Annotated in this window: 41 protein-coding genes, 2 tRNA genes and 3 pseudogenes; 18 read left to right on the top strand and 28 right to left on the bottom strand. The window is 44.3% G+C overall.

Features of this window, described 5'->3' with window-relative positions; genetic code table 11:
* Window positions 1-87 precede the first annotated feature (87 nt).
* Window positions 88-972, bottom strand: coding sequence for a D-hexose-6-phosphate mutarotase (locus AB4513_RS13830; protein WP_009848659.1), 885 nt, complete (start codon window positions 970-972; stop codon window positions 88-90).
* 242 nt (window positions 973-1,214) lie between these two features.
* On the bottom strand, window positions 1,215-2,210 hold the full coding sequence (gene gap / locus AB4513_RS13825; RefSeq protein WP_009848658.1) for a type I glyceraldehyde-3-phosphate dehydrogenase: 996 nt from the start codon (window positions 2,208-2,210) through the stop codon (window positions 1,215-1,217).
* A 358-nt stretch (window positions 2,211-2,568) separates the two neighbouring features.
* Between gap and msrB the strand changes: the two genes are divergently transcribed.
* The gene (msrB, locus tag AB4513_RS13820; protein ID WP_009848657.1) at window positions 2,569-2,967 is read left to right on the top strand and encodes a peptide-methionine (R)-S-oxide reductase MsrB; all 399 of its coding nucleotides are present in this window, start codon (window positions 2,569-2,571) and stop codon (window positions 2,965-2,967) included.
* A 179-nt stretch (window positions 2,968-3,146) separates the two neighbouring features.
* On the opposite strand, the gene AB4513_RS13815 is transcribed toward msrB, so the two are convergent.
* Window positions 3,147-3,953, bottom strand: a complete 807-nt coding sequence (locus AB4513_RS13815) for a DUF2989 domain-containing protein (protein WP_009848656.1) — start codon at window positions 3,951-3,953, stop codon at window positions 3,147-3,149.
* Between the two features lie 113 nt (window positions 3,954-4,066).
* Between AB4513_RS13815 and AB4513_RS13810 the strand changes: the two genes are divergently transcribed.
* A complete protein-coding gene (locus AB4513_RS13810) occupies window positions 4,067-4,348 on the top strand; it encodes a YeaC family protein (RefSeq protein ID WP_009848655.1) in 282 nt (93 codons plus the stop codon).
* Between the two features lie 147 nt (window positions 4,349-4,495).
* On the opposite strand, the gene ansA is transcribed toward AB4513_RS13810, so the two are convergent.
* Together ansA and sppA are read right to left on the bottom strand one after the other, a co-directional pair.
* Complete coding sequence (gene ansA / locus AB4513_RS13805) at window positions 4,496-5,512, bottom strand: asparaginase (protein ID WP_102257910.1); 1,017 nt, start codon at window positions 5,510-5,512, stop codon at window positions 4,496-4,498.
* Window positions 5,513-5,630: 118 nt separating this feature from the next.
* On the bottom strand, window positions 5,631-7,481 hold the full coding sequence (sppA, locus tag AB4513_RS13800) for a signal peptide peptidase SppA (protein WP_009848710.1): 1,851 nt from the start codon (window positions 7,479-7,481) through the stop codon (window positions 5,631-5,633).
* 279 nt (window positions 7,482-7,760) lie between these two features.
* Here sppA and AB4513_RS13795 point away from each other — a divergent pair, with 279 nt between their 5' ends.
* From AB4513_RS13795 to AB4513_RS13785, 3 genes are all read left to right on the top strand, one after another.
* Window positions 7,761-9,770 (top strand): NADPH-dependent 2,4-dienoyl-CoA reductase, encoded by a 2,010-nt coding sequence (locus AB4513_RS13795; RefSeq protein WP_009848709.1) that lies wholly within the window; start codon window positions 7,761-7,763, stop codon window positions 9,768-9,770.
* A 245-nt stretch (window positions 9,771-10,015) separates the two neighbouring features.
* Window positions 10,016-10,564 (top strand): NAD(P)H nitroreductase, encoded by a 549-nt coding sequence (locus tag AB4513_RS13790; protein ID WP_009848708.1) that lies wholly within the window; start codon window positions 10,016-10,018, stop codon window positions 10,562-10,564.
* Between the two features lie 127 nt (window positions 10,565-10,691).
* The gene (locus tag AB4513_RS13785) at window positions 10,692-12,668 is read left to right on the top strand and encodes a DNA topoisomerase III (protein WP_009848706.1); all 1,977 of its coding nucleotides are present in this window, start codon (window positions 10,692-10,694) and stop codon (window positions 12,666-12,668) included.
* 53 nt (window positions 12,669-12,721) lie between these two features.
* Here AB4513_RS13785 and AB4513_RS13780 read toward each other — a convergent pair whose 3' ends face one another.
* A complete protein-coding gene (locus AB4513_RS13780; protein WP_009848705.1) occupies window positions 12,722-13,723 on the bottom strand; it encodes a DUF3080 domain-containing protein in 1,002 nt (333 codons plus the stop codon).
* Between the two features lie 7 nt (window positions 13,724-13,730).
* The gene (locus AB4513_RS13775; RefSeq protein WP_102257909.1) at window positions 13,731-14,417 is read right to left on the bottom strand and encodes an SDR family oxidoreductase; all 687 of its coding nucleotides are present in this window, start codon (window positions 14,415-14,417) and stop codon (window positions 13,731-13,733) included.
* A 261-nt stretch (window positions 14,418-14,678) separates the two neighbouring features.
* Here AB4513_RS13775 and AB4513_RS13770 point away from each other — a divergent pair, with 261 nt between their 5' ends.
* Window positions 14,679-15,599 (top strand): histone deacetylase, encoded by a 921-nt coding sequence (locus tag AB4513_RS13770; protein WP_009848695.1) that lies wholly within the window; start codon window positions 14,679-14,681, stop codon window positions 15,597-15,599.
* Window positions 15,600-15,664: 65 nt separating this feature from the next.
* Here AB4513_RS13770 and AB4513_RS13765 read toward each other — a convergent pair.
* Window positions 15,665-15,755: transfer RNA gene (locus AB4513_RS13765), tRNA-Ser, on the bottom strand.
* A 325-nt stretch (window positions 15,756-16,080) separates the two neighbouring features.
* Here AB4513_RS13765 and AB4513_RS13760 point away from each other — a divergent pair.
* The 3 genes from AB4513_RS13760 (at window position 16,081) to AB4513_RS13750 (ending at window position 17,963) form a co-directional block, all read left to right on the top strand.
* Window positions 16,081-16,524, top strand: coding sequence for an Rrf2 family transcriptional regulator (locus tag AB4513_RS13760; protein ID WP_009848694.1), 444 nt, complete (start codon window positions 16,081-16,083; stop codon window positions 16,522-16,524).
* Between the two features lie 32 nt (window positions 16,525-16,556).
* On the top strand, window positions 16,557-17,741 hold the full coding sequence (locus AB4513_RS13755; protein WP_009848693.1) for an NnrS family protein: 1,185 nt from the start codon (window positions 16,557-16,559) through the stop codon (window positions 17,739-17,741).
* A 78-nt stretch (window positions 17,742-17,819) separates the two neighbouring features.
* Complete coding sequence (locus AB4513_RS13750) at window positions 17,820-17,963, top strand: hypothetical protein (protein ID WP_157044877.1); 144 nt, start codon at window positions 17,820-17,822, stop codon at window positions 17,961-17,963.
* A gap of 429 nt (window positions 17,964-18,392) precedes the next feature.
* On the opposite strand, the gene AB4513_RS13745 is transcribed toward AB4513_RS13750, so the two are convergent.
* The 3 genes from AB4513_RS13745 to AB4513_RS13735 all read right to left on the bottom strand — a co-directional run bounded on the left by AB4513_RS13745 (window position 18,393) and on the right by AB4513_RS13735 (window position 20,673).
* Window positions 18,393-18,483, bottom strand: a tRNA-Ser gene (locus tag AB4513_RS13745).
* Between the two features lie 138 nt (window positions 18,484-18,621).
* Window positions 18,622-20,418, bottom strand: a complete 1,797-nt coding sequence (locus AB4513_RS13740) for a DUF3413 domain-containing protein (protein ID WP_009848691.1) — start codon at window positions 20,416-20,418, stop codon at window positions 18,622-18,624.
* 27 nt (window positions 20,419-20,445) lie between these two features.
* Window positions 20,446-20,673 (bottom strand): YejL family protein, encoded by a 228-nt coding sequence (locus AB4513_RS13735; RefSeq protein ID WP_004734063.1) that lies wholly within the window; start codon window positions 20,671-20,673, stop codon window positions 20,446-20,448.
* An 84-nt stretch (window positions 20,674-20,757) separates the two neighbouring features.
* Here AB4513_RS13735 and yejK point away from each other — a divergent pair, with 84 nt between their 5' ends.
* From yejK to AB4513_RS13715, 4 genes and pseudogenes are all read left to right on the top strand, one after another.
* Window positions 20,758-21,762, top strand: coding sequence for a nucleoid-associated protein YejK (gene yejK / locus AB4513_RS13730; protein WP_009848690.1), 1,005 nt, complete (start codon window positions 20,758-20,760; stop codon window positions 21,760-21,762).
* Between the two features lie 96 nt (window positions 21,763-21,858).
* Window positions 21,859-22,645, top strand: a pseudogene (locus tag AB4513_RS13725) (Hpt domain-containing protein); the annotation flags it as partial.
* Between the two features lie 386 nt (window positions 22,646-23,031).
* Window positions 23,032-23,403: pseudogene (locus tag AB4513_RS13720) on the top strand (Hpt domain-containing protein); the annotation flags it as partial.
* 76 nt (window positions 23,404-23,479) lie between these two features.
* Entirely contained in the window at window positions 23,480-24,658 is a 1,179-nt protein-coding gene (locus tag AB4513_RS13715; RefSeq protein ID WP_102257907.1) for a chemotaxis protein, read from the top strand.
* 96 nt (window positions 24,659-24,754) lie between these two features.
* On the opposite strand, the gene nhaC is transcribed toward AB4513_RS13715, so the two are convergent.
* On the bottom strand, window positions 24,755-26,191 hold the full coding sequence (gene nhaC, locus AB4513_RS13710) for a Na+/H+ antiporter NhaC (protein WP_009848687.1): 1,437 nt from the start codon (window positions 26,189-26,191) through the stop codon (window positions 24,755-24,757).
* Window positions 26,192-26,691: 500 nt separating this feature from the next.
* On the opposite strand from nhaC, the gene asd reads away from it, so the two are divergent.
* Window positions 26,692-27,810 carry an aspartate-semialdehyde dehydrogenase gene (asd, locus tag AB4513_RS13705; protein ID WP_102257906.1) on the top strand — a complete coding sequence of 373 codons (1,119 nt, stop codon included), beginning with the start codon at window positions 26,692-26,694 and terminating at the stop codon, window positions 27,808-27,810.
* A gap of 138 nt (window positions 27,811-27,948) precedes the next feature.
* Here asd and AB4513_RS13700 read toward each other — a convergent pair whose 3' ends face one another.
* Both AB4513_RS13700 and AB4513_RS13695 read right to left on the bottom strand, forming a co-directional pair.
* Entirely contained in the window at window positions 27,949-28,791 is an 843-nt protein-coding gene (locus AB4513_RS13700) for an ion transporter (protein WP_102257969.1), read from the bottom strand.
* 148 nt (window positions 28,792-28,939) lie between these two features.
* Window positions 28,940-29,578 carry a YchE family NAAT transporter gene (locus tag AB4513_RS13695; RefSeq protein WP_004734056.1) on the bottom strand — a complete coding sequence of 213 codons (639 nt, stop codon included), beginning with the start codon at window positions 29,576-29,578 and terminating at the stop codon, window positions 28,940-28,942.
* A gap of 640 nt (window positions 29,579-30,218) precedes the next feature.
* Between AB4513_RS13695 and adhE the strand changes: the two genes are divergently transcribed.
* The gene (gene adhE / locus AB4513_RS13690) at window positions 30,219-32,927 is read left to right on the top strand and encodes a bifunctional acetaldehyde-CoA/alcohol dehydrogenase (RefSeq protein ID WP_009848718.1); all 2,709 of its coding nucleotides are present in this window, start codon (window positions 30,219-30,221) and stop codon (window positions 32,925-32,927) included.
* Between the two features lie 165 nt (window positions 32,928-33,092).
* On the opposite strand, the gene AB4513_RS13685 is transcribed toward adhE, so the two are convergent.
* The 3 genes from AB4513_RS13685 to sodB all read right to left on the bottom strand — a co-directional run bounded on the left by AB4513_RS13685 (window position 33,093) and on the right by sodB (window position 35,390).
* A complete protein-coding gene (locus tag AB4513_RS13685; protein WP_009848717.1) occupies window positions 33,093-33,776 on the bottom strand; it encodes an SDR family oxidoreductase in 684 nt (227 codons plus the stop codon).
* 278 nt (window positions 33,777-34,054) lie between these two features.
* Window positions 34,055-34,558 (bottom strand): VC2046/SO_2500 family protein, encoded by a 504-nt coding sequence (locus tag AB4513_RS13680; RefSeq protein WP_009848716.1) that lies wholly within the window; start codon window positions 34,556-34,558, stop codon window positions 34,055-34,057.
* 247 nt (window positions 34,559-34,805) lie between these two features.
* Window positions 34,806-35,390 carry a superoxide dismutase [Fe] gene (sodB, locus tag AB4513_RS13675; RefSeq protein WP_004734050.1) on the bottom strand — a complete coding sequence of 195 codons (585 nt, stop codon included), beginning with the start codon at window positions 35,388-35,390 and terminating at the stop codon, window positions 34,806-34,808.
* A gap of 269 nt (window positions 35,391-35,659) precedes the next feature.
* Between sodB and AB4513_RS13670 the strand changes: the two genes are divergently transcribed.
* Together AB4513_RS13670 and AB4513_RS13665 are read left to right on the top strand one after the other, a co-directional pair.
* Window positions 35,660-35,998, top strand: a complete 339-nt coding sequence (locus AB4513_RS13670; RefSeq protein ID WP_009848715.1) for a Grx4 family monothiol glutaredoxin — start codon at window positions 35,660-35,662, stop codon at window positions 35,996-35,998.
* A 99-nt stretch (window positions 35,999-36,097) separates the two neighbouring features.
* Window positions 36,098-36,727, top strand: a complete 630-nt coding sequence (locus AB4513_RS13665; RefSeq protein WP_009848714.1) for a DsbA family protein — start codon at window positions 36,098-36,100, stop codon at window positions 36,725-36,727.
* Window positions 36,728-36,769: 42 nt separating this feature from the next.
* Here the strand turns inward: AB4513_RS13665 and AB4513_RS13660 are convergent, their stop codons facing one another.
* The 4 genes from AB4513_RS13660 to rnt all read right to left on the bottom strand — a co-directional run bounded on the left by AB4513_RS13660 (window position 36,770) and on the right by rnt (window position 44,857).
* Complete coding sequence (locus AB4513_RS13660) at window positions 36,770-41,158, bottom strand: transporter substrate-binding domain-containing protein (RefSeq protein ID WP_102257905.1); 4,389 nt, start codon at window positions 41,156-41,158, stop codon at window positions 36,770-36,772.
* Window positions 41,159-41,204: 46 nt separating this feature from the next.
* On the bottom strand, window positions 41,205-42,548 hold the full coding sequence (locus tag AB4513_RS13655) for a response regulator (protein ID WP_240798082.1): 1,344 nt from the start codon (window positions 42,546-42,548) through the stop codon (window positions 41,205-41,207).
* Window positions 42,549-42,822: 274 nt separating this feature from the next.
* Window positions 42,823-44,148: a Na+/H+ antiporter family protein gene (locus AB4513_RS13650; RefSeq protein ID WP_009848745.1), complete on the bottom strand. Its 1,326-nt coding sequence runs from the start codon at window positions 44,146-44,148 to the stop codon at window positions 42,823-42,825.
* 64 nt (window positions 44,149-44,212) lie between these two features.
* Complete coding sequence (gene rnt / locus AB4513_RS13645) at window positions 44,213-44,857, bottom strand: ribonuclease T (protein WP_029222960.1); 645 nt, start codon at window positions 44,855-44,857, stop codon at window positions 44,213-44,215.
* 188 nt (window positions 44,858-45,045) lie between these two features.
* On the opposite strand from rnt, the gene motY reads away from it, so the two are divergent.
* Window positions 45,046-45,927: a flagellar protein MotY gene (gene motY, locus AB4513_RS13640; RefSeq protein WP_012603529.1), complete on the top strand. Its 882-nt coding sequence runs from the start codon at window positions 45,046-45,048 to the stop codon at window positions 45,925-45,927.
* Between the two features lie 98 nt (window positions 45,928-46,025).
* Here motY and AB4513_RS13635 read toward each other — a convergent pair whose 3' ends face one another.
* The 7 genes and pseudogenes from AB4513_RS13635 to AB4513_RS13605 all read right to left on the bottom strand — a co-directional run.
* Window positions 46,026-46,460 (bottom strand): DUF2753 domain-containing protein, encoded by a 435-nt coding sequence (locus AB4513_RS13635; protein WP_012603530.1) that lies wholly within the window; start codon window positions 46,458-46,460, stop codon window positions 46,026-46,028.
* Window positions 46,461-46,649: 189 nt separating this feature from the next.
* Entirely contained in the window at window positions 46,650-47,066 is a 417-nt protein-coding gene (gene gloA / locus AB4513_RS13630) for a lactoylglutathione lyase (RefSeq protein WP_004734046.1), read from the bottom strand.
* 139 nt (window positions 47,067-47,205) lie between these two features.
* Window positions 47,206-47,841, bottom strand: a complete 636-nt coding sequence (nth, locus tag AB4513_RS13625) for an endonuclease III (RefSeq protein ID WP_009848652.1) — start codon at window positions 47,839-47,841, stop codon at window positions 47,206-47,208.
* Window positions 47,842-48,047: 206 nt separating this feature from the next.
* Complete coding sequence (locus tag AB4513_RS13620; RefSeq protein ID WP_009848651.1) at window positions 48,048-48,740, bottom strand: electron transport complex subunit E; 693 nt, start codon at window positions 48,738-48,740, stop codon at window positions 48,048-48,050.
* A complete protein-coding gene (rsxG, locus tag AB4513_RS13615; RefSeq protein ID WP_009848650.1) occupies window positions 48,740-49,369 on the bottom strand; it encodes an electron transport complex subunit RsxG in 630 nt (209 codons plus the stop codon). Before rsxG ends, AB4513_RS13620 begins: the two co-directional genes overlap by 1 nt.
* A 14-nt stretch (window positions 49,370-49,383) precedes the next feature.
* Window positions 49,384-50,430, bottom strand: a complete 1,047-nt coding sequence (rsxD, locus tag AB4513_RS13610; RefSeq protein ID WP_009848649.1) for an electron transport complex subunit RsxD — start codon at window positions 50,428-50,430, stop codon at window positions 49,384-49,386.
* Window positions 50,430-50,792 (bottom strand): annotated as a pseudogene (locus AB4513_RS13605) (electron transport complex subunit RsxC); the annotation flags it as partial. The gene rsxD and the pseudogene AB4513_RS13605, both read right to left, overlap by 1 nt.

Genomic DNA, 50,792 nt, shown 5'->3' with positions numbered 1-50,792 from the left:
GATAGAGATAGAGATAGAGAGGGTTAGGGGCAATAAAAATGCAGCTCATGGGCTGCATTTTCGTATCTAATTGGCGTAGCTTTAAGTTTATTTCGAAGCAATCACTGTAATCAGCTGGTGGCTTTCGCCAGGCTGTAACGTTTTGCCTGCTTCTAGGCTTGGTGCGTGCAGTGTTGACTCGACACACATCATGGTTAGATAACCGTCGTCTTGCATGTCGCCCATACTTGCAGCCCCTTCCGCCCACGGGTTCCAAAGTACCGCAGAGTTATGACCGTGGTTTTCAACCGTTAGTGTGCGATCCAGCTTTTTGTCAGCAACAAAGATTTGCGTTTCTGGTTGCGTGTAAACGCGGTCAATCGTGTCAGTCAGTACCAGTTCAGCACCACCTTGGCAGATCTTGCCACCTTGTAGGCTATCAATGTACTCAGCACCCATACCCGTTGTGGTTGTGTTGTGAATATCGCCAACGTTTAGGTAAGTGTGCAGTGCACCAGAGAAAGTCCATGGCTGAGAATCAGTGTTCTTCACGTCCAGCGTTACTTTTAGCTGCTCGCCGATCTCAACATTCAAACGTGCATCAAACTGATGAGGCCATACTGCTAGCGTCTCTTCGCTTGGCTTCAGACCTAAGCTAACAATCACGCCAGCTTCGCTTTCACGGTGCTCAACCAATTGCCATTCGCTTGAACGTGCAAAACCATGTGCTGGGGCTGCAATGCGACCAAACCAAGGCCAACATACTGGAATACCACCACGCAGAGCCGTTTTGCCATCGAATTTAGCTTGTTGGCTCATCCAAATTAGGTCTTCTTGACCTTGCGGTTGGAATGACACGACATGACCACCAAACAACGAAATCGCTGCGTTTGCTTTATCGTGGATAACACGAACTAGTTTTACACCTTCGTGCTCAACGATAGTGACGTTGTCAGAAAGTACCGACAGTGCAGGTAGAGTAGATAAATCCATTACATGATCCTTCTAAGGAAATTGAATTCAAATGCTGACTAGAGTGATGCTTGATTTTTCATGAGTAACAAGCAGAGTCAGTATTAGAATTGAATTTTACGTGTGGGCTATCTTGATGAGCTTAGACAGACGCGGTTTAAAAGATAGCGGGTATTAAAAAGGCGACACTAAGGTCGCCTTTTTCAAAGTCTGCTCAAAACAGTCTTCGCTAATGCTTATCTAAAGCTATTTCTAAAAAGAAATTACTTAGAGATGTGAGCGATTAGGTCAAGAACTTTGTTTGAGTAACCGATTTCGTTGTCGTACCAAGATACAACTTTAACGAATTTGTCAGTTAGAGCAACACCAGCTTTAGCATCGAATACTGAAGTTTGAACTTCACCGATGAAATCTTGTGATACTACTTGGTCTTCAGTGTAACCAAGAACGCCAGCCATTTCGCCTTCAGAAGCTTCTTTCATTGCAGCACAAATTTCTTCGTAAGATGCAGCTTCTTTTAGGTTAACAGTTAGGTCAACTACAGATACGTTAGCAGTTGGTACACGGAAAGCCATACCAGTTAGAAGGCCGTTTAGTTCTGGAAGAACAACGCCTACAGCTTTAGCAGCACCAGTTGAAGATGGGATGATGTTTTGAGAAGCACCACGGCCACCGCGCCAGTCTTTAGCAGAAGGGCCATCTACAGTTTTTTGAGTTGCTGTAGTAGCGTGAACTGTAGTCATAAGACCAGACTCAATGCCCCACTTATCGTTAAGTACTTTAGCGATAGGTGCAAGACAGTTAGTAGTACAAGAAGCGTTAGAAACGATGTCTTGACCAGCGTAAGATGCTTGGTTAACGCCCATTACGAACATTGGAGTTGCATCTTTAGAAGGACCAGTAAGAACTACTTTCTTAGCGCCAGCAGTGATGTGCTTACGTGCAGTCTCGTCAGTTAGGAAAAGACCAGTTGCTTCAGCAACTACGTCTACTTCGATAGCATCCCACTTAAGGTCTTCTGGGTTACGCTCAGCTGTAACACGTACAGTTTTACCGTTAACGATTAGGTTACCGCCTTCAACTTCAACAGTACCGTTGAAACGGCCGTGAGTTGAGTCGTACTTAAGCATGTATGCCATGTACTCTACGTCGATTAGATCGTTAATACCTACTACTTCGATGTCTGCACGCTCTTGAGCTGCGCGGAATACGAAACGGCCGATACGGCCAAAACCGTTAATACCTACTTTGATAGTCATTGTAGTTGCTCCACAACTTAATTTCTGATTAAAGATAACTGGTAGTAAAATTACAGAATCCAGTATACATCTGCAATAGATAATCCGACTTAACTTGTTTAATGTCAAAAAAAAGCGACGCTTTTCTTAACAATTGGGTGTAAGTGGTTGAAAATTGACCATTGCGAGTGGCTCTGTACCCTTCCAGTTGGGTAAAATACCTCTAAATGATGATTCACTTATGAGTGTATATGTACAATGTTTCCTGGTGAGAAAGTATGTGCTACAAAACGACTCATATGCAAGCCTTTATAGAAAAAAGTAAATATAATAACTGATAATGTGGAGAGATATTAACGTGATTCAAAAGGGAGGAAATATGATAAAGCCTGATGAATACTGGCGTGAACGCCTAACGGACGATGAATTTTCTGTGTGTCGTCAACGTGGTACCGAAGCCCCATATAGCGGTAAGTTACTGCACAACCATAAGACGGGTGTCTATAGCTGCACATGCTGTGAAAGCCCTTTGTTTCTGTCGGATAACAAATATGATTCAGGGTGCGGTTGGCCAAGCTTTGATGCCCCAGTGAATGATGAAGCAGTACGCTATATAGAAGATCTAAGTCACGGAATGAAGCGTGTAGAGATCCGTTGTACCGCTTGTGATAGCCATTTAGGTCACGTTTTTCCTGATGGTCCGAAGACAACCGGTGAACGGTTCTGTGTTAATTCTGTGTCGTTAATTTTCAACAAAAATGACGAAACTACCAAATAACTTGTCACAATTGTCTAATCCTTACAGGCGTATTTGTTGATTGAGTGGTACTGAACTGCCCAGTAGCTCAGTATTTCAGAGTTATTTCTAGCACAAACGAAAACAGCTACCATCATGGTAGCTGTTTTTTTGAAAGCTCGTGAATAGAACGTTTGGACTAGAAAACGAGAACAGTGCGATCAGTAACGAGGGACAATCGAAGGGCTGTAAACCTCATCTTCAATAGCGTCGACTATATTGTCCGCGTCTTCATTTAGTTGTTCGTATGTTGACTCATCGAAACGGTACAACACGGTAAGTTCTGCTTCCGAAGCAATAGGCACATCAAAGTTCTTGGCAACCATTGCCCAGACGTACGCTTTTTCCATATGCCCAAGGCTGTGGTTGATACTCGCCATCGATTTGAAGATCTCGGTGTTGACCTTCGAACCATTAGAAAGCGTTAACGCATTATTGAGTAGCTTAAGCGTTTTTTCATGGTCACGGGTAGTATAAAAAGTGGCTAGCGCATATTGCATCTCTGCTGTGTTTAATGCTTCTGTCCCTTCTAATTGCAGGAAACTGCGTCTTGCGTTGGTATCCCCAGTTTGTGACCACATAAAATAAAGCGTTTCCGGGGTATTTGATCGCGAGAGTTCGTTAACAATACGTTCAGACTCTTCGATACTATTCATTAAGGAGATGAAGCGACGTTCTTGAAGTTTGGATTGATCAATCGTTTCGATCTGTGCAGCAAGCTCTAGACACTTTTTGTAAGCAGAGACTAATTCGAATTCTTTAATCTTATTGGTATCGCTGGGGTTTTCTTTTGCTTCAAATCGATGCCAGACGAGGTCGGTACGTGCGACACGGCACTGTCCGTCGTTCATATTTAACTTTTCACACTGAAGCCACGGGTTGCTTTCGCACAATTGAGCGGTATTTTTGTTCCCGTCAAAACACCCAACCAGAGTGAAAGGCAATAGGCTTAGTACCAACCATTTCATAATTTTCATATTCCTTCACTTGTGATCAAATACACTTATTTTCAGTCAGGTTCTTGACTCAATTCTGATACGGGTTATTTTCTGGTGAAAATTGTTAAAACTAAGGCCTTACCATGGATGCAGAACAACTTCTTAGCGCAATGACCCCCGAGGTCTACGAACGTTTAAACTATGCAGTTGAAACGGGGAAATGGCCAGAAGGAACGGCGCTCTCTAAAGAGCAGCGCGACTCGTGTATGCAGGCGGTTATGTTGTATCAATCGAAACATAACTCTGAAGCTCAACATATGACAATTGCAGCCGGCGGAGAAATTAGCTTTAAATCAAAGTCTGAACTAAAGAAGCAGTTTAAGTCCGACCAAGAAGATATTGTTAGAGTTAATCCTAATCATTAGGCTTAAATTACAACAAAGGGGTGGCACTGTGCCACCCCTTTTTGACTGTTAAGCTGTTTATTTATAAACAATAATACGATTTAGTTCAGGTTTACGTGAGGGCTTGATTAAAGGTAAGCCCTCGGCTAAACGAATCGCAGGATAGGCTTATAAGCTCATCTCACCGCGTAACACTTGTTGCATTTGAGCCTTCACTTCTTCGTAGCTTAAATCTTGGCTCAATAGATAATGTAATTTCGCCAGTGATGCTTCTGGTGTCATATCGTAACCACTGATAACGCCCGATTCTGCTAGTGCACAACCCGTCGCGTAACCACCCATGTTGACTTTACCTGCCAAACACTGAGTTAGGTTCACCACAATCACACCTCGCTCTGAGGCATCTTTTAAGTGTTGAAGTAGTTCTTGATTTTGCGGTGCGTTACCAACACCAAAAGTAAGCAGAATCATTGCATTTACAGGCTGTAGTAGCGTGTTGCGAATCACCTCATGCGAGATTCCTGGGTACATTGTAATTACACCGATGGGTTGCGGAGTAATGTTATGAACCTTGAAAGCACCTTCAGGTTGTTCGTTTACCTTAACGTTATTGCTGATCTGGATATTGATACCCGCTTCTAGCAATGGAGTTAGGTTTGGAGAGGTAAACGCATTGAAGCCATCAGCGTGTGATTTTGTACTGCGGTTACCGCGCATCAACTTGTTGTTGAAGAACAGTGTCACTTCGTTGATCGGATAGTTCGCTGCAATGTGCAGAGCATTAAGCAGGTTTGCTTGTCCGTCTGAACGTAATTCTGCTAATGGGATCTGAGAGCCCGTAACAATCACAGGTTTGCCGAGGTTTTCCAGCATGAAAGACAGAGCAGAGGCGGTGTAAGCCATAGTGTCTGTACCGTGCAGGATAACGAAACCATCGTACTTATCGTAGTTCGCGCGAATATCATCAGCGATAGTCTGCCAATCAAGTGGCGTCATATCTGAAGAGTCCATTAATGGAGAGTATTCATGAATGGTGTACTCAGGCATTTCTGGGCGATGGAATTCAGGCATGCCTGCTAGCTGCTTATCCATAAAACCTGCGACTGGGACATAGCCGTGGTCCAAAGACTTCTGCATGCCAATTGTGCCGCCGGTATACGCGATATAGATGTGTTTTCTTTCCATGGCGATTAATACTTAGTGTGATATAGGGAACAGGGGGGCGATTATAGCGAATTATCATGCAATAAAAAGAGGCGCCTCACACAGAGGCGCCTCTTGATAACAAAGCGTTGAGCTTATCTTATTGAACTTGGCAGTTTAAGCAAAAAGCATATCGGCCTTGTGGGTCGTTAAAGTTACCTAACAGTTGGCTATCTTGGGCTAACTGTTGAGTAATAGGCTGTAAACTGCTTGGAATCATTGACTGAATATCAAGGCCTATCGACACCTGAACTTGGTTCATAAATTCTTGAATAAATAGTTCAGTGGCTGAAAGAGGCTCTTCTACCCAGTAGATATTGTAGGTTTCAAGCTCTGCAAGTGAAGCCGCAGCTGTAATCGCATCATCAAAATCACCAATTTCATCGACTAGACCTTTCTCGATTGCATCTTGGCCTGTCCATACTCGGCCTTGAGCAATCTTGTCTACAGTATCGACTTCCATGCCACGGTTTTCTCCAACTAGGCTGATGAATCGGCGGTAACCGTTTTCAATGCCCATTTGGAACGCATCTTTCGCGCCGTCGCTAAGCCCTGTTGTAATACCAAGGCCAGAGAAAGGCGACGTACCAACGCCATCGGTGTAAACGCCGATATCGTTCAAGCCTTTCTCAAAGGTCGTGATAACACTGAAGATACCGATCGAGCCTGTTAGTGTGGTTGGTTGAGCCAAAATCTTGTCTGCGCCCATCGAGATCCAATAACCACCCGAAGCGGCAAGGCTAGACATAGAAACCACAACAGGTTTACCTGCTTGCTTGATCGCTTCTATTTCATTGCGGATAACTTCTGAAGCAAACGCGCTACCACCTGGGCTGTCTACACGAAGTACAACCGCTTTTACTTTGTCGTCGTTGCGCGCTTGGCGAAGTAGTGCGGCCGTGGTATCACCACCAACGGTGCCACGTGGCTGTTTGCCATCCATAATTGCGCCGCTAGCAACAATTACAGCGACATCGTGCGATTCACTTGTTAGGTCAGGAAGCATGGTTGTACGGTACTCGTAGTACCCCAACGCGTTATAGCTGTCTTGACCGTCACTGCCGAAGACGTCTGCGAGCTCTAGACGAACTTGTTGGCGAGTTGCCAGTTCGTCAACTAAACCAAGCTTCTCTGCCAGTTTTGCGATATCGCCATCAACCGACTCAAGGTCTTTTAAGAAAGAGTCCATGCTTGGGTTCAAGGTTTTAGCATCGATCTGGCGGTTGTTGCTTACGTCATCAACGTATGCTCCCCACAGTTGACCTAACCAACGAGAAGCTGACTCTTTCGCTGCGTCTGACATATCGTCGCGAATGAAAGGTTCGATTGCAGACTTATAAGTACCGACGCGGAATACATGTGTATTTACGTCAAGCTTCTCTAATAGAGTTTTGTAGAATAGCGAGTAAGCACTATAGCCTTTAAGCAGCACGCCGCCGTCAGGCGATAAGAAGACTTTAGTTGCGTAGCTGGCTAGGTAGTATTGGCTTTGGTTATAAAAGTCACCTACCGCATAAATTGGTTTGCCAGTTGCTTTGAACTCGTTAAGTGCTTTAGCTATGTAGCGCAGCTTGGTCAGATTGGTTTCTGGCAACTCTTTCAGTGCTAAAACGATACCAGTTACCTTGTCATCGTCTTTGGCGTAGCGAATTGTTTCAACAATATCAAACAGGACATTTTCTTTTGGAAGGTCTTTGCCAAGCAGTGAACCCGTGACCGAATCCATCGGATTGATATAGCGACTTTGCTCCACGATAGGGCCAGACAGGTTAAGTACTAAAGCCGATTCCTGTGGAACAGTGGGTTGAGTTGTGTCTGAGTGGAAGTATACAAAGTAGATGATGGCGATACTGAGTAAAAAGAAAAGGTTAACCAGCGCAAGACGCACAAACGTGATGAGCTTCCAAATCCCTTTAAAGATCATGCCTATAAATTTGAATATCTTTTTCATTATGTCTCCGCAGTGAGATCACGTGGCTTTAACAAGCAACAGTACTATTAATCTCAATAATATGAACTGCTTAGTATCCTACGATAATTCCCTAGCTCAAACTACACCAAGAATTGTTAATCGATATATATTCTCATTAAGTGTAGTCAAATTAAGGGTTTCTGAACGATTAATGCGTCCTGCATTATGATCGGTGTTACAAAAATGTAAACGGTTGTTTGAACTTTTGGTGATTGAGTTATATTGTGGTCAGACCACAAGGATATAATAATAGAAGTGATGTCTGCCATGTACCCACATTTACTCGAACCACTCGATCTTGGATTTACTCAGTTACGTAACCGTGTATTGATGGGATCAATGCACACGGGTTTAGAAGAAAATAAAGAAGGCCTCCACAAGCTTGCCGCGTTTTATGAAGAGCGAGCAAAAGGAGGCGTTGGCCTTATTGTTACCGGTGGTTTCTCTCCTAATTTACGTGGCAGATTGACCCCATTTAGTGCTGAGTTCAGTAAAGTTAAGCACGCTAAAGCTCACCAAGTTGTTACCGAGGCCGTGCATAAGCATGGAGGTAAAATTGCCCTTCAGTTGCTACATGCTGGCCGCTATGCCATGCACCCATTCGCGCAAAGTGCTTCGGGCATCAAAGCGCCAATCGCTAAGTTTGCACCGAGTGAGATGAGCCCTCGTCAAATTAAAAAGACCATCGGTGCTTTTGCCAACAGTGCAGAGCTAGCTCAGGTTGCTGGCTATGACGGCATAGAGATCATGGGCTCCGAAGGTTACTTGATTAACCAATTTATCTGTAAACGTACCAACATGCGTTATGACGAATGGGGCGGTTCTTATGAGAAGCGTATGCGTTTCCCGCTAGAGATCGTTAAATCGATTCGCGAAGCGGTGGGTAAAGATTTCATCATTATTTTCCGTTTATCGATGCTGGATTTGGTTGAGCAAGGCAGCACATTCGAAGATGTTGTCCTTCTGGCTCAGAAGCTTGAAGAAGCGGGCGTGACCATTATCAACACTGGTATCGGTTGGCACGAAGCTCGTGTTCCTACGATTGCGACTCAGGTACCACGTGGTGCTTTCTCTTGGGTGACGGAAAAAGTGAAACCATACGTGTCGATCCCAGTGGTGACATGTAACCGCATCAATACTCCAGAAGAGGCCGAGCGTATCCTTAGTTCAGGACAGGCCGACATGGTATCAATGGCTCGTCCATTCTTGGCTGACCCTGACTTTGTTAATAAAGCCGCTCAAGACCGAGCGCAGTTCATTAACACCTGTATCGGTTGTAACCAAGCTTGTCTTGATAACGTATTCAAAGGTAAAAGAGCGAGCTGCTTAGTTAACCCTCGCGCTTGTTACGAAACTGAAATTGTTGTGCAACCTGCTCAAGCCACTAAAACTATTGCCGTAGTCGGTGCTGGCCCCGCAGGTCTAGCTTGTGCGACAACGTTAGCGCAGCGTGGACACACAGTTGACTTGATTGAGAAAAATGACCGCATCGGTGGACAATTTAGATTGGCAATGCAGATTCCGGGTAAAGAAGAGTTCAGAGAAACGATTCGTTACTTTGCTAACCAAATAGATGCATCAGGCGTGAACTTAAAACTGGATACTGAAGCGACGTTTGAGATGTTGTTGAAGTACGATGAAGTCGTGATGGCTGCTGGTGTTGAACCCAGAAAGCTTGATATTGAAGGGATAGATCAAGAAAACGTAGTCGACTATCAAACCTTGATTCGTGAAAAGACACCAGTAGGAGAAAAAGTCGCGATTGTTGGTGCCGGTGGTATTGGTATTGATGTGGCAACTATGCTGACAGAGCCGACTTCTCATAGCTTGGACGACTGGCTGCATGAGTGGGGCATTGATAAGAATATGGAGCACCCAGGTGGACTTTATCCTTACCCTGATTCGTTCAGTGATAAAACGGTTTGGGTGATGCAGCGTAAAGCCGGTCGAGTGGGTAAAGGCCCGGGTAAGACTACAGGTTGGATTCATAAACGCACATTAGAAAAACGTGGTGTGAACTTACTTGGTGGCGTGAGCTACAACAAGATTGACGACCAAGGTCTGCATATTAGCGTTGGTAAGAAAGATCAGGTACTCGATGCCGATTCCGTTATCGTGTGTGCGGGCCAAGTTTCGGTTCGTCCATTCGAAGACATGTGGCAAGAGTTTGGTGGCAAACTACACGTGATAGGCGGTGCCGATTACGCGGGTGAACTGGATGCCGTGCGTGCGATTCGCCAAGGTGTTGAGTTAGCTATTAAGCTTTAACAACAAACAGAATGTTCTCGTTTGATAAGTTTGAATCAGAAAGTTCAATAAGCTGAACTAGACGGGTAACTAAGCTTGGACTAGACAGATAAATAAGGCTCCTAAGTCATAGATTTAGGGGCCTTTGTTGTTTCTAGTGTCGTTTCAAATATTGCTTCAAATAGACAGCCGTTGAGATTTATTATCGTTTGTGTTCTGTGCTACAGTTCAATTATACAAACAATAAAAATTAGTAAGGACTTCAAATGGATGCTTTGGATCTATTGCTCAACAGGCGCTCAATCGCAAAACTCTCTGATCCGGCACCTGAAGGTGTGGCGTTAGAAAATATCATTAAAGCGGGCTTACGTGCTCCAGACCACGGCGCATTGACACCATGGCGCTTTGTTATCGCACAAGGCTCAGGGTTACAGAAGCTCTCTGATATTTTGGTTCGTGCAGCACAAGCTGACGAGAGCGAAGAAGCGGTCATTGAGAAAGTTAAAAAAGCGCCGTTTCGAGCTCCAATGGTGATCACTATCATCGCAAAGGTAACTGAGCACGAAAAAGTGCCAGCATTCGAACAACACCTGTCTGCGGGTTGTGCTGCGCAAGCAATGCAAATGGCCGCAGTTGCACAAGGCTTCCAAGGTTTTTGGCGTTCAGGTAAATGGATGTTCCACCCTGAAGTGCACCAAGCTTTCGGCTTAGAAGGCGACGATGAAATTGTTGGTTTCCTATACCTAGGTACTCCGGGCTGTACGCCAATGAAAGTGCCAGAGCGTGACTTCTCAAAGTTCGTCGAGTTCTTATAGATGTCGTCAGGAAAATAGCTATACAACGAATTGTTGAATGTTAACTGTATAAACAACCAGTTTTTCTTGATTTATTAGGGCCACATTAGATAATGTGGCCCTAATTGTTTGTTGCATCTGGAAAAACATGTCTCGTCTTATTATTGCTGAAAAACCAAGCCTCGGCCGTGCGATCGCCGCTGCATTGCCTAATCCACAGAAGAAAGACCAAGGGTTTATCAAATGTGGCAATGGGGATGTGGTGACTTGGTGTATTGGACACTTATTGGAGCAGGTTGAGCCAGACGCTTATGATGACCGTTATAAGAAGTGGAACTTAGCCGATCTTCCTATCGTGCCGGAGCAATGGCAGCTGAGACCGCGCAAGACTTCCAGCAAACAGCTTACTGTGATCCGAAAGCTATTGAAGGACGCGACCCAAATTGTCCATGCGGGTGACCCGGATAGAGAAGGGCAGCTGCTGGTTGATGAAGTGATTGATTATTGCAAGGTGTCTAAGACTAAGAAAGAGTCGATGGACAGGTTACTTATTAGTGACTTGAACTTGCCAGCGGTAAAGCGTGCGCTCTCTCAAATGCGCAGTAACCGCGATTTTATTCCACTTTCTATTTCTGCATTGGCGCGCTCTAGAGCCGATTGGCTGTATGGCATGAACATGACTCGCGCGTATACCTTGTTAGGTCAAAAGGCGGGTTACCAAGGCGTGTTGTCGGTAGGGCGAGTGCAAACGCCTGTACTTGGTTTGGTCGTAAGGCGTGATGAAGAGATCGAAAACTTCATTCCGAAAGATTATTTTACTCTGCATGCGCTGATCCCTTATCAAAACAACGGCCAGAGCTTTGATATTCGAGCACGTTGGAAACCAAGCGAAGCATGTAAACCTTGGCAAGATGAAGAAGGCCGCGTACTCAATCGAAAGCTGGTTGAGAATGTCGCTAACCGAATTGCTAATCAGCCTGCAACGGTGACGGAATCAGAGCAAAAGCAAAGCAAACAAGCGGCACCACTCCCTTATTCGCTGTCAGCTCTGCAGATTGATGCGTCTAAGCGTTTTGGTATGAGCGCTCAACAGGTACTCGACACTTGTCAGTCATTGTATGAGAAACACAAACTCATCACTTACCCACGTTCTGATAGCCGCTATCTACCTAAAGATCATTATTCGCAACGAGAGTCGGTAGTCGATGCTATCGCCAATAATGCGAAAGAGCTGCAAAGTGGTGCGCAAGGCGCGGATCTTTCTCTTAAATCCAAAGCATGGAACGACAGTAAGGTCGATGCTCACCACGCGATAATCCCAACGCCGAAGAAATCAGCGGTGAATGGCCTATCTGCTAATGAGATGAAAATCTATCAGCAAATTGCCCGCCAATATCTGATGCAGTTCTACCCACCGGCTGTTTTTGCGGATGCTAAGTTGGTTTTTGATATCGCTGGTGGTGTGTTCATCGCGAAAGGGCGTCAGCTTATCAACCCAGGCTGGAAAGTGTTGATGGGCAAAACGGACACCGAAGATAAAGGTGATGGTACTGACACTGTTCCACCGCTAGATAAAGGGACTGTGCTCACCTGTCGTGAAGGCGTGATTGGCGATAAGAAAACCGAGCCACCAAAACACTTTACCGAAGCGACCTTGTTACAAGCGATGACCGGTATTGCACGCTTTGTGGCAAATAAAGACCTCAAAGCTATCTTGAAAGAGACTGATGGCCTCGGCACAGAAGCAACCCGTGCGGGGATTCTCGATACTCTGTTCAAGAGACAACTGTTAACGCGACAGGGTAAAAGCATTCACAGTAGCCCGGCGGGAAGAGGATTGATTAATGCCTTACCTGAGGACTCGACCTTTCCCGATATGACCGCTCACTGGGAGCATCAGTTACAAGGTATGGCTGAACGAAACCAAGCGTATCAGCCCTTCATGCAAGAATTAGAAAGCAAGATCGACGGCTTGATGGGCAAGGTAAAAACGGGTGAAGTCCCTGAATCTTTGCGTCATCTTCCTAAAGTCGAAAGACCGGCTTTTAAACGTCGTAAAGGCGGTGGTGCGAAGAAAACTTATGCCAAGAAAGGGACGTATGCTAAGAAAGGCACTAAAAGCTAGGTACTAAAAGTTAGGTACTGAGAACAAACCGCTGTTTATTGGCGATACTGGAATTAACGTCCGACCTTGCGTCCGCAGCGCTTAAACAGCTGTTGCCAATAGTCGACATGGCGGCGAGTGGATGATCGAAAGGCGTTATGCGCATCTTTGATGGGAAAGTAATAACTGTGTAGGTCAGGTTGCGCGTCAAACATACCAAGTTGCGGGGCTAACTGCTGATAGTAGCCATCTAATTGCGCTATGTACGGCTGAACTTTGCCTATATATTGCTGCTCGAACACATTGTTGAGATAACGAAACTTGGTCGTGTCTCGTTGTTTACCACAGATGATATTGTGATTAAAAGTTGTCAGCTGTTTGGTGATGGTATCAAGTTCGGCCGAAGCTCGCGTGAGCGAGTAGTATAAATCACCGAGCGTAGAGCTCTTTTCTAATACTTCTTGAACCTCAGTAGTCTTTCCCGAAACGAGCGGAACGTTTAACGCTTGATTGATATATTCTAAGGCATCACTGGTTTGTCGTACCTGATCGCCGATATCAGCGTGTAACCACTGACTACCACGCATCTGAGACTGCATTGCATCGCTGGCATAGATGAGATTCCATTGGTGCAGTGGAAATTGTGCGAGCTTCTGCTGCTCGATTTCTTTGAGTAATTCTACGATCTCTGGATCTAATTCGTTATTAGATAAACATTGACCAACACCTTCCAGTAGAGCGACTTGATAATCGTAATTTCGGAACTCGTCGGCGACTTTTCCAAGTACGGAGTTTCTTTCTGCAATCAGGTTGAATAATCCGCATTGTCGAAGTTGATAGCTGTCGATAAGCCCGATAGAGAGCGAAGGAACTTCAATAAACAGTTCTCGCTTTCTCGGTAAGCTGTCGAGCTCCCAGTCTTCCTGTATCTCGTCAGCATCTTGCACGTTGGCGATTTTGGCCTGATAGTCGTCGAAATAGTTCTGTGGGCTGTCATCGAAACATCCAGTGAGCACCATTGTTAGACACAACAGTGTTGAACGTACGAGTAAGCTTGAGATCACGCGGCGAACCATGTGACGGCTACCAGTCTATTTCGCTACCATCGAAATTGAAGAAGTGACCACTCACTTCAGTATTCGATGACTCTATTACAGTCACAAGGCCTTGAGCCGAAGTCTCTGTATCAATAAGAGCATTAGGGCCGCCCATTTCCGTCTGTACCCAACCAGGATGTAACGCTAACACTGTAAAGCCATTATCGGTCAAGTCGTTGCTTAAACTCTTCACAACTGAGTTAAGAGCCGCTTTAGATGAACGATAGATGTAGCCTCCGCCTGATGTGTTTTCAGACATGCTACCCACTCTAGATGAAAGACAGGCGATCTTTTTGACGTCACTACTTTCGATAAGAGGTAATAGAGTCTCGACAAGCTTCAATGGAGCAATGGTGTTGACTTCGAATACACGGCGCCACTCTTCGACATCGGTATTACCCAGACCATAACCTTTAGGGCCATAGTAGCCAGCGTTGTTGATCAAAATATCAATCGACTCTATTTGCGAATTGAGGTGGCTCACCGCTTGGTAATCGGTGATCTCTAATTGAATGCAGGTCAGGTTGCTATTGTGGTCTGCGAGAGAGAGCAGTTCTTTTGCTGAATTGGCGTCACGGTAAGTTGCGTACACCTTGTGATTACCTTTCAAGTATTGTTGAGTCAGACTTAAGCCAATGCCGCGGTTCGCTCCAGTAATAAAAATAACGCTCATGGTGATTCCTTTTCAGTTCAATTAGTTAAGTTTGATGGCTTAACACGAGAAAATCAACGCTCCACCAACTGGCTATTAGCATTCCTACAAAAATCATTACTGCTGCCATCGAGCCGCAGATCACACCACAGATGAGTATTACGTTTTTCATTGTTGTCTCTGGAACTAATTAAAGGTAATGATAATTATTATTATTAATTAGGGTTGTCGCCAAGTCTGAGACTGTTATGATTTTGAGAAAGATACGCAATTTACTTGATTATGATTCCTTTAATTTACCACCCAATCTATTCGCAGTTACCTTTACCAGAAGGTCATCGTTACCCAATCAACAAATATCTGTTGTTACACAGTGCTGTTGAGGCGCTAATGGATAGCGATCCACAATGGGGTAATGCATTCGAAATGTTCCAGCCAATGCCTGTTTCGGTAGAACAAGTAAAGCAGGTACACGATGGTGAATATGTCGATTTGCTAGTTTCTGGAAATTTGCCAGCAGCAAAAATGAGACGTATCGGCTTTCCGTGGAGTGAACAGCTTATAGAAAGGACACTCTATTCAAGTGGTGGAACCTGCTTGGCCGCTGAAATGGCCATCGAGAGTGGTTTAGCGATTCATCTCAGCGGTGGCTATCATCATGCGCACCGAGATTTTGGCAGTGGCTTCTGTTTGTTGAATGATCTGGTCTTGGCGGCCAAGCACGCATTAACCTTTGAGCATATAGATAAAGTGCTGATCGTCGACAGTGATGTTCACCATGGCGATGGTACAGCGACACTTTGCCAAGAGAGCGATGAGATTATTACTTTGTCATTCCACTGCGACAAAAATTTTCCTGCGCGTAAACCGTTATCTGATTTAGATGTGCCATTAAGTCGTGAAACAGAAGATGAAGAGTTCTTACGTTGTTTTGAACAAGTCACCAAGTTGGCGATTGCGCATCACCAACCTGATCTCATTATTTATGACGCGGGGATCGACATCCATCAAGACGATGAACTGGGTTATTTGAATGTTTCGACAAAAGGGATATTTGAACGCGACTGTTTCATGATTGAATTAGCGAAATCAGAGTCTATTCCAATGGCGTGTGTAGTCGGTGGCGGATATCGAACTGAACATCAAGATCTGGTGCCGATTCACATGCAGTTATTGAAGGCCGCATTTACTGTCAGCAGTTGAGTGGTGAGCTTGTGTGATCTCCAGATACAAAAAAGCCGCTGATTTCTCAGCGGCTTTCTTTAATGTGGTGGAGGGATAGGGATTTGAACCCTAGAACCGCTATTAACGGTTGCCGGTTTTCAAGACCGGTGCTTTCGACCACTCAGCCATCCCTCCAGTGCCGCGAATAATATAGTGGTGTGATTCGCTTGTAAATACCCTTATTAACTGACTGCTTTTTTTATGAACAAGTTTGTGTGTTTTTATATTGTCAGAGTGAAAATATATCGAAAAATGTTTCTGATCGCTTCGACTTAGAGGATTAGATCTCGTTTGAGAAAGGAAGATGGAGATAGGATCTCATACAACAGATGTGAGAAACGTCATTAAGATCGCAGCCTTAGCTTCTTGGTGCTTAGCCACTACTCCTCATTAGGTTAACTTGCCTTTATTACTCATAAGATTCATAATAAATACATCTTATAGAGTGAAATATCCCAACATGCATATCACACGTTACACTGATTATTCCCTACGCGTTCTGATCTATTTAGCGATCAACAACCAATCTCTTAGCACCATCGGCGACATTGCTAACAGTTATGGTATTTCTAAAAACCACTTAATGAAGATCGTTCAGCAACTCAACCTCAAAGGGCACCTGATCGCTACAAGAGGAAAAAATGGTGGTTTGAAACTCAGTTGCCATCCAAGTCAGATCAACATAGGTACGTTAGTTCGAGAGTTAGAAGACAAACGTAACTTGGTTGAATGTTTTGGCGAAGATAATAGCTGTGTTATTACACCAAATTGCCAATTGAAAACAATCTTTGCTGAAGCTCAAGAGTGTTTTTACAAATGCTTAGACGCTTATAGCTTGCAAGATCTCCTCGGCGAAGGGCACAGCTACAAACTAGGGCAACTTTTGGCGGTTGACGTTATTTAAGTAAGTTTTGTTTACTCACTAGGTTTACGATGATGAAAGATTTAAATCAACCCCCTAACAATGGCGTTTCAATGACGGCATTTTTTGAGCTCGCGTTTCGACCGTTTTTTTTGTTTGCATCACTTTTTAGCGTTGCAGCTCTAGTTGGTTGGGCCGCGTTTTGGAATGGTAGCGCAACTCTGAATGTTTATGGCGGAGCAATGTGGTGGCATATTCATGAAATGTTATTTGGCTTTGCAGCTACTGTCGTGGTTGGCTTTTTACTGACGGCCGTACAAAACTGGACGGGTGTCCGTAGTATTAACGGACGCGGGTTAATGATACTTCTGGTTATCTGGCTGTGTGCGAGAATAGCCATGTTCCTACCTAATGCCTTTAGCCCTTGGTTGGTGGCTGGGCTCGATTTACTGTTTTTGCCTGTCGCTGTCATTTATCTTGCTCACAATATTGTCAGTGTGAAACTTTGGCGAAATCTATTGTTCGTTCCCATTTTGCTGCTAATGACTTTTGCCAATGCGGCGATGCACTATGGTGTTCTATTTCAGCAGCCAATCTTAATTTCACAAGCTAGCACAAGCATGGTGCTGTTGGTGACTCTAGTCATGTGCATTATGGGTGGACGAGTCTTTCCTATGTTTACCGCGAATGGCACACAGACACCACGAACCCCTGCATTACCATGGCTTGAAAAGCTGAGCATCGTGAGCACGATTTTCGCCGTTGTGTTGAGCTTTCAGATACTTCCAGTTCCACAAGATATCGTTGCTAGCGTGTTTATTGTCAGTGGCCTGGCAAATGCGGTTAGGGCGGTAAGGTGGAAAATATGGGTCGCTTTTAAGACTCCTCTTGTGTGGTCTTTACACTTAAGCTACTGGGCCATTTCGTTAGGATTGGTCTTGTATGGCGTTTCGATCATTTCGTCATTGGTCACACAATCACAAGCGATTCATGCCTTAACCGTGGGTGGAATGGGGGTGATGATCTTATCAATGATCTCACGCGTCTCTCTAGGACATACAGGTCGAGCTATTGCGATTGGTAAAATAATGACTGCGGCGTTAATTGCCATTGTTTTTGCCTTTATTGTTCGAGTATTTGGTGGATACTTTACCAATAATATTGTCTCTATCATCACCTTATCGAGTGCTCTGTGGGTTGTCGCGTACAGTTGTTTCGTTGTGTTGTACTTACCAATTTTAATAAAACCAAGGGCTTAAATACCTCAAGACACCAAGCAGCCAATTTGGCTAATATTAAAGTTGCATTTAAAATACATCTTTAATATTATGACCTTAATGAGTTACTTAAATACAATCAAAGAGAGCATAATTATGAGCTGTTGTGGCGGATGTGGTGGTTCAAACCACGAAGAAAAAGCAAATGAAGCTGAACAAAAAAAACAAGCAGAGCAGCAAGATACTAAGCAAGAAAACGCTTAATTAGATCTGCACTCAAGCCAAATTTAAAAATCCAGAGACTTCGATGAAGCCTCTGGATTTTTTTATCGTTATGTATTCACAATGAGAACCTGAAGAAACCTAGGGCACTATTCCAATAAACATCCCCCAATTCTTCAAGTTACTTGGTCATGCATTGGTGGCGTAGGTCTACATGTTTATTGGCAGGGATGTTTTGTTGCAACAGTGACGTCGAATTTCGATAGGTTTTAAAGGTAAAGAGTCAGTTACCTATGCTATATGTTTAAATACAACAGAGCGGTAATAGGCTTGAAGTTGCCGTGATAAACAGGTTTAAGTCAGATTCCGATAGTTAAGGACTTTGACTGGTTGACTAACTGACTCTTAGATTCGATTAACTTTACGCTAGATGCAAAAAAGCCGCTGATTTCTCAGCGGCTTTCTTAAATGTGGTGGAGGGATAGGGATTTGAACCCTAGAACCGCTATTAACGGTTGCCGGTTTTCAAGACCGGTGCTTTCGACCACTCAGCCATCCCTCCAGTGGCGTGAATAATATAAGGGGCAGAGGGTCTTGTAAACCCTTAATTTTCATAATTTTGTTTTGTTGCTTGTTTTCTAATCATTCACGGCAATAAAAAAGGGAAGCCATTGGCTTCCCTTTTCTTTTTGATGATCATTTAGTCATTTTTGGTATAGAACCGCTGTAACTCAGTAAGGCCTTGCATCAACACTGGCAAGCGAGGGCTTACATCTTTCAGACGTTTGTAATTCTGATCGTACAATTTGTAGTTACCAAACTTATCTAACACCGTTGTTTGTTGGTCAGTAACAAGAGCAAGTTCACGTGAGTCTCCTGCAAGAATCCATTTTCTTCTACGCTCATCAAACAGGCTACGTCCACTACTAAAATCTGTAGGGTTCGAAGATACACCTAATAGCTCTTGCATTAGCGTGACTGACACATCTAGGTGACTAGAACGGTGAGTATATTCAGATGCTGACTTACCTGGCCATTTGATGAACAGAGGCACTTGTAGTTGGTAACGACTGTAATTGGAGTTTGCGCCCCAACTGTTGGTTTTCGTCTCGTTAAATTCAGTACCGTGGTTAGAGGTAATGATAACCACTGTGTTGTCTTGAAGATCTAGGCGCTCCAACTCTGCGTAGATTTTCGTTAACTGAACATCAGCCGCTTGAGTCGATTTTTGGTAATCTGCAGTAAAACGTTCAGCGGTAGTCAACGTCACATCTGTTTCGTAACTAGAGAAGTTATCGAGCGTTGTTAGCTCAATAAAGTTAAACCAAGGGCTTTTTGCTTGTGGTGATTGAACCCATTCAGACCAAGCTTGTATTGCGCTTTGGTCATCATCTGTTGCTTGCTCTGGGAGCGCATCACGGCCTCGGAAGATGACTTCCGGGTAAAGGGCGTCGTCAAAGTCATCACCGCTAAAAGCGGCAAGTGTATAATTGTGATGATCTAGCACATCGAGCAGTACTGCGCTCGAACCTTGTGCTTTGATGCTGCTTGCGTAGCTGCTAGGAAGGCCATAGAACAATCCGAAAATACCAAACATGTCGTTACTTGAACTGTAGTGATTGGTGAAGTTGATCGATTGTTGTGCATAGGCATAGCTGCTTGGCATCGCAGTGCTATTGAGTGCATCAGCGCGAAGATTATTCACACTCACAAGTAGAATATTAAGATCAGCACTGCGGCGGTTGTATTGAATTTTTTCTAGCGGGTAGCTAACTAAGTTTACGTTCTCTTGGTTCGCTTCTAAACGCTGCAAATACTCTTCACGGTCTAATAGACCATGCTTTTCCATAAAGCTTTTTGCTGTCATAGGATAAGACAGTGGGAAATTCGCTTTCTGGCTTGTAATTGGGTTGTAGAAATACGCATCAGCCCACATGTAGGTCAAGTGGCTGCTGATGAAACACAAGAAGAAGACGGCAGTAATAGGACGGCCAATGTGTTTATGAGACAGTTTACGTTGCTTACGCCAAACCCACTCAGACAGACCTAGCTGCAATAAGAAGATTAGTGGCATTACAATGAAGAGGTGCTGCAAATCAGAAGTGAGTGCAGACTCCTCTCCACTGAATAAAACCTCCCACACGACAGGTGTCAGGTGGAGGTTTATATTTTGATACGTTTGGGTATCAATCAGTAGGACAGTTAAACCTATGGTTGCGAAGATAACGGCAACCAAACGTAATAACTTCCTCGACGGAAGAATAAAAGTGAGTGGGAACAGCACTAATAGATAGAGCGCGAACACCAAAAATCCAAAATGACCAACCCATGATGCAGCCAAATAGAATTGACCCAATAGGGTTTCCGGCCAAGCAGATTGAGTAATATAACGAGTACCAATCAACATCGCAGCAATGATGTTGAAAAATGCAAACCAGTGGCCCCAACCTACCAGTCGAGATACACGATCGCTATATGAGTTTGCGCTGTCTACCATTTATAATTCTTTTTCCGTCAATCAAACTTAGTGAGACTTTTTATCTTCAAGAGAAGAAATTAAAGCTTCGGCAAATTTTTCAGCAATTCCTTTGCGTTGTGAAGCAGCAACGTTCTGATTTAAGACATTGGTTGCGATATTTCCAGCGATCATCAATGAAAGCTCAGGTGAAGCTTTGTGCTTAGTCAGTACAGCACCTACTTCAGCTAGGATTTTTTCAACTTGATCATCTGTGTATTTAGATATAATCGGCATAAGGACTCTAATAATGATAGTAAAAGCGGCTTATGATAACCTACTATGCACAACAACTGAAACCTGAACGGTAATATTTTCGCTATGAGCCTTCACCTTTCCAACGTAATTTTACACCAGCTAAGCAAGAACGATCAGGAAGAGCTGATTGTTAACTATCGTGCTGAATCTCTAGAAAACGATACTGCATCTGAAAACCTAGTCGCTGAACTTCACCGAGTTTTTAATTCAAAAGCAGGTAAAGGATTTGGTTCTTTCAAATCCGACAGCGAATTCCAGCAGTCGTTGCATGAATTTCGAGCTGGAGAACAAAGTTTTTATGATTTCTCTCAAAAAAGTGCGCTACGTCTAAAAGATGAGCTTTCAAAGTATCCTTTTGCTGATGAAGGCACTTTGGTACTGGCTGAATATCAATCACTGGCGACAGACTACCTTTTCATCGGACTACTGCCTTCTAACCAAAGTTTGAAAGTGACCGAAGGGCTAGATATTAGTGCGACGGATTACCTGGATATCTCGAAGATGGATATTGTTGCGCGCCTTGATCTTTCAACATACGACACAGACAAAGAGTCAAACCGTTACCTTACTTATATTAAAGGGCGCGTTGGTCGTAAAGTCGCTGACTTCTTCTTAGACTTCCTTCAAGCAGAAGTAGGCTTGGATGCTAAGCAGCAAAACCAAGTATTGATGCAAGCGGTAGAAGACTTTGTTTCTGACTCTAAGTTAGAGAAAGAGGAAGCGATCAGCTATAAAAAACAAGTTGCGGATTACTGTAACGAACAGCTTAAAGCGGGTGATGAAGTTCAAGTTCGTGAACTTTCTGGAGAATTGCCAGCAAGCACAGATGGTACAAGCTTCTTTGACTATACTAGTGAGCAAGGTTATGAGTTAGAAGACAGCTTCCCAGCAGACCGCGCAACTATGCGTAAACTAACAAAATTTGTTGGTGCTGGTGGCGGTTTGAATGTTAGTTTTGATAGTCTGCTTTTAGGTGAGCGTATCTTCTACGATCCAGAGACAGACACGCTAACCATTAAAGGGACGCCACCGAACTTACGTGATCAACTGACTCGCAATAAGTCATAGTACGAAGTTATTAGGTAGCATGCGACAGCAGGTTGTTGTCGCTTGTTTATGTTTAGCAACATAATGGTTTAGAGTTCGCATGAACAAGGAATATCGATGGAACAATCAGTAGCAAAGCCCAATCGCTTTAAAAGACCCGCAACTTTTTTGGTTGCACTCTTGGCTCTGTGGCTACTTCCTTCACTGGCTCTCCTTAATCTAAGCCGTTCTTACTCTCACTCGCTCGCTCAAATTGAAGAACTCGGTATTCGCGTTAATGAATTGAGGCAATCGCTTTATTTCTCTGAGCCGCTGCGAGTCTCTCGCATTAATGATTTAGCACTCGATGCTCAATTGGTTTATTCGATCCGACTGCAGATAGAATCTGATTTCCAACACGCCTTGTTTCGTCCTGATGTGAACCAACTGCTTTACGTTGCCGATCAATTTTTAGAAAAATTTGATGAATTCATTCCGATAGAAAGTCAGGTGCAAGATATCGTCGATAACATCAAAGTGTTACGCACAGATACACAACTTTCCCCTAAGTTAAAGCCGCTACTCAACGAATTTGGTGTCGTCGTTTTTGAAGCGATGTATTCCGATAACCAAAGTTCATCAGCAACTTATCGCGCCTTTGATTCTATACTTGAAAAATCTTATTCATTAAAATCCGAAGAGCAAGATGCACTCCAACAATTACTGGCTGATGCTTCAGCATTGCTGAGTGATTACGCTCAGCTCAATTATTTAGTCGATAAAATTAAGAAGAATTCAGTAAACGAACAGATCATTAAACTTGAAGCTGAGTTCCATGAACGTCAATACAACCTATTATTGATCATGCTAGGGTTAAGCTTAGTGGCAATGATTGCGTTAGTGTTGTGGAGTGTTAGGTCCCAAAAATCGATGAAAGAAGTAGACCAAGAACTCAGACCGGAACCAGTCATCGATTCAAGTCAGGACGATGCTCTCTCTACTTCCAACAAAGATACGTCTTCTCGTAACAATACGTCTTCTCGTAACGATACTGCTGCTCGCAATAATATTGTTTCTCACAGCGATATTGCTTCTTCCGCGGTGACGCCACCAAGTAATCCCCCATCAGTATTAGATATTACGCCAGCGAGTCAACATTCTGATATCCAACCACAGCAGAGTGTTTGTACGACAAGCCCGCAAGCTATTTCACAAGAACCGATTTTGCAAGAACCTATTCCACAAGTTCCGGTTCAGCAAAACTCTATTCAGCAACCCCCAACTCAGCGAACACCAGAACAAGTGCAAGAGCCAGAGAAGCACATTGCCAGTGTGACGGATTCAAAGCCAGCGATTGATATTGAAGAGATGCTAGAGACTCTTGATGGCGATACCGAGTCTGTTGAATTGTTGCTAGGGGTCTTTGTCGAAGATCACGCAGATGACTATACCAGATTCAAATCTCTGCTCACCAAGGATGAAACCTCTGCTGCTCGCATTGTGCACAGCTTAAAAGGTGTGGCTGGCAGCATCAAAGCGTCTCGGTTAGCGATCATTGCAGCGACTATTGAAATGACAATGAAGCAGTCCAGAGCCATCAGCGAGCACGATTTAGCCGAACTAGAGCTAGCGATAAAAGCCTCTGTAGATTCTGCTCATGACTATTTAAATACCCAACGTTAACTTTTACAGGTTTTTTGACAATACTCTGACGAAGCGCTCATACAATCCGCGCCCTTAGTCTTTGTCAGAGGTTTATATGTCACGAGTTTCGAGTCGAAATTGGATCGTGTTAGGGCTTAGCATTGTGCTAAGTGGTTGTTCTCTTTTGGAAGTTAAGCTAGATAGTCAAACGACGCCTCTTACTCAGCAAGAGTTACAGGCTCGGATCATGACGCGTGAATACGCCAAGATGTTTTTTACACGAGTAGAAGACTCGGCCGATCTCATTGCGCAATCTTACCCTGCTGATGACACCTTACATCAATCTTATGTGTTGCTTTGGAAGATCCATGCTGAGCAGGGCTTACAACAAGCAGCGTACCAAACCTCCCCAATGTCAGCATTAATTGACTCATGGGTTTTCACAGCCCAAATGAATCAGTTTTATAGCCAAGGCGATGGTGCGGATCTGTTCGTGACGGATAATGCGGTAGAGACTGCTCGTTCTCTTGACCAAGAAGCTGAGAAGCTAGCAAAGGGTGTATTGAGCTCAAGTGATTTCAAAAAGAGCAAAGCATTCGTCGCAGAGTTCGCCGCGAGCAATCCTTTTAAAGATCTTACCTTCAGAAGCACACCCGCTTACCGTGAATGGCTAAGTTACCTTGGTAAAGACGAATCTCAAATCGTTCAAAGCCTAGGTACCATGCCGGAGGCGATGGGCGATGCATCAGACCGCTTAAGCCTAATGGCTGACCAAACACCGAAATTGATGACGTGGAAAGCTGAGTTGGTGGCGATGAATAGCTCGCTAACGGGTGAAGACCTATCGATGACGCTGGAAAGCCTTCGTCAAACATCAGCAAGCATGCAGGACTTCATTGAGAATAACCCTGAGTACATGCAAACACTGGCTTCTATTATGTCGACAGAAATGCAGCCTCTGCTCAACGACCTAAGTGATAAGACAGATCAAAAATTGGCGATGCTCACTGAAGAACGTGTAGCCTTAGAAAAAATGGTGACACGAGAGAGAGAAGCTCTGGTCGCGATGATTGCGAAAGAGCGTATTGAAATTGCAGGCATTGTGACTTCTGAAAGGGAACTGTTTACACAAGATCTTGATCGCGTCTCTCAAGAGGTGGTGGTACTCGCTATTGATAAACTGATGGACTTAATCAAAGGTGTGATTATTTACTTCATCCTGTTTATCTTGGTGGTGTTCTTTGCACCGTTAGGCATCGGTTATTGGTTGGGTAAACGAACCGCCAACAAATAAATTCAGTAATTAAGTAGATCAAAAAAGAGCGCTCTAGAGCGCTCTTTTGGCATTTATATCATCAACATTTTTGTGCTTAAGCACTAAAGCCTTAGCTTAAGCTTGTTGCTTGCTCAGTTCAGCGGCTTCTTCAGTTTCAAGCGCTGGTGCTGTTGGTTCACATTTATCAACGAACCAACCCATGTAAGACGTTACGATAGTCACGAGGATACAGATGAAGCTCAACCACATGAACGGAGCGTAAGAGAGCGTTGCGACACCAAGAATACTCGCCATGTAGATACCGTTATCACTCCAAGGAACCATGCCTGAGGTTAACGTGCCACCAAACTCAGCATTACGAGATAGGTTCTTACGTTTGTAGCCCAAACGGTCGTAGTTCTTCGCACAGATTTTTGGCGTAAGGATTAACGATACGTACATCGCAGAACCGAACACGTTACCCATGAAAGCCGTGCCGATCGTGCTTGTTGCTAGAGAGCCTGCGCTATTTACTCGGCGCTCGAACACCTTAGCAATCGTCTCTAATACGCCCACTTTATCCAGTAAGCCACCAAAACCTAAACCAAACACAATTACCGCTACCGAACCAAGCATTGAAGACATGCCGCCACGGTTAAGAATCGAGTCAATAAACTCTACGCCAGAGGAGATAGAGAACGGTGCCCAAGCAGTATTGAATGCCGTTAGGAAATCGATATCTTGGATCATGACTGCCCAGATAATACCTAGCAGAGAACCGAAGCTGATTACCGGGAATGAAGGCATGCGGAAAGCCAACAGACCAAGCACGATCAGTACTGGGACAAATGAGTAAGGCGTGATGTAGAACTGAACTTCCATTGCTTTAATGACAGAATCTACTTGGCTCATGTCAACGTTACCTGCGTAGTGAAAACCAAACGCAGTAAACATGATGCCAGTAATCACGTAGCTGATTAACGCAACTGGCAGCATGCCCTTGATGTGCTCAACCACTTCAACACCAGACATTGAAGAAGCCAGAATCACTGAATCAGAAAGTGGAGACATCTTGTCGCCGAAGTAACAACCTGACAGCACTGCACCTGCAGTAATCGGTGCTGGAACACCTAGGCCTTGGCCAATACCCATCATCGCGATACCTGCTGTACCCGCAGCGCCCCAAGAAGTACCAGTTGCCAATGCGGTTAGAGAACAGATAATCATGGTCGCTAAAAGGAAGATAGAAGGGTGGATAGCTTTCAGACCATAGTAAATGATAGTAGGTACGATCCCGCCTGAGATCCAAGTACCAACAAGAGCGCCAACGGCTAAAAGTATTAAAACCGCGCCTAAGCCATTGGATATTCCTTTGAGTGCCGCTTTTTCTAAGTCTTTGTATTCGTGGCCAAGGCGAATACCGAGAACCATGATAATGAACCAGCCAATATACAAGGCAAGTTGAATTGGAAGGTCAAGCTTTGCAGTAAAGGAAAAAGCAAGGGATAGAAATAATCCTAACGCGATGAATACCTGCAATAGGTTCGGTAGGCGAGTTTTACTCTGCTTCATAAAAGCCTCTTGTGATTTCGAGCATTTATAGTGCTTCGTTATGGTGTGTGGTGCAAAACGGACACTACAGTAATTAGTTTATTATATCGAAAAAATACATCCAAGTTGTGATATTTGACTGCTAACACAGTTAATCATGGTTTCATTATCTGAAATATTGTTAAATTCATGGTTCTTACATGTTGAAACTTGTCGCGCGTTGTTTTCGTTTTGTGAAGTATTATTCTGGATAGTATTGATTAAAAAGAGGGATTTACTGTTTGTGACGCGAGTGGGATTAAGCTGCTTTGGCGATGCAAATGTTTGAATTTGAGGATAATGGGCGTTTTATCAATGAGGTGGATATTAAATGTCGATACAGGGATAACTGCACGATTCATTGCGTTCACTTAAAAGAAACGAAAAAGTTACACTTTTTGACAAAAAGCACTTGAGTTCTGTTTCTGAAAAACTTATAGATGGGGGAGAGCAATTTTTAATTTATACATGGAGAGTGAGCGATGAGAGTAGGTCTAGTTGGTTGGCGCGGTATGGTTGGTTCTGTATTGATGCAACGTATGGTTGAAGAGAAAGATTTCGACTTGATTGAACCTGTTTATTACAGCACGTCTCAGATTGGTATTCCTGCCCCTGTTTTGGGTGGTAAAGATGCGGGTCTACTTCAAGACGCTTTTGATATTGATAGCCTAAAACAGCTTGATGCGGTGATTACCTGTCAAGGCGGAGACTACACCTCAAAAGTATACCCAGCACTGCGTCAAGCAGGTTGGAAAGGCTACTGGATTGATGCGGCTTCTACCTTACGTATGGACGCGGATTCAATCATCACTCTTGATCCTGTTAACTTGGCTCAAATCCAACAAGGTATCCACGGCGGGACTAATACTTTCGTAGGCGGTAACTGTACTGTGAGCTTAATGCTTATGGCTTTGGGTGGTCTATACGAGAAAGGCATGGTTGAGTGGATGAGTGCCATGACTTACCAAGCCGCTTCAGGTGCGGGCGCTAAGAACATGCGTGAACTGATCTCACAAATGGGTGTGATCAACGACAGCGTAAGTTCTGAGTTAGCGAACCCTTCAAGTTCAATTCTTGATCTCGATAAGAAAGTCGCTGATACCATTCGTTCATCTTCATTTCCAACCGATCAGTTCGGTGCTCCGCTTGCGGGCTCACTGATTCCTTGGATCGATGTGAAGCGTGAAAACGGTCAAAGCAAAGAAGAGTGGAAAGCCGGCGTTGAAGCGAACAAGATTCTTGGCCTAGATGGTCAGCCAATCCCAATTGATGGCACTTGTGTACGAATCGGTGCAATGCGTTGTCACGCTCAAGCACTAACGATTAAGCTTAAGCAAGATGTGCCTATGGACGAGATCGAAGAGATCATCGCGACGCACAATGATTGGGTTAAAGTGATTCCTAATGACCGAGACATCACTGCGCAGGAGCTAACACCAGCGAAAGTAACAGGCACAATGTCTGTACCAGTCGGTCGTCTGCGTAAGATGTCGATGGGTAACGATTTCCTGAATGCGTTCACGGTAGGTGACCAACTACTTTGGGGTGCTGCAGAACCACTACGCCGTACTCTGCGCATTATCCTTGCGGAGAAAGCGTAATCGGCAAGATTGCTTAAATTCTATTAGCTGATAAACCGAAAGGGTTGACGATAAACGTCAACCCTTTTTAGTTTATTGATATCTCGTTATTCGGCCCTCGAAACTGCCCTTAAACCTCTTCGCATCTCGAGTCTGCTTTTATTTCTCTTCTGTAATGACACGCTTGTCGGGGTCTGCCAATTCACTCGCACAGTGTTTGCAATACATAGCATCCGAATCATGGCCGGCGCGGTTACAGTTCGGACACTTTACCAACTCTTTGTGCGAGTTCATCTCATTGCTGAGCTCTGCAGTAATAATCCCTGTCGGTACCGCTAAAATAGAGTAACCCAATAGCATGGTCAGAGAAGCGATCGCTTTCCCTAACGCGGTTTGAGGGATCATGTCACCGTAGCCAACCGTCGTAATGGTTACGATTGCCCAATAAATACTGTGGGGAATACTTGTAAAGCCATTTTCTGGCCCTTCAATAACAAAGATAAGCGCGCCGAAGATAACAACTAAGATGCCAACTGTGCTGAAAAAGATCAGTATCTTTCGTCTTGCCATTAAAAGTGAACGTAACAGAATGTTTGAATCTTGCAGGTAGCGAACCAGTTTTAGGATTCGGAAGATACGCATCACACGCAGCAGCCTTACCACACCCATAAATGAAGCGCCTGGGAAGATGATCGCTAAGTAGGTCGGAAGAATCGCCAATAGGTCCACGACACCATAAAAGCTGGTGGCATAAGATTTTGGTTTCGGAGAACAATAGAGCCTTAACAAATACTCAAGAGTGAAGAGAGCAGTAAAAGTGTATTCAATATAACGCAGCTGCTGTGACCATTCGGTCATGACATTAGGGATGGACTCTAAGATCAGAACCAATAGCGAAGCCAAGATTGCAACGATCAGAGAAATATCAAATGCACGTCCGGCTGGCGTGTGAGTACCAAAGATAATGACGTACAAATGATGCTTGAGTGGCTTGCGTGACATAAGGAGAGATTCATCTTTTGTTAAATGCATTAACAGTCATTATACAAGCTTCATAATAACGAGGCGAGTGAAAGCCCAATTGCTTTACTCGCCTCATCTATATTGCAATATTGTTGCCCTTTATAGAGCAACGGATTACCGTTAAACGTTATGCCAAACCTGGGAACAAATTACGTAGGCCATTGGCGATGAACTCGATGCCCAATGCGCCAAGAATCAAGCCCATGATACGCGTGATCACATTGATACCCGTTTGACCTAAAAAGCGAACGATAACTGGTGCTGAACGGAACAAGAGCCAAGAGCAGGTTGCAAACGCGATGATGCTAATGCCAATTCCCACAGTATCAATGGCTGCAGGGTAACGAGATCCGTAAACAATGGTCGAGCTGATTGCCCCGGGGCCCGCCATTAATGGCATCGCAAGAGGAACAACACCGATTTGCTCTTTGCTGATGTATTCAGATTTCTCTTGTTTATTCTGCTTATCTTCACCGAGCTTACCGCTCATCATCGAAAATGCGATGCTCAATAATAGCAAACCACCTGCAACACGAAATGAATCCAGGGAGATGCTAAACATATCAAGCAGCATTTGCCCCGCGACAAGCGACACAATCAGGATAACGGCAACGGCAATATTTGCTTGTAAGGCTGTCCTGTTCCTCTCTTCTGGCGGCATATGTGCAGTAAGGGAAACAAAAACAGGCATGATGCCGATTGGGTTTACGGCAGCAACAAGCCCAAGGAAGAATTGCATAAAAATTGCGAGTTCTAAGCCTTGCATGAGAGCGATCTCCAGTTAGCGAATTTTAAGGTTGAAGGTTTGATTCGGTGAATAGTCTGAGCGCGTAATGTAAGGGACAAATCGGATTTGCACGAATGAAAAAAACTAACCTGAAATAGGGGATTATTTTTAGAAAAACTAATTGAATATCACTTTTGTATTGGCGGTGTTGCGAGTTGGTTGTTAGTGTTTCATTTTGTAATTTATTGTCGAGTAACTGTTAACTGCTGCACGAATTTAATAAAAATTATGTCAAAATCTAGCCCGTGCAACGGTATGGATATACTCTCAGTAGCACGAATATGGCTGTATACATGTAATTTAACTGACTAAAAATGAAACTTTTTTACAGTTTATGACTCTATGTAGAAAAAGCTTGTCTGTTTGCTTGTTTTTTGAACTGACGAAAAATGTGATTTTAATCTATATAAATCATCATCTTAAGCATGTTTTTGCGATTGCCTTACTACTTTTTGGTTAATTCTTTTTGGGTAACTGATCTGGGTCAATTTTTTTCACACTGTGAAATAATATACTCAGTCCTGAAAGCAATTTACTAAGAACGTTGTTGTTTGAGGTTAAAAGCAAGCAGCGAAATTAATAAAAAGTTTTTAATATTTATTATTTTAGGAGATCCACCATGCCTGTAACTAACTTAGCGGAACTTGATGCTCTAGTAGCACGCGTTAAAGCAGCACAAGAAGAGTTTGCAACATTCTCTCAAGAGAAAGTAGACGCAATCTTCCGCGCAGCTTCTCTTGCTGCTAACCACGCTCGTATCCCACTTGCACAACAAGCAGTTGCTGAATCTGGAATGGGTATTGTTGAAGATAAGGTTATCAAAAACCACTTTGCATCTGAATTTATCTACAACAAATACAAAGACGAAAAAACATGTGGCATTCTTGATGAAGATGAAAGCCTAGGCACAATGACTATCGCTGAGCCTGTAGGTATCATCTGTGGTATCGTTCCAACAACGAACCCAACTTCTACAGCAATCTTCAAATCTCTAATCTCTCTTAAAACACGTAACGGCATCATCTTCTCGCCACACCCACGTGCAAAGAACTCAACTAATGACGCAGCGAAGCTTGTTCTAGACGCAGCTGTAGCAGCGGGTGCACCAAAAGACATCATCGGTTGGATCGACCAACCATCTGTAGAGCTTTCTAACGCGCTGATGAAGCACGACGGTATCGCACTTATCCTTGCTACTGGTGGTCCAGGCATGGTTAAAGCAGCATACTCTTCTGGTAAGCCTGCTATCGGTGTTGGTGCTGGTAACGTTCCTGTAGTTATCGATGAAACAGCTGACATCAAACGTGCAGTAGCATCTATCCTTATGTCTAAAACATTCGATAACGGTGTTGTATGTGCTTCTGAGCAAGCTGCAATCGTAGTTAGCGAAGTATATGACGAAGTTAAAGAGCGTTTTGCTTCTCACAAAGCTCACGTTTTATCTAAAGCTGACGCAGATAAAGTACGTAGAGTTCTTCTTATCGACGGCAACCTAAACGCTAAAATCGTAGGTCAACCTGCTCCTGCAATCGCTGAAATGGCGGGTGTTAAAGTTCCTGCTGATACAAAAGTACTTGTAGGTGAAGGCCTTGGTAAAGTTTCTTACGATGACGAATTTGCTCACGAGAAACTGTCTCCAACTCTAGGTCTATTCCGCGCAGACGATTTCGAAGACGCTGTTGCTCAAGCAGTAACTATGGTTGAAATCGGTGGTATCGGTCACACATCTGGTCTTTACACTAACCAAGACGTAAACGCAGATCGCATCCGTTACTTCGGTGACAAGATGAAGACGGCTCGTATCCTAATCAACATCCCGACTACTCACGGTGGTATCGGTGACCTGTACAACTTTAACGTTGCACCTTCTCTAACTCTTGGTTGTGGTTCATGGGGTGGTAACTCTATCTCTGAGAACGTAGGTCCTAAGCACCTTATCAACAAGAAAACTGTAGCGAAGCGAGCTGAAAATATGTTGTGGCACAAACTACCTAAGTCTATCTACTTCCGTCGTGGCAGCCTTCCAATCGCTATGAGCGACCTAGAAGGTAAGAAACGCGCATTCCTAGTAACGGACCGTTTCCTATTCAACAACGGTTACGCAGACGATGTAGTACAAATTCTGAAAGCGCAAGGTATTGAAGTTCAAGTATTCTTCGATGTAGAAGCGGATCCAACACTGTCTGTTGTTGAGAAAGGCGCTGAAGCAATGAAGAGCTTCCAACCTGACGTAATCCTTGCTCTAGGTGGCGGTTCTCCAATGGATGCTGCTAAGATCATGTGGGTTATGTACGAGCACCCAGAAACTCACTTCGAAGAACTAGCAATGCGCTTTATGGATATCCGTAAACGTATCTACAAGTTCCCTAAAATGGGTAAAAAAGCTGAGCTAGTATGTATCACTACTACTTCAGGTACGGGTTCAGAAGTTACGCCATTCGCGGTTGTTACTGACGACAAAACAGGTGCTAAGTACCCGCTAGCGGATTACGAAATCACGCCAAACATGGCTGTTGTTGATGCTAACCTAGTAATGAACATGCCTAAGTCTCTGACAGCGTTCGGTGGTTACGATGCAGTAACTCACGCTCTTGAAGCTTACGTATCAGTTCTTGCGAACGAATACTCAGATGGTCAAGCTCTACAAGCTCTTAAGATGCTTAAAGAATACCTACCATCAAGCTACAAAAACGGTTCAGCAGACCCAATCGCTCGTGAGAAAGTACACAACGCTGCAACGATTGCTGGTATTGCCTTTGCGAACGCATTCCTAGGTGTATGTCACTCAATGGCTCACAAAATTGGTGCTGAGTTCCACCTACCACACGGTCTTGCAAACGCACTACTTATCTCAAACGTTGTACGTTACAACGCGAACGATAACCCAACTAAGCAGACTGCATTCTCTCAGTACGACCGCCCACAAGCACGTCGTCGTTATGCTGAAGTTGCTGACCACCTAGGCCTAAGCCAAGCTGGTGACCGTACTGCTCAGAAGATTGAACGTCTACTGACTTGGTTAGAAGAGCTTAAAGTTGACCTAGACATCCCACTGTCTATCCAGGCTGCGGGTGTTAACGAGTCTGACTTCATCGCTAAACTAGACGAGCTAGCTGTTGAAGCGTTCGATGACCAGTGTACAGGTGCTAACCCACGTTACCCTCTAATCACTGAGCTTAAAGAAGTTCTAACAACGTCTTACTTCGGTAAAGCATACGTTGAAGGTGAAACTTTTGAAGGTACGACTGTAATTTTGAAGAAAGCTGACCAAAAGCCAGCTGAAGAAAAAGCAGCACCAAAAGCTAAAAAAGAAAAAGCTAACGCATAATAAGTAAGCATTAGTTTGAGATAGGTTTTCGCTAGCACGATACTTATCTATCGGGAAATTCAAAGCCCCAACCGAAAGGTTGGGGCTTTTTTTATGTGAATTGAAATAGGTCTATTTTTTATTATCCATTTACACCTCTGCAGACGCTTACACCTCTGCAGACGCTTACACCTCTGCAGCTACAACCCGTCCACTAAAGTAATCATTAGAGACAATGTATTCCGTTGTTCTGGTCAGTTCGTCTTGCAGCTGTGCCCAGTGACACCCATTGAGCTTGCCTTCGGAGTTATGAACAGCAGGGACAACACCGCCGACTCGAATACCAAATGGCGTCAGCTCTTTCGCCCAGCTATGGGTAAAGCCGGTAATCATGGAGTTTGCGCTCTCTAAGCCTGACACATCATGAAAGTCATCGTGAGATATTACATTCACAATCACGCCTTCTTTGTCTTGCTCTCGTAATCTCTCTGCACTGATTTGCCCAAATGCGAAAAGGGTCGATGCCATAGCAGACAGATCATTGATAAAGCTACTGACAGGCTGATCGCCAATTAGACTAGGCATTGGGGAACTTATCCAATTGTTGACCAGAACATCGGGCGTCGTGTTGAAGGTGGTTTGAATAAAATCATACACGCTGAGGATAGCTTGGCTGTCATTCCCTTCGAGCGTGTAATGGTAAACAGAGTCGGAGAAGCGGGCACATTGTAAATAAGTCGCCTGAAGTGCTTTTGCGTCTTTATCACAAAGGATGACAGTGGCTCCAAGGTTAACAAAGTGATTCGCAATCGTTCCTCCCAATCGCGAGCCGGCAGATGTTACCAATATAATTGAGCTTTTTATTTCCATCCCAGTACCTAAGCAAATCGTCCATGTTGGATAAGGATGGGTTAAATTTCATACAGCGGGTGTGAATTGGCTCAAACTAAGGTGTACCCATTGATAACTTTTTATGAACTTTGTGGCAGGTCACATTTTGCAGTAACTTCAAGTGTTAACCGACATCTCCGGTTTTGATGATGACCAAAGGTGATGGTTCATATTGCCTGCATCAATAATTAAAAAAGCGAGATCGAACAAAGAGTAGTCGCGAATATTGAGCGAGAAAGAGGAAGGCTAGGCGGCGGCTATACTTGCGCCTGAATCTGATACTGACGTTGAGCTGTCGACAGCTCGTTGTAGAGCGTCGCATTTGGTAAATCAGGTAACTGTTTACTTGCCAGTTTACGCCGGTCATGACCAGAAAGGTTTTGGTAAACCTCTTCAGGGAAGTCGGCGGTATCTTCTGGCATGAAAGCAAGTGCTTCAGGCTTCAAGTAGTGGCTTAGCTTGGCGCTGGCAAGGCTAGCTTGATGAAAGTGATTCGATTGTTGCGCTGAAATTTCATACGACGATTGGTTTGAACGCAGTTGTTGCGGTTCTGCTACGCCAAATTGCTTACGTAGGCGATCTTCAGTCGTTTTAGTGACGTCAATGGTGTCGATGGGAGTACAGTCGCGAACATCATTAGAAAACATAGATAACAGCAACGCAAAATCTGCACGGCGACCTTGCTCAACCGCTTGGCTGATCCCGATGCCGAACTTCAGTTCGTTGATGATTCCTGCTTTGTCTAAAGTATGTATTTGCATGCTGCCTCTCATTGGATACACCTTTAACGGCATGGAGTTGGCAAACTTTAGAGTTTAATTACAGCCAAATAACGAATTTATGTAGGGCGATTGAGAAAGGTAAGAATAGGTTGAAAAGTCGGCTCGATCTGCTAGTTCGTTTCGCAATGTTCTCATTGATTAGAATACGACAGATACAAAAAAGCTCACGCCGAGGCATGAGCTTTCAATAGATAACTCGCTATAAATAGCGCAGCGTAAGTAATAATTACTTAGCTAGGTTTTCTTCTACGAAAGACCAGTTTACTAGGTTCCAGAATGCTGCCATATAGTCAGGACGAACATTGCGGAAATCGATGTAGTAAGCGTGTTCCCATAGGTCAACAGTTAGAAGTGGAGTAACACCTTCTTCTGTTAGAGGAGTCGCAGCGTTAGAGGTGTTAACGATGTCTAGAGAACCGTCAGCTTTCTTAACTAACCAAGTCCAAGAAGAACCGAAGTTGTTGATTGCTGAATCAGTGAATTTCGCTTTGAATTCTTCGAAAGAACCGAATGCAGCGTTGATCGCTTCTGCAACAGCGCCTGTTGGTTCGCCGCCTGCTTTAGGAGCAAGACAGTGCCAGTAGAACGTGTGGTTCCAGATTTGAGCAGCGTTATTGAAAACACCACCAGTAGAAGTCTTAACGATTTCTTCTAGTGTTTTGCCTTCAAACTCAGTACCTGGGATAAGACCGTTTAGCTTAACAACGTAAGTGTTGTGGTGCTTACCGTGGTGGAAATCTAGCGTTTCTGCTGAGATGTGTGGTTCTAGCGCGTCTTTCGCGTAAGGAAGAGCCGGTAGTTCAAATGCCATTGCTCAATTCTCCATTGATATGAAAGAGTTAACTCTTTCGATTGCTTCCAGTGATATTATTATTCATGGCTCGCTATATTGCCAACCACGGTCAATTTGCGGACTTGCGATATAGTTTAGCAAGTTTTTACTTTATTAAAAGCTTAATTCATCACTTTTGTGTGAATTGTTAGCTTAACTGGTTAACCTCTTTTTTTATATGGTTTTTATTCTTTTGGTTTGGGGTAGAATAAAGGCAATGAAAGCCGTAATCCATTAACGAGGAAGCAATGGAAACTATCGATAAAATCAAACAGCAAATTGAAGAAAACACTATTCTACTGTACATGAAAGGTTCTCCTAAGCTACCTAGCTGTGGTTTCTCTTCTCAAGCGTCTCAAGCGCTAATGGCATGTGGTGAAAAATTTGCTTACGTAGATATCCTACAAAACCCTGATATCCGTGCAGAGCTTCCAGCTTACGCACAATGGCCAACGTTCCCACAACTTTGGGTTGAAGGTGAGCTAATCGGTGGTTGTGATATCATTCTTGAGATGTTCCAAAAGGGTGAGCTTCAGCCAATCGTTAAAGAAGCCGCTGCTAAAGTAGCTGGCGACGACGCTGAGTAAGCTTTAGGCCTTGGTGCTTAAATATTGAATGGAAGGGGCCTTAATTAGGCTCCTTTTTTCGTTTGAATGGTTCAACAAAGACTCGATAAGGAATGAACAATGAACGTAAAACTTCATTATGTGCATGATCCAATGTGCAGCTGGTGTTGGGGCTACAAGCCAACGCTTGAGTTATTAAAACAACAATTGCCAGCGAGCATTGAGTTTAGCTACGTAGTCGGTGGTTTGGCTCCGGATTCTGAAGAGCCGATGTCAGAAGAGATGAAAGGCAAGCTTCAAGCGATTTGGAAGCAGATTGAAGCTAAGCTGGGTACGGAATTTAATCATGAGTTTTGGACTGAATGCCAACCAGTTCGCAGCACTTACCCAGCGTGTCGTGCAGTGATCGCTGCTGGCTTTCAAGATCACTACGAAGCAATGCTTGAAGCGATCCAACACGCTTACTACCTTCGTGCGATGCTGCCTCATAGCCAAGAAACGCATTTGCAGTTAGCTCAAGAGCTAGGGATGAATGTACAACAGTTTGAAAATGACCTTTCTAGTAAGCTATTGGAAAGCGAGTTAGATGACCAGTTAGGTTTTAAAGAAGCGATGGGTGTGCATTCTTACCCAACCTTAATGCTTGAGGTAAACGGTATCTTTAGCGAAGTTGAATTGGATTACCATTCAACTGAAGCGACGCTCAAGTCTATTCGCGAAATTCTAGTGAATAACGCTCCCGCTGTATAATCCAGCGAGAGCTGTCTGTATTGACGCAATAACCTCTAAGGCTTACTCATAAGAGTAAGCCTTTTCTTTTGTCTGACGTAGTTGGTTTATCTCCTCTGTAAACCGTTCGAATGTGTTAGTTGCTTCCGAGATTGATGCTTCAATTTCTGATTCGACTTGATCTAATTCTGTGGCTTCGGTTACTAGGCCGTTTGCTTGTGCTTCAATGATTGCGAGCGGAGAAGCCATCGCGTCACATGCCACCATTTTAGCGGCACCTTTGAGTCGGTGTGATGTGGTTTTTAGTCCCTTATATTCCTTATTAGCCCACTGCGCTTTTATCTGTTCATTATCTGCAATAAAACTTGCGGCAAACTCGTCGAGTAAGGTCATCACCACATCGTGATCTTCAAATAGATCGTAGAGTGCGGTGTAGTCGATGATGGGGCTATTGGTCTCGTTGGGTGAATCTTGAGGGACAGTGGGGTCAACATCTTCGATTGTCTCTGAGTTGTTATTTTCTGCCGATTCCGCAAAGCTCTGTTCAATGCCTTGGAACAGCATCGAAAACTCATTGGTTTCTTGAGCTGCAGGTAAAGCGTTTGACGAAGAGCTTGTGTCCTGATTTTGCGAGTCTGGCTTTTCTGCATCAGAAATATCGGTTTCAAGCGTCGGATCTAAATCGTGGATTGCGGGTAGCCATTTTTCAATGGTCAGCTTCATTTGCTTAATGGAAACAGGTTTAACTAGGAAATCATCCATGCCGTGTGCATAACAGTTGGCATCTTCACCCTGAACCGCATTCGCCGTCAACGCGACGATAGGCAACTTTTGAGTTTCTTGATTTAGTTCTTCATTGCGTTGTTCTATCTGACGAATGCTTGAGGCAAGCGTGTAACCGTCCATCTCCGGCATATGGCAATCGGTGAGAAGCAAACCATAACGTTTATTTTTTAAAGCATTCAGCGCTAGCACTCCGTTATCGAAAATATCAGCGTGGACACCAATACTCTCGAGCTGCTTGGCGATGACTTGCTGATTGATCGGGTGGTCTTCCGCAACAAGAATCAGTCGGCCATTACTCTCGGCTTGTTCGCGAGTCTCGATGGCGATAGGCGCTTTGGTTTCGTTGTCTAATGATGAGATTAGATTGTTGTGACTGACGGGTTTCGTTAAAACATGAACAAGGTTATCGGGCAGCAGCGGATTCACCGATAAGCACCAAGAGTTACCTAAAGGCTCTGGTGAGAGCATTGGGTTTTGGTTGATTACGGTGAAGCGTGTTGAACCCGTATGCTGCTGAATCCAAGCATCGCTAATCGCCAGTTGTTGCCAAACCGACATCGCGACAAAGATGTGTTTGGGCTGATGTTTGACGACCATCTCTTTGAGTAGGTGCTTTTGATTAATGTGCAGAACTTTTGGTTCAAGATCGAAGTGTTTCAGATATCGACACAGCTCTTTTTGTTGCAGAACGTAGCCGACGACGTATACCTCGTTTGAGTGATTACCGACATCTAGCTCAATAGAATTCTCACCCTCTGAAGGAAAAATCAGCGTTTGTCGTAGAGCCAAAGCGTTGCTTACTGCATGTTCAGGAGTACAAGTTGGGAGGGTAACGGTAACAGTAAAGTGGCTGCCTTTTCCTTCTTCACTCGACAGTTCTATGTTGCCATCCATCTGTTCTATCAATTTCAAAGCGATAGACAGTCCAAGCCCTGTGCCACCAAAACGGCGGCTAGTGGTTTTGTCGACTTGTTCAAAAGGTTGGAACAAGCTTTGTTGTCTGTCTTTCGGGATGCCGATGCCCGTGTCGGAAACCGTGAGGCTAACTTTCTGCTGATGTTCGTTCTGTTCAATCACATCAATATGCAATGAAATAGTGCCATGTTCGGTGAACTTAATCGCATTGTTAAGGAAATTGTTTAGAATCTGATGGAGTCGTATATCGTCTGCAAACAACCACTGAGCGAGGTTTGGGTCTTGCCAATAGTGGAAGGCTAAGCCTTTTTGCTGTGCATGAATGGATTGCGGTTGCACGATACGGGCAAGTACTTTGCCGAGCTCAATTTCGGTCGGGTTAAGATCCAATTTTCCGGCTTCAATCTTGGAGTAATCGAGTACGTCATTAACGATGTGCAGTAAGTTCCGAGCTGACTGATTCAATCCACCGTGTAAGTTCAGTAACTCTTCACTCAGCTGATGTTCCTGCATTAATTCCAACAGCCCTAAGATCCCACTAATCGGGGTGCGAACCTCGTGGCTAATGGTCGCTAAGAATTGCGACTTTGCAGCCGTTGCACTTTCTGCTTTTTGGCGTGCGTTGTCTAAAGCTTGCTGTTGTTTTTTTAGTAGGGTGATGTCTGTTATCACCGTATTCCACTCAATGGTTTTGCTGTTCGATACTTGGCTATTAAATTTCACCCATTTAGTTTGACCTGATTCTAACTGCATTCGCTGTTCATTTTCCCAATGCCCGGTTTCAATAGCTTCGAGCATACTGGTTTCAAACTGGGGCAAGTCATCTTCTGAGATCAGATTAAACAGGTGTTGAGGGTGCTCTTTTACGTTATCCACGGATAAGCCGAACATATCGCTTACACCTGCACTGACAAAGCTAAACCGGATATCTAAAGGCTGTCGAGGGTGCGTTTGAATATGTTTAAGCACGACCCCATCAATGTTGTCGGCCAGCGTTTGCAAATGGGCTTCTGCTGCTTTTGCTCTCTGCTCGGCGATCTTTCGCTGCTCGATTTCAGCCGCCATTTTTCGGTTCCAAAATACGATCACGAAAATGACCACAAAGATTCCAAGCCCGATGATCACCGACCATTTAGCGACTTCGCGTGGTGATAAGCCTTCTTGGTATTCATAGGTTAACCATTTGCTTTCCAAGCGCTCTAATTCATTGGCAGGCAGTGCTCCAATGGTTTTGTTGAGAATACTCAACAGCATGGGATGGCGGAAGTTCACTGCGAGAGCTAGTGGTGCGCTGTTTTGCTCATTAATGGTGCCAGTGATTTTGAATTGCCCTACATAGTCTTGATGCAATAAAGGTGCAGCATGATGAAGTGAAGCAAGCGCGAAACTGATGTCGTCTTTCTGTAATGCTTGGAAAGCGCTGACGTGATTGATGTAAGGGACGGCTAGGCAAGTAAGGCAGAGAGAAGGCAGAACTGTTGAGCCTCCAGAATTTTCAATCACACCAACAGCTTCGGTGCCACTTGGCGCAAAGTTGCCTAAGCGATCAGAGCGACTCAATAACACCCAAGGTTCAAAACTGTAAGCTTGAGTGAAGTCCATGTATCGGGCTTTATCTGTGGTTGGTGTGATGTTGGTTAGCACCATTGTCTCACCATTATTGAACGCGACCTCGGCCGCTTCTGGTGTTAGGTAAGTGGTACTTTCGAATGACACGCCAAGCACATTACTTATTAGGTTTAAGATGTCAGCAGATAAGCCTGAGTGTTGCTGTTGCTCATTGGTAAAGTCGTAAGGGTACCAATTGGAGTGTGTGCCTACGGGGATGGAAGGGTTGCTGTCGAGCCAGTTCTTTTCATCTTGGGTTAAATTCAATGTTCCATAGTTCAGCAGCATCGAATGTTGCGATGGAGCAAGCCATTGATTGTAGATAGATTGCAGTGAACCTACCTTAATGTCCTGTAAAGCGAAATTGATTCGGCTAAGCAATCTGTGCTTTCCTTTTTTGACCGCGAAATGCAAGTGATCTGCGGGAAGGTCAGGAAGTACAGATAATGTTAGTGAGTCTCGAGGCTGTTCTTGCAATAACGCAGAAAGTGCAAGCGCATCGCCAATGTACGCATCCACGCTATTCTCCTGAATCGCCGTGAATGCCGCTTGCGTGCTGTCTAATGTGGTAATTCGACTATCAGGAAGCAGGCTAGGAAGAAGATCATTGAGCGCAAACCCTTTCTCCAATGCTAGGTTGGCGGTTGCCAACGCACCTAAATCGTTTATTTTTCTATTTTGGGTAATCACCGCTCGTCTTATGGAAAACATCGGCTCACTAAAAGTCATGTAATTATGGCGCTCCTTGGTCGAAGAGACGCCGACTAGCAGATCTAATTCACCTCTTTCGAATGCACTCAGTACATCACTAAATGTTGAATACAACTTAATCTGATATTGGAAACCTGCATTTACCGCTACCTGATCCAACATACTGATGAGTAGCCCTTCAGAAACAGTGTTGCCTGAGGGAGTTTTATGTTGATAGCTGTAGGGGACCATGTCGTAAGAAGGCAGACCAACCCGCAATATGACTTGGTCACTCGATGAGTTCCCTGTTTTGCTTGCTAAGGAGCTAGCGGGTGATGTGTTCCCTGGTGGGGTGTTTTCGGCAAAGGTGAGCAGTGGCCACATCAACAGTGAAAGACAACTCAATAAAAAGGCGACACACCACGTTTTCGTTTTTGAAGCGCTGTTTTGCATAAAGACATCCTGTCGTTTGCTTGCTGATTTTAGAGTATCGCCATGCTTAACTAACGGCAGCCAAAGGGGCTTTAGTTAGTGTGGGGAGTGAAAAATTATCAGCTTGCTGCAATGCCATACGTTGAAGTAGAGCAAGGTTCGTGTGATCCGCTTTTAAATGAACGTCAATTTGGCGCTTTATTTGAACGACTTTGTCTTGTAATCCTAAGGCTTGATAACACAGCGCCAACAAGAAGAACGCGTCGACATCATTGCCTGAAAACTCGTTTATCGAAATACTCTCAATGCACTCTGTCGCAACCTCATGTTGATCGAGTTGAATCAGTTGTAAGGTACGACAAAGCTTTAGAAGCGGCTTGCTCAATGCGTAAGACTTTTCAGAGTGAGAAAGCCTCTGCCAAGTCGCTTCAGGTTTCCAAAGTGTTAGTTCTTCGTGGGTGAGCGCCAAACTATCCGCCCATAAGATGAGTGCTCGCTTACCTGTAGAATCCCAAATTGAGTGAGGAATGAGTTGTGCGAGAGATTTGAGATGTTGGGTCGCTTGTGTGACATTTTTATCTAGCAACTGCAGCCAGACCATGGTGTTGGTTAACTCAATATTACTGCTGTTCACGGTGAGTACTTGGTCAATCAGTTCGCTCGCTGATTCGAAATTACTGGTATTGAGACAGATCTTGACCTTAAGTTGCTGAAGTTTGATATTGCGAGGGTTGCTTTCTATTAGGCCATCGATTTGACGGAGTGCGTCGTGATAGTGTTGCTTGAGGATATGTATTTCAATGAGCTTAACTTTAGCGGGCAGGTAATCATGGAGCTGCAATAGCCCATTCAACATGGCTTGTGCGTCATCGAGTTGTTGGTTTTTTATCAGAATATTCGCCATATAAATAATGGCATCTTTCAGTGTCGACGGATCAGGGGCTTTGCCAAAGAGTGGCTTTACCGCATTGAGGTCATTCTTTAAAAAGGCCTGCTCTAATGTCGAAAAGTATTGCTGCCGAGAGAGTGCGGATGTGACTCTTTTTATGATGTCATCTGCACGTATTGGCTTAATCAAATAACCATCAGGTTCTAAGTTAGCATAACCAAAGAAGGTATCTTGGCTGTCATTGCCTGTGACGATAAAGACGATCGTTTGTGGCCGGATTAATTCTTTTTGCTGCAAGAACTCAAGCAACTGCAAGCCATTGCTTCCTGAGCCTAAATCGTGGTCAATTAATAAGATGTCGAATCGATGTGCGCGACAAGCCTCAATCGCGTTTTGTGCATTGGATGCGCTAATCACATTGTTGTTAGGCACGCCTAACTTGATAAGTAGTGCGCGGGTAGCACTTTGAATGACGCTGCTGTCATCAACGATGAGGTAGCGCGATCGGGCGAGTATATCCATATAGTAGCCTTCTGACGTATTGAGCCTTGCCACTTTGTCGTCTATGAATTAGCGGCTTATTTATTAAACACTTAAGTGTAGGAATGAATTCAATGAATAGCCACAAGTTGCACATCAATACGTACGGAATAATGTATAGGGAGTGATGTTGGTTCAGAAGGTTAGCGTGTTTCTAAAGTTAGAAATAAAAGGGGAAAGATACTATATACAAAAAAGACCGCACGAGGCGGTCTTTATAAAAGTGAGCGTAGGATTCTTTAACTACAGAACCTAATTACAGAACCATGGCTGCAATCCAACCGAATACGATCAGTGGGATGTTGTAGTGTAGGAACGTCGGTACTACGGTTTCCCATACGTGCTCGTGTTGACCATCAGCATTAAGACCCGATGTTGGACCTAAGGTTGAGTCAGAAGCTGGAGAGCCAGCATCACCAAGCGCTGCAGCTGTACCTACTAGAGCGATCGTTGCCATAGGAGAGAAACCAAATGCTGCTGCTAGTGGAACGTAGATAGTTGCAAGGATTGGAATCGTAGAGAACGAAGAACCGATACCCATGGTTACCAATAGACCAACGATGAGCATAAGCAGTGCTGCTAGAGGCTTGTTGTCACCAATGCTTGTTGAAAGCGCTTCAACCAAAGATTCAACGCCACCGGTTTGCTTCATTACTGCTGCAAAACCTGCCGCTGCAATCATGATGAAACCGATCATTGCCATCATGTGAACGCCCTTAGTGAAGACATCGTGTGTCTCTTTCCAAGCGATTACACCACCGAAGGTGAATACCATGAAACCAGCCAAAGCACCGATGATCATAGAACCTGTCGATAGTTGAACCGTTAGTGCAGCAACAATACCCGCAGCAGCCACTAGGATGTGCTTCTTGTTGATCTCTTTCACTTCGGTTGAAACAACAGTATGAGACGTTTCTTTGTATTGGCGAGGCTTACGGTAAGTAAAGAATACTGCCGTAAGAAGACCAAAGATCATGCCTGCAGCCGGTAACAACATCGCCATTGGTACTTGGCTTGCTACTACGTTTTCAAGACCGTTGTCGTGAAGGTTTTTAAGCAGGATGTTGTTTAGGAAGATGCCACCAAAACCGATAGGTAGAACCATATACGGAGTAATCAGGCCAAAAGTAAGTACACACGCAACCAAACGACGGTCTAGGTTCATTTTTGCGAATACGCCTAATAGAGGTGGGATTAAGATTGGAATGAAAGCGATATGTACAGGAATCACGTTTTGTGAAGACATGGTCACTAAGATCAAAGACGCAAGGATGCCGTATTTTAGACCGGTCGATGCTGCACTGTTCTCTTTGCCGTGAATGCGCTTAATGACGCTTTGAGCAAGTAGATCTGTGATACCAGAACGAGAGATAGCAACAGCAAAGGTACCAAGCATTGCGTAGCTAAGTGCGATAGTTGCACCGCCACCTAATCCACTTTCGAACGCTGCTACAGCATCGTTCACACTCATACCAGAGGCTACGCCACCGATAATTGCGCTGAACGTGAGAGCCACGACAACGTTTACGCGCATCAAAGCTAAAACAAGCATGATGCAAACTGAAATTACAACAGGATTCATATTATTCTCGGGATGTTGTGTTTTTTATGAAGGCAATACGAGTGAACGTTTACCGACTCTATTTTTATTCTTCGTCAACAAGAGGCCAACCACCAAGGGCTTTCCATTTGTTTACTATGCCGCAAAATAACTCTGTGGTTTTTTGCGTATCATACAAAGCAGAGTGTGCTTCTTTGTTGTCAAATTCCATCCCCGCAGTGCGGCAAGCTTTAGCCAAAACGGTTTGACCGTAGGCAAGACCACTAAGGGCTGCTGTGTCAAAAGTTGCAAATGGATGGAAAGGGACGCGTTTAAGCTTACAACGCTCACTTGCTGCATTAACGAAGTTTAAATCGAACGTAGCATTGTGAGCGACCATGATTGCGCGACTGCAATCTGAAGCTTTTTGTTCTTTTCTCACAAGCTTGTAGATTTCTTTAAGGGCTTCTTGTTCCGACACAGCACCACGTAATGGGCTAAATGGGTCTTTAATTCCGTTAAAGTCTAATGCTGCCTGCTCTATATTTGCGCCTTCAAAAGGCTCAATGTGAAAATGAAGCGTTGATGCAGGGTGCAGATCTCCGTTCTCATCCATTCTTAGTGTAATGGCACAGATTTCTAATAATGCATCGGTTTCAGCGTTAAACCCTGCGGTTTCCACGTCGATGACCACTGGGAAATAGCCACGAAAGCGTTTTTTAAGGGTCAGAGCTTCGTTTTCTACAGTCATGTTAGCCCAAATATGTGTGATTAAGGCAGCATTATTGCAGATAATAGCAGTGATAAAAACTAGGGAAGGGCAATAAATCATAAATTAGCCGACCTATTTCGGCTTAATAATTGCATATTCAAACGTGATGGAAAAATGCGGCAATTGGCTGCATTGTTAAACGAATTGCTTAAGAGATACTCCACTTTATGAAGAAACAACTCATAACAGGTTCAATGCTATTTTCGCTACTTATGTCGTCATCGGTATTGGCACAAGAAAAGCGTTACGGAGCATCTCCTCTACAGTCGACGTGGGAGATGGTGGCTAACACGCCATTAGAATGTCGCTTGGTTCACCCTATCCCCAACTTTGGTGATGCTGAGTTTTCATCTCGCGCGAGTAAAAAAATCATTTTGGATTTTGAGCTTAAAATGCGTCGCCCAATGGGGGCGACACGCAATGTAAGCTTGATCTCTATGCCGCCAGCTTGGCGTCCGGGCGAAAGTGCTGACCGCATGACGACCATTAAGTTCTTCCAACAATTTGATGGCTATGTTGGTGGTCAAACCGCTTGGGGTATTTTGAGTGAGTTGGAGAAAGGGCGTTACCCGACATTCAGCTATCAAGAATGGCAGAGCCGAGATCAGCGAATCGAAGTTGCACTATCATCGGTATTATTCCAAGAAAAGTACAATGTGTTCAGTGACTGTATCGCCAACTTATTGCCTTACAGCTTCGAAGATATCTCTTTTACTATCTTGCACTACGATCGTAACAGCGATCAGTTGAATAAGTCTTCACGTAAGAGACTCAGCCAGATTGCCGACTATGTTCGCTATAACCAAGACATCGACCTTGTGCTGGTGGCTACATACACCGATTCCGTCGATAGCAAAGGTATTAGCCAGAATCTTTCAGAGCGCAGAGCGGAATCATTAAGAGAGTACTTTAAATCTCTAGGCTTGCCAGAAGACCGTATTCAAGTACAAGGTTATGGTAAGCGTCGTCCAATTGCTGACAACAACTCGCCAATTGGTAAAGACAAAAACCGACGTGTTGTTATCTCTTTAGGTCGCACACAGGTTTAAGCTGAACAATAGCTCGTTTTGAAATGACAAAGCCCGTCTTCACTGATGACGGGCTTTTTTATATTTTAAATTTGAGTCGTTGTTTAAACGTAATTTATTTAGTTCAAGCGGAAGCGGGCGATCATTTCACAGTTGGTCGCGGTATCGATCTTTTCCACCATAGAAGCAATTTTAGGGTTGGGATGGCGTTTCATGAAATCGATAAGGGCTTTCTTACAGCAACCAATTGAGTCAATGAAGCTTGAACATTGCGTATTGGGACATTGCGGGATCAGTGTCAGTACTTTTTCTGAAGCCAATTGGAGATACTTGAGTTCATATTCAGTATCGCCGGCCCATCGCCAAAACTGAGCGAGGTTGTGACAAGAAATCACAGAGATAAGTAAGCGCTCGTCCGCTTGGATATCGGTACGCTCAGTAATTTTTTCGCTTAAACTCAATGCTTGCTGATAGTGAAGAATACTCTGTACAGGATCGTCGAGCTGCAATGCCGTATCGGCAAGTAACGTGTGTTTTTCCCATTCGCTAATCATTGTGTTACCTCACTAATCAATAGGGGACTTAATTTAAATGATAATTATTATCATGTAAAGTTTCATCAGTGAGAATGTTGTAATAATTAGTAAAGAATATCGATTATTAATAGAGCTACAAAAAAAGCGAGCTTTATGCTCGCTTATAGTGTTTATTCCATAGCCAAATATTGCAGAGGCTACGAAGGGTTAACCTTCTAGACCAGCACTTGCTTGTTTGTTCTGAATAAGCTCAATCATGTAGCCGTCAGGATCTTTAACGAATGCGATATGAGTAGAGCCGCCTTTTACAGGGCCCGCTTCACGTGTCACATTACCGCCTGCTGCTTTAATCGCGTCGCATGTTGTGTAGATGTCATCAACACCGATAGCAACGTGACCAAAAGCTGAGCCAAGGTCATATTCAGTCGTGCCCCAGTTGTAAGTCAGCTCAATCACAGCGCCTTGAGATTCGTCACCAAAGCCAACGAAAGCCAGTGTGTATTCGTACTCTTTGTTTTCGTTCTTACGTAATAGCTGCATGCCCATTACATTGGTGTAGAACTCGATAGACTTGTCTAGATCACCAACGCGTAGCATAGTGTGTAAAATACGACCGTTTGACATGATTTGCTCCTAGCTTTAATTATGTATACGTTTTTGTAATTCTGTTTTATGCCGCTAGAAAAATGCGGCACTGTTTAGCTTCTTAGCTTCTTAGCTTCTTAGCTTCTTAGCTTCTTAGCTTCATTCGCTTAGAGCTAGCCTAGACGTCGGTTTTTTCCTTGAACTCACACAAGTCTTCAATGATACAGCTGCCACAGCGTGGTTTACGCGCCACACAGGTGTAACGTCCATGAAGAATGAGCCAGTGGTGGACATCCAGTTTGAATTCTTTTGGAATGACTTTGAGCAGCTTAGCTTCAACATCATCGACCGTTTTACCCATTGCTAACTTAGTGCGGTTTGATACACGATAGATGTGAGTATCAACGGCAATGGTTGGCCAACCGAATGCAGTATTTAACACTACGTTTGCTGTTTTGCGGCCTACACCTGGAAGGGCTTCTAACGCAGCACGATCTTCCGGTACTTCACCATTATGTAGGTCAAGCAGCATACGACACGTTTTGATGGTGTTTTCTGCTTTCGAATTAAATAGGCCGATGGTCTTGATGTACTCTTTTAGGCCGTCGACACCTAGGTCGAAAATAGCCTGTGGAGTATTAGCCACAGGGTACAGCTTATCAGTGGCTTTGTTGACGCTGACATCGGTCGCCTGCGCAGATAAGAGCACGGCGATTAGCAACTCGAAAGAGCTGTTCCAGTTAAGCTCGGTTTCTGGATTTGGATTGTTTTCTCTCAAACGCTCAAGTATTTCTACTCGTTTTACATTGTTCATAGCGACATTACTTTCAAATAGTTAGGGCTTGAGTTCCAGCGAAGTTCTTTCAAACTTACTCGTTTTAAAATAACAAGTTTCGCAATGGTTCAGGCTTTATCATCGGTTACGCGCTCTTATGAGCGTCATTATTATGTGTACTTGGTCAATCTATTTACCTGCTGAGCGGTTGAGCTACTCAGCAGGATTTAAGCTACTGTAACTTATCAGGCATTGGTAACGCGAGCGCGTTCAATAGCTGGTTTTTCTTGTTTTGGCTGTCTAGATTTAGCTTGGTTGTCGATGATGTTTTTCAAAGCAATCAAGAAACCAACACCAATGAAGGCACCGGGTGGTAGCAGGGCTAACAAGAAGCTGTTATTAAATTGGAATATCTGGATTCGTAACACCGAAGCCCAATCACCAAGGAGTAGGTCTGCGCCATCAAATAGGGTTCCGTTACCAATAACCTCGCGCATCGCACCCAATACAACCAGTACCGATGTCATGCCAAGACCCATCCAGAAACCATCTTGAGCTGCAGGTAAAACTTCGTTTTTAGACGCGAAGGCTTCCGCTCGGCCAATGATGATACAGTTGGTTACGATCAGCGGGATAAAGATACCCAAAGAGAGGTAAAGGCCATACGCGTAGGCGTTCATCAGAAGTTGAACACAGGTTACTAGTGAAGCAATGATCATCACGAACACTGGAATACGCACTTCTTTTGGCACATGGTTTCGAACCAAAGATACAGACACGTTCGAGCCGACTAGTACAAGCAAGGTAGCGATACCTAATCCAAGAGCGTTAGTCACAGTCGAAGAGACAGCCAACAGCGGACATAAGCCAAGGAGTTGCACTAGGGCAGGGTTATTGGCCCACATGCCATTTTTGATCAGTGTTTTATGGTCACTCATTATTCACCACCACAATTTAGAGGTTGAGCAAGCAATGCTTGGTTGTTTTGATTAACGTATTGCACCGCTTGTTTAACTGACTTCACAACAGCTCTTGGCGTAATGGTTGCGCCAGTGAACTGGTCAAAGTCACCACCATCTTTACGAACCTTCCAACGGTCAAGATTAGAATCCGTCACTTGCTTACCAGCAAATGAGAGAATCCAATCACTCACACGCAAATCAATCTTATCACCCAAACCTGGAGTTTCTTGGTGAGAAAGCACGCGAGTACCTAAAATAGTACCGTCGATCTTCATTCCAACAATCACTTTAATCGCGCCGTTGTAGCCGTCTGGGGCAATCGCTTCGATCGCAATCGCACTCGGCTCACCATTGATTTTAGCAATGTAAGCCGGCATCGCTTGCTCAGTACCAAGTTCTTCTGTTTGAACGAGAGTGCAAGATGAAAACAGTTCGTTGTCGTGTAGATCATGTGTGATTACTTGGTTAAGCACAGACAGTAACTGAGCCTGTTCTTGTTGTTTGATCTGATCTTTGGTCAGGTAGTGAGTTACCGCGACCAAACCCGTCGAAGCACACGCAAAAATCGCGAGTACAAGGCCGTTTTTCTTAATTGCATTTAGCATGGTATCCGCTCCCTTTAGTGGCCGTATGTACGAGGTTTGGTGTAGTAGTCAATCAGTGGAACACACATGTTGGCTAACAATACAGCAAACGCCACGCCATCAGGGAAACCACCCCAACTGCGGATGATAAATACCAAACCGCCGATCAGAGCGCCAAACACTAAGCGACCTTTCACTGTTGTTGATGCTGAAACTGGGTCGGTCGCAATGAAAAATGCGCCGAGCATAGTCGCACCAGACAATAGATGAATGGTCGGTGATGCGGTTTCGCCAGGAGTGAACATCAAGAACACTAGGCTAAATAGGGTCAAGCTGCCCAGAAACGCGACTGGGATATGCCATTGAATCACGCGTTGCTTGATAAGCACCAAGCCACCAATAAGGTAAGCAAGGTTTACCCATTCCCAACCCACGCCAGCTAACCAGCTAAATTGAGGTTGAGACAGAGCTTCAGAAGCCGAGTTACCTGCCGTTAGTGCGGTTTTGAAGGCATCGAGTGGCGTCGCCATCGTGGTGCCATCAATACCAAGGCGTGCTTGTTGTAAAGACAAGCCTTCATTATTGAAACCAGTAAAGATCATCAAGAAGGAGTCAACAAAGCTCGTAGCTTCAGCAGTTAAACTGGTCGGCGCATTCCAGCTGGTCATTTGAACTGGGAATGAGATCAGCAAAACAACGTAAGCCACCATCGCAGGGTTAAATGGGTTTTGCCCAAGGCCGCCATAAAGGTGTTTTGCGATGACAATCGCGAAGAACATACCTATCACGAGAATCCACCACGGAGAGTGTGGCGGAATCGCGACACTGAGTAGCCAAGCGGTCACAACAGCGCTGTAATCACGCAATGCCATCACTGGCGGGCGTTTTCTTAGCAGCATTACAGCGGCTTCAAAGGTAACAGCAAGTGCAATAGCAAATACTAACTGGATGAGCGTACCCCATCCAAAGAAGTAGGTTTGAGCTAGTAGACCTGGCAATGCACAAATAGCGACCCATTTCATGAGATCAGGGGTGCTTCTACGATTGTGCGCGTGCGGTGAGCTGGCGATAAAGAAGGCCACTACTCTTTCTCCTCATTATTCTTTTTGTCTTGCTCTTGCTGCGCCTTTCTTGCTTTAGCACGAGCAATCGCTGCAGCAACCGCTGCTTTTTTAGGATCGACTGGTTCTTGTTGAGTTTCAGCCTTTAATTCAACTACAGGTTCAACCACAGATTCAGGTGTTTCTGCTGACTCTTCCTGTTTCGCTTGTTGTGCCTTTCTTGCTTTAGCGCGAGCTATTGCCGCGGCAACGGCAGCTTTTTTAGGATCCACTGGTTCTGATTGAATTTCAGCTTCCACTTCCACTTCTACTTCAGGAGCGATTGCTTCTGCTTCGACCTGCTTAGCTTGCTGTGCTTTCTTCGCTTTAGCGCGAGCTATTGC

Source organism: Vibrio sp. 10N.222.54.E6, from assembly GCF_041473955.1.
In the GTDB taxonomy this organism is placed as follows: Bacteria; Pseudomonadota; Gammaproteobacteria; order Enterobacterales; family Vibrionaceae; genus Vibrio; species Vibrio tasmaniensis_A.
The sequence above is the reverse complement of the archived record's forward strand: the minus strand, read 5'-3'. Positions and strand labels throughout refer to the sequence as shown.

Bases quoted from the DNA above. Each gene is read 5' to 3' on its own strand.
- AB4513_RS13830 (WP_009848659.1), bottom strand. From the start codon at position 972: ATGGATTTATCTACTCTACCTGCACTGTCGGTACTTTCTGACAACGTC.
- gap (WP_009848658.1), bottom strand. From the start codon at position 2,210: ATGACTATCAAAGTAGGTATTAACGGTTTTGGCCGTATCGGCCGTTTC.
- msrB (WP_009848657.1), top strand. From the start codon at position 2,569: ATGATAAAGCCTGATGAATACTGGCGTGAACGCCTAACGGACGATGAA.
- AB4513_RS13815 (WP_009848656.1), bottom strand. From the start codon at position 3,953: ATGAAATGGTTGGTACTAAGCCTATTGCCTTTCACTCTGGTTGGGTGT.
- AB4513_RS13810 (WP_009848655.1), top strand. From the start codon at position 4,067: ATGGATGCAGAACAACTTCTTAGCGCAATGACCCCCGAGGTCTACGAA.
- ansA (WP_102257910.1), bottom strand. From the start codon at position 5,512: ATGGAAAGAAAACACATCTATATCGCGTATACCGGCGGCACAATTGGC.
- sppA (WP_009848710.1), bottom strand. From the start codon at position 7,481: ATGAAAAAGATATTCAAATTTATAGGCATGATCTTTAAAGGGATTTGG.
- AB4513_RS13795 (WP_009848709.1), top strand. From the start codon at position 7,761: ATGTCTGCCATGTACCCACATTTACTCGAACCACTCGATCTTGGATTT.
- AB4513_RS13790 (WP_009848708.1), top strand. From the start codon at position 10,016: ATGGATGCTTTGGATCTATTGCTCAACAGGCGCTCAATCGCAAAACTC.
- AB4513_RS13785 (WP_009848706.1), top strand. From the start codon at position 10,692: ATGTCTCGTCTTATTATTGCTGAAAAACCAAGCCTCGGCCGTGCGATC.
- AB4513_RS13780 (WP_009848705.1), bottom strand. From the start codon at position 13,723: ATGGTTCGCCGCGTGATCTCAAGCTTACTCGTACGTTCAACACTGTTG.
- AB4513_RS13775 (WP_102257909.1), bottom strand. From the start codon at position 14,417: ATGAGCGTTATTTTTATTACTGGAGCGAACCGCGGCATTGGCTTAAGT.
- AB4513_RS13770 (WP_009848695.1), top strand. From the start codon at position 14,679: ATGATTCCTTTAATTTACCACCCAATCTATTCGCAGTTACCTTTACCA.
- AB4513_RS13760 (WP_009848694.1), top strand. From the start codon at position 16,081: ATGCATATCACACGTTACACTGATTATTCCCTACGCGTTCTGATCTAT.
- AB4513_RS13755 (WP_009848693.1), top strand. From the start codon at position 16,557: ATGAAAGATTTAAATCAACCCCCTAACAATGGCGTTTCAATGACGGCA.
- AB4513_RS13750 (WP_157044877.1), top strand. From the start codon at position 17,820: ATGAGTTACTTAAATACAATCAAAGAGAGCATAATTATGAGCTGTTGT.
- AB4513_RS13740 (WP_009848691.1), bottom strand. From the start codon at position 20,418: ATGGTAGACAGCGCAAACTCATATAGCGATCGTGTATCTCGACTGGTA.
- AB4513_RS13735 (WP_004734063.1), bottom strand. From the start codon at position 20,673: ATGCCGATTATATCTAAATACACAGATGATCAAGTTGAAAAAATCCTA.
- yejK (WP_009848690.1), top strand. From the start codon at position 20,758: ATGAGCCTTCACCTTTCCAACGTAATTTTACACCAGCTAAGCAAGAAC.
- AB4513_RS13715 (WP_102257907.1), top strand. From the start codon at position 23,480: ATGTCACGAGTTTCGAGTCGAAATTGGATCGTGTTAGGGCTTAGCATT.
- nhaC (WP_009848687.1), bottom strand. From the start codon at position 26,191: ATGAAGCAGAGTAAAACTCGCCTACCGAACCTATTGCAGGTATTCATC.
- asd (WP_102257906.1), top strand. From the start codon at position 26,692: ATGAGAGTAGGTCTAGTTGGTTGGCGCGGTATGGTTGGTTCTGTATTG.
- AB4513_RS13700 (WP_102257969.1), bottom strand. From the start codon at position 28,791: ATGTCACGCAAGCCACTCAAGCATCATTTGTACGTCATTATCTTTGGT.
- AB4513_RS13695 (WP_004734056.1), bottom strand. From the start codon at position 29,578: ATGCAAGGCTTAGAACTCGCAATTTTTATGCAATTCTTCCTTGGGCTT.
- adhE (WP_009848718.1), top strand. From the start codon at position 30,219: ATGCCTGTAACTAACTTAGCGGAACTTGATGCTCTAGTAGCACGCGTT.
- AB4513_RS13685 (WP_009848717.1), bottom strand. From the start codon at position 33,776: ATGGAAATAAAAAGCTCAATTATATTGGTAACATCTGCCGGCTCGCGA.
- AB4513_RS13680 (WP_009848716.1), bottom strand. From the start codon at position 34,558: ATGCAAATACATACTTTAGACAAAGCAGGAATCATCAACGAACTGAAG.
- sodB (WP_004734050.1), bottom strand. From the start codon at position 35,390: ATGGCATTTGAACTACCGGCTCTTCCTTACGCGAAAGACGCGCTAGAA.
- AB4513_RS13670 (WP_009848715.1), top strand. From the start codon at position 35,660: ATGGAAACTATCGATAAAATCAAACAGCAAATTGAAGAAAACACTATT.
- AB4513_RS13665 (WP_009848714.1), top strand. From the start codon at position 36,098: ATGAACGTAAAACTTCATTATGTGCATGATCCAATGTGCAGCTGGTGT.
- AB4513_RS13660 (WP_102257905.1), bottom strand. From the start codon at position 41,158: ATGCAAAACAGCGCTTCAAAAACGAAAACGTGGTGTGTCGCCTTTTTA.
- AB4513_RS13655 (WP_240798082.1), bottom strand. From the start codon at position 42,548: ATGGATATACTCGCCCGATCGCGCTACCTCATCGTTGATGACAGCAGC.
- AB4513_RS13650 (WP_009848745.1), bottom strand. From the start codon at position 44,148: ATGAATCCTGTTGTAATTTCAGTTTGCATCATGCTTGTTTTAGCTTTG.
- rnt (WP_029222960.1), bottom strand. From the start codon at position 44,857: ATGACTGTAGAAAACGAAGCTCTGACCCTTAAAAAACGCTTTCGTGGC.
- motY (WP_012603529.1), top strand. From the start codon at position 45,046: ATGAAGAAACAACTCATAACAGGTTCAATGCTATTTTCGCTACTTATG.
- AB4513_RS13635 (WP_012603530.1), bottom strand. From the start codon at position 46,460: ATGATTAGCGAATGGGAAAAACACACGTTACTTGCCGATACGGCATTG.
- gloA (WP_004734046.1), bottom strand. From the start codon at position 47,066: ATGTCAAACGGTCGTATTTTACACACTATGCTACGCGTTGGTGATCTA.
- nth (WP_009848652.1), bottom strand. From the start codon at position 47,841: ATGAACAATGTAAAACGAGTAGAAATACTTGAGCGTTTGAGAGAAAAC.
- AB4513_RS13620 (WP_009848651.1), bottom strand. From the start codon at position 48,740: ATGAGTGACCATAAAACACTGATCAAAAATGGCATGTGGGCCAATAAC.
- rsxG (WP_009848650.1), bottom strand. From the start codon at position 49,369: ATGCTAAATGCAATTAAGAAAAACGGCCTTGTACTCGCGATTTTTGCG.